General features: G+C 59.5%; 51 protein-coding genes, 1 tRNA gene and 3 pseudogenes (1 of these 55 only partly in view). 24 read left to right on the plus strand and 31 right to left on the minus strand.

Annotated features, from left to right (window positions below):
- Positions 1-577 carry the 5' end (the start) of a sodium/proton antiporter NhaB gene (gene nhaB / locus AC3B5Q_RS09035; protein ID WP_021782138.1) on the minus strand. The gene continues 926 nt to the left of window position 1, outside the view, so the window shows 577 of its 1,503 coding nt (coding positions 1-577); the start codon lies at positions 575-577; the stop codon falls past the left edge of the window.
- 150 nt (positions 578-727) lie between these two features.
- On the opposite strand from nhaB, the gene AC3B5Q_RS09040 reads away from it, so the two are divergent.
- Together AC3B5Q_RS09040 and nudC are read left to right on the plus strand one after the other, a co-directional pair.
- Positions 728-1,540: a crotonase/enoyl-CoA hydratase family protein gene (locus AC3B5Q_RS09040; RefSeq protein ID WP_021782139.1), complete on the plus strand. Its 813-nt coding sequence runs from the start codon at positions 728-730 to the stop codon at positions 1,538-1,540.
- Positions 1,541-1,576: 36 nt separating this feature from the next.
- Positions 1,577-2,407 carry an NAD(+) diphosphatase gene (gene nudC, locus AC3B5Q_RS09045; RefSeq protein ID WP_028697668.1) on the plus strand — a complete coding sequence of 277 codons (831 nt, stop codon included), beginning with the start codon at positions 1,577-1,579 and terminating at the stop codon, positions 2,405-2,407.
- Positions 2,408-2,475: 68 nt separating this feature from the next.
- Here nudC and AC3B5Q_RS09050 read toward each other — a convergent pair whose 3' ends face one another.
- From AC3B5Q_RS09050 to AC3B5Q_RS09100, 11 genes are all read right to left on the minus strand, one after another.
- A complete protein-coding gene (locus AC3B5Q_RS09050) occupies positions 2,476-3,255 on the minus strand; it encodes a TSUP family transporter (RefSeq protein ID WP_021782141.1) in 780 nt (259 codons plus the stop codon).
- A 168-nt stretch (positions 3,256-3,423) separates the two neighbouring features.
- Positions 3,424-4,254 carry an alpha/beta fold hydrolase gene (locus AC3B5Q_RS09055; RefSeq protein ID WP_028697667.1) on the minus strand — a complete coding sequence of 277 codons (831 nt, stop codon included), beginning with the start codon at positions 4,252-4,254 and terminating at the stop codon, positions 3,424-3,426.
- Positions 4,255-4,427: 173 nt separating this feature from the next.
- Positions 4,428-5,717, minus strand: coding sequence for an NAD(P)/FAD-dependent oxidoreductase (locus tag AC3B5Q_RS09060; protein ID WP_021782143.1), 1,290 nt, complete (start codon positions 5,715-5,717; stop codon positions 4,428-4,430).
- A gap of 145 nt (positions 5,718-5,862) precedes the next feature.
- Positions 5,863-7,824, minus strand: coding sequence for a DNA topoisomerase III (locus AC3B5Q_RS09065; RefSeq protein ID WP_021782144.1), 1,962 nt, complete (start codon positions 7,822-7,824; stop codon positions 5,863-5,865).
- A gap of 207 nt (positions 7,825-8,031) precedes the next feature.
- Complete coding sequence (locus AC3B5Q_RS09070; protein WP_003251237.1) at positions 8,032-8,460, minus strand: GNAT family N-acetyltransferase; 429 nt, start codon at positions 8,458-8,460, stop codon at positions 8,032-8,034.
- A complete protein-coding gene (locus AC3B5Q_RS09075) occupies positions 8,453-9,619 on the minus strand; it encodes a ribosomal protein uL16 3-hydroxylase (protein WP_021782145.1) in 1,167 nt (388 codons plus the stop codon). Before AC3B5Q_RS09075 ends, AC3B5Q_RS09070 begins: the two co-directional genes overlap by 8 nt.
- Positions 9,620-9,700: 81 nt before the next feature.
- Positions 9,701-11,071: an adenylosuccinate lyase gene (gene purB, locus AC3B5Q_RS09080; RefSeq protein WP_003251234.1), complete on the minus strand. Its 1,371-nt coding sequence runs from the start codon at positions 11,069-11,071 to the stop codon at positions 9,701-9,703.
- 216 nt (positions 11,072-11,287) lie between these two features.
- The gene (hflD, locus tag AC3B5Q_RS09085) at positions 11,288-11,914 is read right to left on the minus strand and encodes a high frequency lysogenization protein HflD (protein ID WP_021782147.1); all 627 of its coding nucleotides are present in this window, start codon (positions 11,912-11,914) and stop codon (positions 11,288-11,290) included.
- Entirely contained in the window at positions 11,911-13,035 is a 1,125-nt protein-coding gene (gene mnmA / locus AC3B5Q_RS09090; protein ID WP_021782148.1) for a tRNA 2-thiouridine(34) synthase MnmA, read from the minus strand. The genes hflD and mnmA overlap by 4 nt, the downstream gene beginning before the upstream one ends.
- Before the next feature lie 59 nt (positions 13,036-13,094).
- Positions 13,095-13,535 (minus strand): NUDIX hydrolase, encoded by a 441-nt coding sequence (locus AC3B5Q_RS09095; RefSeq protein ID WP_021782149.1) that lies wholly within the window; start codon positions 13,533-13,535, stop codon positions 13,095-13,097.
- A 205-nt stretch (positions 13,536-13,740) separates the two neighbouring features.
- Positions 13,741-15,966, minus strand: coding sequence for an NADP-dependent isocitrate dehydrogenase (locus tag AC3B5Q_RS09100; RefSeq protein ID WP_021782150.1), 2,226 nt, complete (start codon positions 15,964-15,966; stop codon positions 13,741-13,743).
- Between the two features lie 414 nt (positions 15,967-16,380).
- Here AC3B5Q_RS09100 and icd point away from each other — a divergent pair, with 414 nt between their 5' ends.
- The gene (gene icd / locus AC3B5Q_RS09105; protein ID WP_021782151.1) at positions 16,381-17,637 is read left to right on the plus strand and encodes an NADP-dependent isocitrate dehydrogenase; all 1,257 of its coding nucleotides are present in this window, start codon (positions 16,381-16,383) and stop codon (positions 17,635-17,637) included.
- 71 nt (positions 17,638-17,708) lie between these two features.
- On the opposite strand, the gene cspD is transcribed toward icd, so the two are convergent.
- On the minus strand, positions 17,709-17,975 hold the full coding sequence (cspD, locus tag AC3B5Q_RS09110; RefSeq protein WP_021782152.1) for a cold shock domain-containing protein CspD: 267 nt from the start codon (positions 17,973-17,975) through the stop codon (positions 17,709-17,711).
- 230 nt (positions 17,976-18,205) lie between these two features.
- Between cspD and clpS the strand changes: the two genes are divergently transcribed.
- Together clpS and clpA are read left to right on the plus strand one after the other, a co-directional pair.
- A complete protein-coding gene (gene clpS, locus AC3B5Q_RS09115; RefSeq protein WP_003251220.1) occupies positions 18,206-18,568 on the plus strand; it encodes an ATP-dependent Clp protease adapter ClpS in 363 nt (120 codons plus the stop codon).
- 30 nt (positions 18,569-18,598) lie between these two features.
- Entirely contained in the window at positions 18,599-20,869 is a 2,271-nt protein-coding gene (gene clpA, locus AC3B5Q_RS09120) for an ATP-dependent Clp protease ATP-binding subunit ClpA (RefSeq protein ID WP_012051826.1), read from the plus strand.
- 86 nt (positions 20,870-20,955) lie between these two features.
- Here clpA and infA read toward each other — a convergent pair whose 3' ends face one another.
- From infA to aat, 3 genes are all read right to left on the minus strand, one after another.
- A complete protein-coding gene (infA, locus tag AC3B5Q_RS09125; protein ID WP_002553999.1) occupies positions 20,956-21,174 on the minus strand; it encodes a translation initiation factor IF-1 in 219 nt (72 codons plus the stop codon).
- Positions 21,175-21,275: 101 nt separating this feature from the next.
- On the minus strand, positions 21,276-21,983 hold the full coding sequence (locus AC3B5Q_RS09130; protein ID WP_021782153.1) for an arginyltransferase: 708 nt from the start codon (positions 21,981-21,983) through the stop codon (positions 21,276-21,278).
- A gap of 56 nt (positions 21,984-22,039) precedes the next feature.
- The gene (aat, locus tag AC3B5Q_RS09135; protein ID WP_021782154.1) at positions 22,040-22,720 is read right to left on the minus strand and encodes a leucyl/phenylalanyl-tRNA--protein transferase; all 681 of its coding nucleotides are present in this window, start codon (positions 22,718-22,720) and stop codon (positions 22,040-22,042) included.
- A gap of 395 nt (positions 22,721-23,115) precedes the next feature.
- Between aat and AC3B5Q_RS09140 the strand changes: the two genes are divergently transcribed.
- The 6 genes from AC3B5Q_RS09140 (at position 23,116) to cysG (ending at position 30,706) form a co-directional block, all read left to right on the plus strand.
- A complete protein-coding gene (locus AC3B5Q_RS09140; RefSeq protein ID WP_181004855.1) occupies positions 23,116-25,608 on the plus strand; it encodes a DNA translocase FtsK in 2,493 nt (830 codons plus the stop codon).
- A 62-nt stretch (positions 25,609-25,670) separates the two neighbouring features.
- Complete coding sequence (lolA, locus tag AC3B5Q_RS09145; RefSeq protein WP_021782156.1) at positions 25,671-26,294, plus strand: outer membrane lipoprotein periplasmic chaperone LolA; 624 nt, start codon at positions 25,671-25,673, stop codon at positions 26,292-26,294.
- Between the two features lie 12 nt (positions 26,295-26,306).
- Complete coding sequence (locus AC3B5Q_RS09150; RefSeq protein WP_101196160.1) at positions 26,307-27,632, plus strand: replication-associated recombination protein A; 1,326 nt, start codon at positions 26,307-26,309, stop codon at positions 27,630-27,632.
- Positions 27,629-28,003, plus strand: a complete 375-nt coding sequence (crcB, locus tag AC3B5Q_RS09155) for a fluoride efflux transporter CrcB (RefSeq protein WP_021782157.1) — start codon at positions 27,629-27,631, stop codon at positions 28,001-28,003. The genes AC3B5Q_RS09150 and crcB overlap by 4 nt, the downstream gene beginning before the upstream one ends.
- Before the next feature lie 30 nt (positions 28,004-28,033).
- Positions 28,034-29,314 (plus strand): serine--tRNA ligase, encoded by a 1,281-nt coding sequence (gene serS, locus AC3B5Q_RS09160; RefSeq protein WP_101196159.1) that lies wholly within the window; start codon positions 28,034-28,036, stop codon positions 29,312-29,314.
- Positions 29,315-30,706: a siroheme synthase CysG gene (gene cysG, locus AC3B5Q_RS09165; protein WP_101196158.1), complete on the plus strand. Its 1,392-nt coding sequence runs from the start codon at positions 29,315-29,317 to the stop codon at positions 30,704-30,706.
- Positions 30,707-30,739: 33 nt separating this feature from the next.
- Here cysG and AC3B5Q_RS09170 read toward each other — a convergent pair whose 3' ends face one another.
- From AC3B5Q_RS09170 to AC3B5Q_RS09205, 8 genes are all read right to left on the minus strand, one after another.
- Entirely contained in the window at positions 30,740-31,699 is a 960-nt protein-coding gene (locus AC3B5Q_RS09170) for a glutathione S-transferase family protein (protein ID WP_021782160.1), read from the minus strand.
- A gap of 93 nt (positions 31,700-31,792) precedes the next feature.
- Positions 31,793-32,794, minus strand: coding sequence for a glycosyl transferase family protein (locus AC3B5Q_RS09175; RefSeq protein WP_252458282.1), 1,002 nt, complete (start codon positions 32,792-32,794; stop codon positions 31,793-31,795).
- Positions 32,791-33,126, minus strand: a complete 336-nt coding sequence (locus tag AC3B5Q_RS09180; protein ID WP_021782162.1) for a TusE/DsrC/DsvC family sulfur relay protein — start codon at positions 33,124-33,126, stop codon at positions 32,791-32,793. The genes AC3B5Q_RS09175 and AC3B5Q_RS09180 overlap by 4 nt, the downstream gene beginning before the upstream one ends.
- Positions 33,123-33,419: a sulfurtransferase complex subunit TusB gene (tusB, locus tag AC3B5Q_RS09185; RefSeq protein WP_488392991.1), complete on the minus strand. Its 297-nt coding sequence runs from the start codon at positions 33,417-33,419 to the stop codon at positions 33,123-33,125. The genes AC3B5Q_RS09180 and tusB overlap by 4 nt, the downstream gene beginning before the upstream one ends.
- Positions 33,419-33,778: a sulfurtransferase complex subunit TusC gene (gene tusC / locus AC3B5Q_RS09190; protein WP_448176993.1), complete on the minus strand. Its 360-nt coding sequence runs from the start codon at positions 33,776-33,778 to the stop codon at positions 33,419-33,421. Before tusC ends, tusB begins: the two co-directional genes overlap by 1 nt.
- Position 33,779: 1 nt before the next feature.
- Positions 33,780-34,172 (minus strand): sulfurtransferase complex subunit TusD, encoded by a 393-nt coding sequence (gene tusD, locus AC3B5Q_RS09195; protein WP_021782165.1) that lies wholly within the window; start codon positions 34,170-34,172, stop codon positions 33,780-33,782.
- A 95-nt stretch (positions 34,173-34,267) separates the two neighbouring features.
- The gene (locus AC3B5Q_RS09200; protein WP_003251186.1) at positions 34,268-35,647 is read right to left on the minus strand and encodes a nucleobase:cation symporter-2 family protein; all 1,380 of its coding nucleotides are present in this window, start codon (positions 35,645-35,647) and stop codon (positions 34,268-34,270) included.
- 836 nt (positions 35,648-36,483) lie between these two features.
- Positions 36,484-37,155 (minus strand): Bax inhibitor-1/YccA family protein, encoded by a 672-nt coding sequence (locus AC3B5Q_RS09205; RefSeq protein WP_046614862.1) that lies wholly within the window; start codon positions 37,153-37,155, stop codon positions 36,484-36,486.
- Between the two features lie 133 nt (positions 37,156-37,288).
- Here AC3B5Q_RS09205 and AC3B5Q_RS09210 point away from each other — a divergent pair.
- From AC3B5Q_RS09210 to AC3B5Q_RS09220, 3 genes are all read left to right on the plus strand, one after another.
- Positions 37,289-37,376: transfer RNA gene (locus AC3B5Q_RS09210), tRNA-Ser, on the plus strand.
- Positions 37,377-37,810: 434 nt separating this feature from the next.
- Positions 37,811-38,020 carry a hypothetical protein gene (locus tag AC3B5Q_RS09215; protein WP_488392992.1) on the plus strand — a complete coding sequence of 70 codons (210 nt, stop codon included), beginning with the start codon at positions 37,811-37,813 and terminating at the stop codon, positions 38,018-38,020.
- A 13-nt stretch (positions 38,021-38,033) separates the two neighbouring features.
- Positions 38,034-38,240 carry a hypothetical protein gene (locus AC3B5Q_RS09220; protein WP_488392993.1) on the plus strand — a complete coding sequence of 69 codons (207 nt, stop codon included), beginning with the start codon at positions 38,034-38,036 and terminating at the stop codon, positions 38,238-38,240.
- 122 nt (positions 38,241-38,362) lie between these two features.
- Here the strand turns inward: AC3B5Q_RS09220 and AC3B5Q_RS09225 are convergent, their stop codons facing one another.
- Complete coding sequence (locus AC3B5Q_RS09225) at positions 38,363-39,403, minus strand: DUF4238 domain-containing protein (protein ID WP_488392994.1); 1,041 nt, start codon at positions 39,401-39,403, stop codon at positions 38,363-38,365.
- Positions 39,404-39,433: 30 nt separating this feature from the next.
- Positions 39,434-39,679 carry a DUF3630 family protein gene (locus AC3B5Q_RS09230; protein WP_488392995.1) on the minus strand — a complete coding sequence of 82 codons (246 nt, stop codon included), beginning with the start codon at positions 39,677-39,679 and terminating at the stop codon, positions 39,434-39,436.
- Positions 39,680-39,952: 273 nt separating this feature from the next.
- Here AC3B5Q_RS09230 and AC3B5Q_RS09235 point away from each other — a divergent pair, with 273 nt between their 5' ends.
- Genes AC3B5Q_RS09235 through AC3B5Q_RS09250 form a run of 4 tightly spaced genes read left to right on the plus strand, consistent with a single transcriptional unit; the run spans position 39,953 to position 45,937 of the window.
- The gene (locus tag AC3B5Q_RS09235; RefSeq protein ID WP_488392996.1) at positions 39,953-41,005 is read left to right on the plus strand and encodes a ComEC/Rec2 family competence protein; all 1,053 of its coding nucleotides are present in this window, start codon (positions 39,953-39,955) and stop codon (positions 41,003-41,005) included.
- On the plus strand, positions 40,989-42,296 hold the full coding sequence (locus AC3B5Q_RS09240; protein ID WP_488392997.1) for an ABC-three component system protein: 1,308 nt from the start codon (positions 40,989-40,991) through the stop codon (positions 42,294-42,296). The genes AC3B5Q_RS09235 and AC3B5Q_RS09240 overlap by 17 nt, the downstream gene beginning before the upstream one ends.
- On the plus strand, positions 42,280-42,828 hold the full coding sequence (locus tag AC3B5Q_RS09245; RefSeq protein WP_488392998.1) for an ABC-three component system middle component 1: 549 nt from the start codon (positions 42,280-42,282) through the stop codon (positions 42,826-42,828). The genes AC3B5Q_RS09240 and AC3B5Q_RS09245 overlap by 17 nt, the downstream gene beginning before the upstream one ends.
- Complete coding sequence (locus tag AC3B5Q_RS09250; protein WP_488392999.1) at positions 42,809-45,937, plus strand: AAA family ATPase; 3,129 nt, start codon at positions 42,809-42,811, stop codon at positions 45,935-45,937. The genes AC3B5Q_RS09245 and AC3B5Q_RS09250 overlap by 20 nt, the downstream gene beginning before the upstream one ends.
- A gap of 89 nt (positions 45,938-46,026) precedes the next feature.
- Here the strand turns inward: AC3B5Q_RS09250 and mobH are convergent.
- Positions 46,027-47,595: pseudogene (mobH, locus tag AC3B5Q_RS09255) on the minus strand (MobH family relaxase); the annotation flags it as partial.
- On the opposite strand from mobH, the gene tnpB reads away from it, so the two are divergent.
- The 3 genes and pseudogenes from tnpB to AC3B5Q_RS09270 all read left to right on the plus strand — a co-directional run.
- Positions 47,530-47,889: an IS66 family insertion sequence element accessory protein TnpB gene (tnpB, locus tag AC3B5Q_RS09260; protein ID WP_019437365.1), complete on the plus strand. Its 360-nt coding sequence runs from the start codon at positions 47,530-47,532 to the stop codon at positions 47,887-47,889. The pseudogene mobH and the gene tnpB overlap by 66 nt on opposite strands.
- Before the next feature lie 18 nt (positions 47,890-47,907).
- A complete protein-coding gene (gene tnpC, locus AC3B5Q_RS09265) occupies positions 47,908-49,464 on the plus strand; it encodes an IS66 family transposase (RefSeq protein WP_488392644.1) in 1,557 nt (518 codons plus the stop codon).
- 46 nt (positions 49,465-49,510) lie between these two features.
- A pseudogene (locus tag AC3B5Q_RS09270) lies at positions 49,511-50,335 on the plus strand (IS66-like element ISPpu15 family transposase); the annotation flags it as partial.
- Between the two features lie 42 nt (positions 50,336-50,377).
- Here the strand turns inward: AC3B5Q_RS09270 and AC3B5Q_RS09275 are convergent.
- Positions 50,378-50,689: pseudogene (locus tag AC3B5Q_RS09275) on the minus strand (TraI domain-containing protein); the annotation flags it as partial.
- A 222-nt stretch (positions 50,690-50,911) separates the two neighbouring features.
- On the opposite strand from AC3B5Q_RS09275, the gene AC3B5Q_RS09280 reads away from it, so the two are divergent.
- Together AC3B5Q_RS09280 and AC3B5Q_RS09285 are read left to right on the plus strand one after the other, a co-directional pair.
- Positions 50,912-51,106, plus strand: coding sequence for a DUF7740 domain-containing protein (locus AC3B5Q_RS09280; protein WP_488393000.1), 195 nt, complete (start codon positions 50,912-50,914; stop codon positions 51,104-51,106).
- Positions 51,107-51,235: 129 nt separating this feature from the next.
- Positions 51,236-51,601 carry a histone-like nucleoid-structuring protein, MvaT/MvaU family gene (locus AC3B5Q_RS09285; protein WP_488393001.1) on the plus strand — a complete coding sequence of 122 codons (366 nt, stop codon included), beginning with the start codon at positions 51,236-51,238 and terminating at the stop codon, positions 51,599-51,601.
- Between the two features lie 81 nt (positions 51,602-51,682).
- Here the strand turns inward: AC3B5Q_RS09285 and AC3B5Q_RS09290 are convergent, their stop codons facing one another.
- Positions 51,683-52,621 (minus strand): ArdC family protein, encoded by a 939-nt coding sequence (locus tag AC3B5Q_RS09290; RefSeq protein WP_051095761.1) that lies wholly within the window; start codon positions 52,619-52,621, stop codon positions 51,683-51,685.
- 702 nt (positions 52,622-53,323) lie between these two features.
- A complete protein-coding gene (locus AC3B5Q_RS09295) occupies positions 53,324-53,689 on the minus strand; it encodes a DUF3085 domain-containing protein (protein WP_488393002.1) in 366 nt (121 codons plus the stop codon).
- A gap of 438 nt (positions 53,690-54,127) precedes the next feature.
- Between AC3B5Q_RS09295 and AC3B5Q_RS09300 the strand changes: the two genes are divergently transcribed.
- The gene (locus AC3B5Q_RS09300; RefSeq protein WP_488393003.1) at positions 54,128-54,493 is read left to right on the plus strand and encodes a hypothetical protein; all 366 of its coding nucleotides are present in this window, start codon (positions 54,128-54,130) and stop codon (positions 54,491-54,493) included.
- Here AC3B5Q_RS09300 and AC3B5Q_RS09305 read toward each other — a convergent pair.
- A complete protein-coding gene (locus AC3B5Q_RS09305) occupies positions 54,482-56,023 on the minus strand; it encodes a conjugal transfer protein TraG N-terminal domain-containing protein (RefSeq protein WP_488393004.1) in 1,542 nt (513 codons plus the stop codon). The genes AC3B5Q_RS09300 and AC3B5Q_RS09305 overlap by 12 nt on opposite strands.
- Between the last annotated feature and the right edge of the window lie 7 nt (positions 56,024-56,030).

Genomic DNA, 56,030 nt, shown 5'->3' on the forward strand with positions numbered 1-56,030 from the left:
CACGGTGCAGTTGCGCAACGTGGTGGTCGCTGTCCAGTGCGCTCTCCTCGCGCGGGTTGGCCCCGGACGCGACGCGGTGGTACACCGCGTAGAAGCCGACTGCGGCGCTGATGATCACCGCAGTGACTGTCAGCGCATCAAGAAACGCGGAAAGAAACGCCGACAGCACGCAAAACAGCAATGACAGAATGGCCTTTGAGCGCACCCCAAGCAAAATGCGTGAGAACAGGAACAGCAGCAGTTCTTTCATGAAGTGGATGCCGGCGACCATGAACATCAGCAGCAGGAGTACCGGGAAGTTGTGCTGCAGTTCCTCGTACAGCGCCTGCGGCGTGGTCATTTGCAGCAGCATGGCTTCGATCAGCAACAAGCCACCGGGCATCAACGGGTAGCATTTCAGGGCCATGGCCAAGGTGAAGATGAACTCAAGCACCAGTGCCCAGCCGGTCGCAACCGGGCCAATGGTTACCAACAACAGCGGGTTGAGCACCAGAAACAGGCAGATGACCACCTTGTACCAAAACGGCGACTTGCCCAGGAAACCGTGGGCGAGAGCGCCGGTCAGGGGGCGTGACATAAATATGTATCCTTATAATTCAGCGATGGCGCACGGTGCCGGATCTGCGCGTCTTAGGCAAGGTGTGCAGTCCCGTTTTTGGCACAAGTACGGCCATTGGGCTGGGTTACCATCGGTGGCATGAACCTTTTACCCACAGGAGTGCCGCCCGTGACCGAGTACAGTGCATTCAAGGTCGAACTGACCGATAGCATCGCCCACGTTCAAATCAACCGCCCGGAGAAGGTCAACGCGATGAACGCGGCTTTCTGGGAAGAGATCCTCGACATCTTCCAGTGGATCGATGACACCGATGCCGTGCGTGCTGTGGTGATCAGCGGTGCCGGCAAGCATTTCTCCGCCGGTATCGACCTGATGATGCTGGCTTCGCTGGCCGGGCAGATGGGCAAGGACGTGGGCCGCAATGCACGCTTCCTGCGCAAGACCATCCAGCGGCTGCAGGCCTCGTTCACCGCCGTGGACACGTGCCGCAAGCCGGTGCTGGCGGCGGTTCAGGGCTATTGCATTGGCGGGGCCATTGACCTGATCGCCGCCTGCGACATGCGCTACTGCAGTGTTGATGCGCAATTCTCGATCAAGGAAATCGACATGGGCATGGCTGCCGATGTTGGCACATTGCAACGTTTGCCACGCATCATCGGCGACGGCATCATGCGTGAGCTGGCGTTTACCGGGCGCAATGTCGAGGCTGACGAGGCGTTGCGTATCGGCCTGGTCAACCGAGTCTATGATGATCAGGCCGCTCTGATGGACGGCGTCTTTGCCATCGCCCGCGAGATAGCCGCAAAATCGCCGATCGCTGTGGCCGGCACCAAGGAAATGCTCAGCTACATGCGTGACCATCGCATCGACGATGGCCTGGACTACATTGCCACCTGGAACGCCGCAATGCTGCAGTCCGAAGACCTGCGCGTGGCTGTGGCGGCGCACATGAGCAAACAGAAACCGACGTTCGCCGACTGATCGGGCCGGGGGACGCGCAGTAAAGGAACCCCCGACATGTCAGCACGCTGGACTACCGCAGTACTCGACCCACAGATGACCGGGGGGCTGGCCGTGGCCCGCAGCCCTGAAGGGTTTCTGGTGGACGCCAACGGCGCGCTGTTCCCCCGCGACTGGCTCAAGCGCCAGGACCTCGACGTGCTGTGCGAACACGGCATCGGCCACTTTGACGGCCAGCCGGTATTTTTGCTGGAACTGCGCAGCGCCACCGATGTGCCCGGCTGCAGCTGGCGCGGCCTGCGTGCGTTCATGCTCGAAGGCGACTCCGACACCTACAAGGTGCTGGGCTATGCCGCACAAATCGGCACCTGGGCCCGCGAGCACCGCTTCTGCGGCAGTTGCGGCCAGGCGATGACGCAAATTCGCTGGGAGCGGGCGATGTACTGTCAGCCCTGCGACCTGCGCAGCTATCCGCGTATTTCACCCAGCATGATCGTGCTGGTGACCCGCGGCGATGAAATCCTGCTGGCGCGTTCGCCACGCTTCGTCACCGGGGTGTACAGCACCTTGGCAGGTTTTGCCGAGCCGGGTGAGTCGGCCGAAGACTGTCTGGTGCGCGAAGTGCGTGAAGAAGTAGCGGTGGAGGTGCAGAACATCCAGTACGTCGGCAGCCAGTGCTGGCCGTTTCCGCATTCGATGATGCTCGGTTTCCATGCCGAGTACGCCGGTGGCGAGATTGTCATGCAACCGGACGAGATCGAGGACGCCAAGTGGTTCAGCGTTCACGACCTGCCGCCGCTGCCGGCGGGGCGGTCCATTGCCCGGTACTTGATCGATCTGTATGTTGCGCGGCGGCTGGGCTGTGATATCCCTGCTTTCCCGTCCTAGCTGCAGTGAACAATGTGCTCCGACTAGGCGCCGGGCGCAGGCAATGGTCATTCCATTGCCAAAGCCGCTCAGGCCTGCCCGAACCAGTGTTGCCACGCTAAGCGCACGGTCAACGCCAGCACCACGGTGATGAACACCGGGCGGATGAACTTGCTGCCACCGCTGATTGCCGTGCGTGCGCCGAAAAAGGCGCCGACCATCACCGACAGGCCCATGCACAGGCCAACGATGTAGTCCACCTGCCCGGAAATGATGAATACCGTCAGCGCCGCGATGTTGCTGACGAAGTTCATGCTGCGCGCCACGCCGCTGGCGCGTACCAGGTCGATGGGGTACAGCAGCAGGGTACTGACGGTCCAGAACGCCCCGGTACCCGGTCCGGCCACGCCGTCGTAGAAGCCCAGGGTGAAGCCTTGCGGCACTTGCCACTTTTTCCTGATCGGTGCATCGGCATCCAGCGGTGCCTTGGGCGTGCCGCCGAACAACAGGTAGATGCCACAGGCGAAGACGATCACCGGCAGCATCTTGTTCAGCCATTCGGCTGGCATGTAGTGGGCGATGACGGCGCCGAGCAACGCCCCGGTCAGGGTGGCGAACAATGCCGGGCGCCACTGCGCCGGATGGAACAGTTTGCGTTTGTAGTAAGTGAAACTTGCGGTGGCCGAGCCGAAGGTGGAACTGAGCTTGTTGGTGCCCAGCACCAGGTGCGGCGGCATGCCGGCAGTGAGCAGGGCCGGGGTGGTGAGCAAACCGCCGCCACCGGCGATGGCATCGATGAAACCGGCGACGAAGGCGACCAGGGCCAGGATCAGCAGGGTGAGGGGTTCTACGGTAAGTTCGAAGGGCATGGAGTTTTGGCAGGCAGGGAGGCAAGGAGGCGGCAAAGTGCCGCACTAGAAGGGAAGCATGGTAATCCTGGGGAAGGTGTGTTGCCAGTACCGGCCCTTTCGCGGGTAAACCCGCATAATCCCGTAGTAGCAGGTTCACCCGCGAAAGGGCTGGTACTGGCGAACACATCAACTACGAATAAACGCCAGCAAATCCGCATTGATCACATCGGCATGGGTGGTCGGCATGCCATGCGGGTAGCCTTTGTAGGTTTTCAGCGTGCCATTGGGCAGCAGCTTGGCCGACAGCACCCCGGAATTCTCATACGGCACGATCTGGTCGTCGTCGCCGTGCATCACCAGCACGGGCTGCTTGATGCCCTTGAGGTCCTCGGTGAAATCGGTCTGGGAAAACGCCACGATGCCATCGTAATGGGCCTTTGCACTGCCGATCATGCCTTGGCGCCACCAGTTGCCAATGATGCCTTCGCTGGCTTCGGCCCCAGGGCGGTTGTAGCCGTAGAACGGCCCTGCTGGCACGTCCCGGTAGAATTGCGCCCGGTTGCTGGCAACCTGGGCCTGGAAACCGTCGAATACCGACTTGGGCAGGCCACCGGGGTTGCCGGGGGTTTGCACCATCAAAGGGGGTACGGCCGCGATCAGCACGGCCTTGGCCACCTTGTCTTCAGGGTGCCGAGCCATGTAGCGCACCACTTCGCCGCCGCCGGTCGAGTGGCCGACATGCACGGCGCCCTGGGTGCCCAGATGGGCGACCACGGCGGCTACGTCGTCGGCATAGTGGTCCATGTCGTGGCCGTCCCATACCTGGCTGGAGCGGCCATGGCCCCGCCGGTCGTGGGCGACCACGCGGTAACCCTGGGCGAGGAAGAACAGCATCTGCGCGTCCCAGTCATCGGCACTGAGCGGCCAGCCGTGGTGGAAGTGGATCACCGGCGCATCGCGCGGGCCCCAGTCCTTGTAGAAGATCTGTACACCGTCCTTCGTGGTTACATAGCTCATGGTCGTGTCTCCTGGGTGCAGGAAGCGAAGGGAGCTATTGAGAATAGGAGGAATTTTGGCGGGTATCAGGAAGTTGTATTGCCTGTGCGGGCCTCTTCGCGGGTGAACCCGCTCCTACACTGTGAGGTCCCTTTCACCCGCGAAGAGGCCCGCACAGGCAATCCTGATGCCCTTCAGACACGGTCGCGCATGCGGTACCAGGCTTTTGCCGCAGCTTCCAAAGGCGCAGCCAGCAGGTCGCCGCCGGGGAAGCGGCCGTTGTCGATGCCTTGGTACAGCGCCAACAGGTCTTCATCGCCGAGAATGGCATCGCTGACCGCACGCGCCGCCGCCAGGGTCGGCAGTACGCCATGACCGGAGAAGCCCTGCAGCCAGTAGCGCTGGCCCTCGCGACCGACGTCCGGGGTGCGCTTGATGCTGCAATCGATGTGGCCGCCCCAGGCATAGTCGATTGCCACCCCGGCCAGTTGCGGGAACACCCGCTCCAGGTACGGGCGGGTGGCACTGGCGACGTCCTTGGGAATGCCGCCCAGGTAGGTGCAGCCACCGCCGAACAGCAGGCGGTGGTCCGGAGTGAGGCGGAAGTAGTCGGGTACGAACTGGTTGTCGATCACGCAACTGTTGCGAGGTAATAGCGAATGGGCAAAGTCGGCATCCAGAGGCGCAGTGGCTACCTGGTAGGAACCGACGGGCAACAGGCGGCGCGACAGGCCCCGGTCAAGGCGGTCGATGTAGGCGTTGCAGGCCAGCACCAACACCTGGCAGCGAACTTCGCCACGGTCGGTGCGGGCGACATAGCCGTCGCGAGCCTGCTGGTAGCTGAGCACCTGGCTCTGTTCGTAGATTCGCCCGCCAGCAGCCTCGATGGTACTGGCCAGGCCCTGCGCCAGTTTCAGCGGGTTGAGGTGGGCACCTTTGGCGTCGTACAGCGCGGCCTGGTAGCGCGGGCTGTCGATCCATTGCGGCAACTCGTCACGGCCGATCAGGCGCAGGGCGTCGTAACCCCATTTATGCTCGGCATCATGCAAGGCCTCTTCGAGCATTTTCACCCGGCGCGGCAATACCGCAGTCCACAGGCTGCCCTGCCGGTAGTCGATGTCGAAGCCGTGGCGTTGGGGCAGTTCGCGCATCTCGTCGGCGGCCCAGCACATGCTGGCCCATAGCCGTTGGGTACGTTCGAGGCCAAGGGCCTGCTCCAGCGGCGGCATGTCGCACGACCAGCCCAACAGCGCCTGGCCACCGTTGCGACCGGAGGCCGCCCAGGCAACCCGGCTGGCTTCCAGCAGCGTTACGCGTTTGCCGGCCAGGGTCAGGCGCAGGGCAGTGTGCAGGCCGCTGAAACCGGCGCCGATGATCAGCACGTCGGTGTCCTGGGGGCCTTGCAGGGTAGGGCGTAATGGGATGTTGGCGGGGTAGGTCTGGGCGTAGTAACTGGCGACGTGCTGGGCGGATTGTTTGAACATGCCGGGTTTCCGTGAAAATTATTGTGTTTATTTTCATGAAAAGTTAGCAGTTAAATTTCACGCTGCCAATGTGTTGGTCGGGTTTTGTGGTTTGCCTGTTGTTAATGTGTTGCCTGGGCTGGCCTCTTCGCGGGTGAACCCGCTCCTACAGGGGGGCTCGCTTTTTTCGCGCCTGGCGTGGCTTGCTTGGGGTCGCCTTGCTTCCAGTCGCTTTGCTCTTCCCGCCACCGCGACGTTTCTTTTTCCAGGGCGGGGCCGCCCCGGCCGCTGGCCCGCTGATGGTCATGCGCATGCCGCTGCAACGCTCGACCAGCTTGCCCATCCACGCCGACTGCCGGGCAACGAACTCTTCCAGGGGCATCTCGCCGCTTTGCACCATGTCCAGCGCCTGCTCCCAGATTGCCGTGGTGCCGGGGTCGGCAATGGCCCGGGGAACGGCGTCGATCAGGCTGAAGGCCGCAGGTGTGGCCGACAGCGCCTTGCCGTTCTTTACCAGGTAACCGCGGTCGAGCAGACCCTGGATAATGCTGGCGCGGGTGGCTTCGGTGCCGATGCCGGTGGTTTCCTTGAGCTTCTGCTTCAGCCGAGGGTCATCCACCAGCTTGGCCACGTTTTTCATCGCTTTGATCAGGTCGCCTTCGGTAAACGGCTTGGGCGGCTGGGTCCACAGGTCTTTCAGTTGCAGGCCGTGTACGCTGCAGTCCTGGCCTTCGCGCAGCGCTGGCAGCACCTGGGCCGGTGGTGCCTCGCGGCCTTTGGCCGGGGTCAGCGCCTCGGGCAAGGCGCGGCGCCAGCCCGGCTCGACAATCTGTTTGCCCACAGCACGCAGCGCATGACCGGCGCAGTCGAAGTCGGCCTGGGTGCGGTCGTACTCATGGTTGGGCAGGAACTGCGCCAGATAGCGGGCGCGGATCAGGGTATACACGGCCTTGTGCTTGGCCGGCAGGCGCGAAGGGTCGCTGGCGGCGGCGGTGGGGATGATGCCATGGTGAGCGCTGACTTTGGCGTCGTTCCACGCCCGCGAGCGGCGTTGCGGCTCCAGGTAGGGCTGCAGCGGCGCCAGGCTGGCATCGGCCCGTTGCAGGGCAGCGAGGATGGCAGGTGCCTCGGCGTGCTGGCTTTGTGGCAAATAGCCGCAATCGCTGCGCGGGTAGGTGATCAGCTTGTGGGTTTCGTACAGTGCCTGGGCAATGTCGAGGGTTTCCTGGGCGCCGAGGCCGAACTTTTTCGAGCACAGCTCCTGCAGGGTGCCAAGGTCGAAGGGCAGTGGTGCAACTTCGCGCACACGCTCGGTCGCTACCTTTACCGCTCGGGCAGTGCCGGCATGGCTTATATCGGTGGCGGCCTGCTGTGCCAGGCCTTGCTTCAGGCAGCGGCCTTGGTCATCGCAGGCGTCTTCGGGGGCGCGCCATTGGGCATTGAAGCGTTGGCCGGCGTGTTCCAGTTGTACATCGATGGCCCAGAACGGCACCGGCACGAAGTCGGCGATGCTGCGGTCGCGGTCGACCACCAGGCGCAAGGTGGGCGTTTGCACGCGGCCTACCGGCAGCACACCCTGGTAGCCGGATTGGCGGCCCAGCAGGGTGAACAGCCGGCTCATGTTCATGCCGATCAGCCAGTCGGCGCGGGAGCGGCCCAGCGCCGAGTGGTACAGGTTGAACGTCTCGTGGCCTGGCAGCAGGCGTGCCAGGGCTTTGCGGATGGAGGCGTCGTCCAGCGCCGACAGCCACAGGCGCTGCACCGGACCTCGGTAGCGGCAATGCTCGACCAGCTCGCGGGCAATCATTTCGCCTTCGCGGTCGGCGTCGGTGGCAATCACCAGCTCCCGCGCTTCACCGAGCAGGCGCTTGACCGCCTTGAACTGGCTGGCGGTCTTGGGCTTTACCAGCATCTTCCATTTGTCTGGAATGATCGGCAGGTCAGCCAGGTTCCAGCGCTTGTAACGTTCGTCGTAGCTGTCGGGCGGGGCGGTTTCCAGCAGGTGGCCAATGCACCAGGTGACGCAGATATCGGTGCCTTGCCAGCAGCCGTCGCCTTTGCGGTTGGCGCCGAGCACTTTGGCGATGTCTTTTGCCTGGGAGGGTTTTTCACAGAGGAACAGGCGCATGGCCGGGACGCTTTATCGGGGTGGTGGGCCATAGGATGCGCAAGCGGGGGCGCGGAGGCAAGTTTTATCTGGATGGATGTACAGGTTTTTGTCAGGAGAAGTGTCTTTACCTGTGCCGGCCTCTTCGCGGGCAAGCCCGCTCCCACATGAATCGTATTCCCATGCAGGAGCGGGCTTGTCCGCGAAGCGGCCAGTGCAGGTTACGGATCAGGCGCGTGAGTCGCGCACCATGTCCACATGCGGGATGCCAGCTTCGAGGAATTCCTCGCTGACTACGCGAAAGCCCAGCCGCTCATAGAACGGCGTGGCGTGTACCTGGGCGCTGAGCATCTGTTGTTTCAGGTCGCGGTTCTGCGCTTCGACGATGACCGCATTGACCAACGCATCGCCAACCTTCAGGCCACGCCAGTCCTTGAGCACCGAGATGCGCCCGATGGTACCGTCGGCCAGCAGGCGCGCAGTACCGATTGGATAGTCGCCTTCCAGGGCCAGGAAGTGCAGGGCGTCCTGATCTTCCGAATCGAACTCCAGCTCTGGCGGAATGTGCTGCTCGGCGACGAACACGGCTTCACGGATACGGCGGATGTCGGCGTTGTCTTTGTGCCAATCGGCGAGGCGAACGCTGATCTTATTCATTGGCGAATCCCAGGCTCCCTTGTTTGACCAGCTGCTGTACCAGCATAAGGCCATCTTCGTCCTGCAGCCACTCGGCCAGGTTGTCGATGTGCAAGGCGTCGGCCGCGCATACCAGTTTCAGCAGCTCTCGCAGTTTGCCGGGCAGTGGGCAACTACGGCCGCTGGCGAACAGCAGCAGGTCATTTTCGAATTCGGACCAGGCCAGGCGTGCGCTGGGGTTGCGGATCAGGATGGCGCCCTGCTCAAGAGCGTCGATCAGTTCTTCCTCGCTCAGCTCTTCGCCAACGATCTGCTCGGGGTAGCGCGGCTCGGTCATGAACTGGCCGAACCAGGTCAGCAGCAGGTCCTTGTCGCCCATGTGCTTGTCGAGCAGCGCCTTGAGGCGGTCGAGGGCATCGTGCTGGATCTGGTGCGGGTCGCTGACCGGCTGGGCGTCGGCGTCGCTGTAGCGCTCTTCGTCGGGCAGGAACTGGCCGAGGAAGTCGGTGAAGTGGGTCAGCACTTCGGCAGCGCTCGGTGCGCGGAAGCCGACCGAGTAGGTCAGGCAGTCATCCACGGCTACGCCGTAGTGGGCCAGGCGCGGTGGCAGGTAGAGCATGTCGCCGGGCTCCAGGGTCCACTCTTCACTCTGCTCGAACTCGGCCAGGATACGCAGGTCGGCGTGCTCCAGCAGCGGGCTGTCACTGCTGCACATCTGGCCGATCTTCCAGTTGCGCTGGCCGTGGCCTTGCAGCAGGAACACATCGTAGTTGTCGAAGTGCGGGCCGACGCTGCCACCCGGGGTGGCGAAGCTGATCATCACGTCATCAATACGCCAGCTGGGCAGGAAGCGGAAGTTTTCCAGCAGTTCGGCCACTTCCGGAACGAACTGGTCAACGGCCTGTACCAGCAGTGTCCAGTCTTTTTCCGGCAGTTCGGCGAAGGTGTCTTCGCTGAACGGGCCGCGGCGCAGCTCCCACGGGTGCGCGCCGTGTTCCAGCACGATACGCGACTCGACTTCGTCTTCCAGGGCCAGGCCGGCGAGTTCATCGGGGTCGATCGGGCTGATGAAGTCCGGGAAGGCCTGGCGCACCAGCAGCGGCTTCTTCTGCCAGTAGTCGCGCATGAATTCGCGGGCCGAGATGCCGCCGAGCAGCTGCAGTGGAGTATCAGGATTCATGTTCAACCTATTGAAAAAACGTAATTTTCGTACGGGAATAAAAACGCCCGGCCAGGCCGGGCGTTGTACGCGACGCTCAGCTTAGATGCGTTTGGCCTGGGCTGCCGCGTTACCGATGTAGGTAGCGGGGGTCAGCTGCTTGAGCTCGGCCTTGGCTTCGGCTGGCATGTCCAGGCCGTCGATGAAGGTCAGCAGCGCTTCTGGGGTAATGCCCTTGCCACGGGTCAGCTCTTTGAGCTTCTCGTAGGGGTTTTCGATGTTGAAGCGGCGCATCACGGTCTGGATCGGCTCGGCCAGCACTTCCCAGCAGGCGTCCAGGTCGGCGGCGATGCGAGCTTCGTTGACTTCCAGCTTGCCGATGCCTTTCAGGCTGGCCTCGAAAGCGATCACGCTGTGGGCAAAGCCCACGCCCAGGTTGCGCAGCACGGTGGAGTCGGTCAGGTCACGCTGCCAGCGCGAGATCGGCAGCTTGCTGGCCAGGTGCTGGAACAGCGCGTTGGCGATACCCAGGTTGCCTTCGGAGTTTTCGAAGTCGATCGGGTTGACCTTGTGCGGCATGGTCGACGAGCCGATTTCGCCGGCGACGGTCTTCTGCTTGAAGTAACCCAGCGAAATGTAGCCCCACACATCACGGTCGAAGTCGATCAGGATGGTGTTGAAGCGGGCGATGGCGTCGAACAGCTCGGCGATGTAGTCGTGCGGCTCGATCTGGGTGGTGTACGGGTTGAACTGCAGGCCCAGTTCGTCTTCGATGAAGGCGCGGGCGTTTTCTTCCCAGTCGATCTGCGAGTAGGCCGACAGGTGGGCGTTGTAGTTGCCCACGGCGCCGTTGATCTTGCCCAGCAGCGGTACGGCGGCAACCTGGGCGATCTGGCGCTCCAGGCGATACACGACGTTGGCCAGTTCTTTACCCAGGGTGGTCGGCGAAGCTGGCTGGCCGTGGGTGCGCGACAGCATTGGCACTTCGGCGTGGGCGTGGGCCAGGGCGCGGATGGCGTCGGCGACCTGGCGCATCAGCGGCAGCAGCACTTCGTCGCGGCCGGCGCGCAGCATCAGGGCGTGGGACAGGTTGTTGATGTCCTCGCTGGTGCAGGCGAAGTGGATGAACTCGCTGACCTTGGCCAGCTCAGGCAGCTTGGCGGCCTGCTCCTTGAGGAGGTATTCAATGGCCTTGACGTCGTGGTTGGTGGTGCGCTCGATTTCCTTGACGCGCTCGGCGTGCTCCAGCTTGAAATCGTTGGCCAGGCTGTCCAGCAGGGCGTTGGCTTCGGCGGAGAACGCCGGCACTTCGCCGATTTGCGGGTGGGCGGCCAGGCGCTGCAGCCAGCGCACTTCGACCAGAGCGCGGAAACGGATAAGGCCGAATTCGCTGAAAATGGGGCGCAAGGCCTGGGTTTTGCCGGCATAACGGCCGTCTACAGGGGAAACCGCAGTGAGCGAAGAAAGCTGCATGGGGTGTTCTCGGACAGTCAGGCTTTTGGAAGGGCGCATATCATACATGAAAAATGCGCCCAGGTCGGGTGGCTGACCAAAGGTCGGCCCAAATTTGGATCGGGTGGCAGACCCTGTGGGAGCGGACATGCCCGCGAACACCGGCGTAGCCGGTGCCATACACCGCGTCGCCTGCTTCGCGGGCAAGCCCGCTCCCACAAAGGGCAGTGCAGCCCGTCAGCTGGGGCTGCGCATCATGTCGTACAGTTCGTTCAGCAACTTGCGCCGGCTGAACACCAGCTGCCAGCGGTGCCCGCCCAGCTGCCGCCACAGTCGCGCGGCGCGGATGCCGGCCAGGAGCAGGGCGCGGATCTTCGAGGCGTTGTTGGGCTGCTGCAGGAAGCGCATGTCGCCGTGCACCTGGATGCGCTGGCGCAAGGTGCTCAGGGTGTCCTGGTACAAAGCTCCACTGGAAGCGATGACGTTTTCGTGAACCAGGCCGAAATGCTCGGCCTGCGACTGGATTTGCGGCAGGCGGTTGCCGATGGTGTCCAGCAGGTCGCCACGCTTGTTCAGCTGGCGCTCCAGGCCCAGCATCGACAGGGCGTAGCGCAGCGGCTCACGTTGCAGGCTGTTGGGGTCGCGCTCAAGGGCGCCGATCAGCGCTCGGTAGCCGTCGCGCAGGTTCAGGTCGTCACCGCCGAACACCTCCAGGGTGTCCTTGGGGTCGCGCACCAGCAGGCTGCCCAGCATGCAGCCGATATTGGCTTCACTGGCCTGGCCGGTGCGGGCGATGCGGTCGACCAGCACGGCGGCCTGGAACACACCACCCAACGCAATCAGCTGTTCCTGCAGGTTGCTCATGCGCGCGGGCTCCACGGCTCGGCAGCCTCGATCACGCCGCCGCCCAGGCACACTTCACCATCGTAAAACACCACGGACTGGCCAGGGGTAACGGCGCGCTGAGGCTCGTCGAACACGGCGCGGTAGCCGCTGGCGGTGCGCTCCAGGGTGCATCGCTGGTCGCTCTGGCGGTAGCGCACCTTGGCAGTCAGCTGACGTGGGTTGCCGAGGTCGACCGGGTTGACCCAGAAAATCTCCGAGGCCAGCAGGGCACGGGAGAACAGCCATGGGTGCTCGTTGCCCTGGCCGACCACCAGCACGTTGCGAGCCAGGTCCTTGTGCAGCACGTACCACGGTTCGTCACTGGCATCCTTCAGGCCGCCAATGCCCAGGCCCTGACGCTGGCCGATGGTGTGGTACATGAGGCCATGGTGGCGGCCGATCACTTCACCTTCGGTGGTTTCAATATCGCCCGGCTGGGCCGGCAGGTACTGCTTGAGGAAGTCGCTGAAGCGGCGCTCGCCAATGAAGCAGATGCCGGTGGAATCTTTCTTCTTGGCCGTGGCCAGGCCGTGTTTTTCGGCAATGGCACGCACTTCGGGCTTTTCCAGTTCGCCGACCGGGAACAGGGTGCGGGCAATTTCCTGGCCGCCGACGGCGTGCAGGAAGTAGCTCTGGTCCTTGTTCGGGTCCAGCCCCTTGAGCAGTTCGGTGAGTGCGCCAGTATCGCGGCGGCGCACGTAGTGGCCGGTGGCGATCAGGTCGGCACCCAGCGACAGGGCGTAGTCGAGGAACGCCTTGAACTTGATTTCGCGGTTGCAGAGGATGTCGGGGTTGGGGGTGCGGCCAGCCTTGTATTCCTCAAGGAAGTGCTCGAACACGTTGTCCCAGTATTCGGCAGCAAAGTTGGCGGTGTGCAGCTTGATGCCGATACGGTCGCACACGGCCTGGGCGTCGGCCAGGTCTTCACGGGCGGTGCAGTATTCGGTGCCGTCGTCCTCTTCCCAGTTCTTCATGAACAGCCCTTCCACCTGGTAGCCCTGCTCGATGAGCAGAAGGGCTGAGACGGAAGAGTCCACGCCGCCGGACATGCCGACGATGACGCGGGTCTTGGCGGGGTCTTTAAGTGCTGGGCTGGTCATGGGTACCGGTGTGTATCAAGGGGGAAAAACGCCGATTCTATCAAACCCGTGGCGCCGCGTCAGTCGCGTAGCAGGTCGAGGCTGTGCAGCGGGCCGTTGAGATAGTCATCCAGGCAGCGTGGCACCAGCTCGCTGCGCCAGCGGGTTGGGTCGGCCAGCAGTTCGTCGCGGGTCAGCCACACGGCGCGGACGATGTCGCTGTCCAGTGCCAGGTCGGCATGATGGCACACGGGGCGGGCGGCGAAGCAGACGCGCTGGTAGGTCACGCCGTTGCTGGGGGCGGTGTACAGGTAGATGCCGACCACACCGGTCAGCTCGACTTCCCAGGCGGTTTCTTCCAGGGTTTCGCGCAGGGCGGCCTGGGGCAGGGTCTCGTTGGGCTCGAGGTGGCCGGCAGGCTGGTTGAAGACGTGCTGGTTGGCTTTGAACTCCTCGACGAAGAGGAACTTGCCTTCGTGCTCGACGATGGTCGCTACGGTGATGTGGGGTTGCCAGGTCATTTGCCATGTCCTTTCAGGTTGCCGGGACCGCCTTGCGGTCCTTCGCGGGCTCACCCGCTCCCACAAGGTGCAGCGCAGGTCTCACAAACTGCACCTCTCCTGTGGGAGCGGGCTTGCCCGCGAAGGGCCGCAGAGCGGCCCCATTTCCCAGAAAGCACAAACCCCGGTGCGTGGCCGGGGTTTGTGCTGTTACTTCAAGCGAACCTTACAGGGCAGCAATTGCGCTGTTCAGGGTCTGGCTTGGGCGCATCACCTTGGCGGTCAGCTCGGCATCCGGGGCGTAGTAGCCGCCGATGTCGGCTGGCTTGCCCTGAACGGCGTTGAGCTCGGCGACGATGGTCGCTTCGTTCTCTGCCAGGGTTTTGGCCAGCGGTGCGAAGCGTGCCTGCAGGGCAGTGTCGTCCGACTGAGCAGCCAAGGCCTCGGCCCAGTACAGGGTCAGGTAGAAGTGGCTGCCGCGGTTGTCGATGCCACCGACTTTGCGCGACGGCGACTTGTTGGTGTCGAGGAACTTGCCGGTAGCCTGGTCCAGGGTGTTGGCCAGAACCTTGGCGCGCGGATTGTCGTAGGTGTTGCCCAGGTGCTCCAGGGAAGCGGCCAGGGCCAGGAATTCACCCAGCGAGTCCCAACGCAGGAAGTTTTCTTCAACCAGCTGCTGTACGTGCTTCGGAGCCGAACCGCCGGCGCCGGTTTCGAACAGGCCGCCGCCGCTCATCAGCGGCACGATCGACAGCATCTTGGCGCTGGTGCCCAGTTCCATGATCGGGAACAGGTCGGTCAGGTAGTCGCGCAGCACGTTGCCGGTCACCGAGATGGTGTCCTTGCCTTCGCGGATGCGGGCCAGGGAGAACTTGATGGCATCGACCGGTGCCAGGATGCGGATGTCCAGGCCGGTGGTGTCGTGATCTTTCAGGTACTTCTGCACCTTCTCGATCATGACGCCGTCGTGGGCGCGGGCCGGGTCCAGCCAGAACACCGCCGGGGTGTTGCTCAGGCGGGCACGGTTGACGGCCAGCTTGACCCAGTCCTGGATCGGTGCGTCCTTGGTCTGGCACATGCGGAAGATGTCACCGGCTTCAACGTTTTGCTCCAGTACCACGTTGCCCTTGCCATCGACCACGCGCACGACGCCATCGGTGTTGATCTGGAAGGTTTTGTCGTGGGAGCCGTACTCTTCGGCCTTTTGCGCCATCAGGCCAACGTTCGGCACGCTACCCATGGTGGTCGGGTCGAAGGCACCGTTGGCCTTGCAGTCTTCGATGGTGGCCTGGTAAATGCCGGCGTAGCAGCGGTCCGGGATCACGGCCTTGGCGTCTTGCAGTTCGCCTGCGGTGTTCCACATCTTGCCCGAGTCACGGATCATGGCCGGCATCGAGGCGTCGACGATCACGTCGCTCGGCACGTGCAGGTTGGTGATGCCTTTGTCGGAGTTGACCATGGCCAGGGCCGGGCGCTCGGCGTAAAGGGCCTGGATGTCGGCTTCGATCTCGGCCTGCTTGTCGGCTGGCAGGTCCTTGATACGGGCGTACAGGTCGCCGATACCGTTGTTGGCGTTGAAGCCTACTTCGGCCAGGGCAGCGGCGTGCTTGGTCAGCACGTCGTTGTAGAATTCTTCGACGATGACGCCGAACATGATCGGGTCGGAGACCTTCATCATGGTGGCTTTCAGGTGCACGGACAGCAGCACGCCGGCGGCCTTGGCATCGGCGATCTGCTCGGCGATGAAGGCTTTCAGGGCCTTGCGGCTCATGGTGGCGCAGTCGATGACTTCGGCGGCTTTGACGGCGGTCTTTTCTTTCAGCACGGTGGTGCTGCCGTCTTTGCCGACCAGCTCGATGCGCAGGCTGTCGTCAGCTTCGATCAGTGCGGCTTTTTCGCTGCCGTAGAAGTCGCCCTGGGTCATGTGGGCAACGTGCGACTTGGAGTCAGCGGCCCAGGCGCCCATCTTGTGCGGGTGCTTGCGGGCGTAGTTCTTGACCGACAGCGGCGCGCGGCGGTCGGAGTTGCCTTCGCGCAGCACTGGGTTCACGGCGGAGCCCTTGATGCGGTCGTAGCGGGCACGGGATTCTTTTTCTTCCGCGGTGGCCGGCTCGTCGGCGTAGTCAGGGATGTTGAAGCCCTTGCCTTGCAGTTCCTTGATCGCGGCTTTGAGCTGCGGTACCGAGGCGCTGATGTTCGGCAGCTTGATGATGTTGGCTTCAGGGGTGGTAGCCAGCTGGCCCAGTTCCGCCAGGTGATCGCCTACTTGCTTCTCTGCGCCCAGTTGCTCCGGGAAGGCGGCAAGGATACGGCCAGCCAGGGAAATGTCGCGAGTTTCGACAGCGATGTCAGCCGAAGCGGTGAACGCTTCGATGATCGGCAGCAGCGAGTAAGTGGCGAGGGCGGGGGCTTCGTCGGTGAAGGTATAGATGATCTTGGAACGGGTGGGCATGCGGGTTAACTCTCTGTGTGCTGAGCGTGCTCGAGTCTCGTGGTGCGCAGGGTAGGCGCATCGCCCTGGCAGCGCCATGAGCGGAAAGTCGAGAGGCTGCGAGCGGTGATGGTGGATGCATCAGTCGAGCGTCAAGTGCTGGGGTGCGGTAACAACCCAGGCTTAGTGGCCATTCATGGCCTAGGGCGGTCCGCATTTTCCTGGGATTCGCCCCGATGACCCTTCGGTCGCGGCGGAGTATACCAAACCATTTGGGCTAATCAGCAAGGCCAAGTGATATCGGCCCATTTATAAGACCAAAGACTAAGCGGCAATGTGGCGGGTTGTCGCATGCCTTGCAGGTCGGCAGATGTGGTTTAGGCTCAGTGGATCGCACGATGTCCAAACCACACCCGACAGCGGAGTAGTGCAAGCATGGGATACCAGAAAATCAAGGTTCCGACCGACGGCGCCAAGATCACCGTCAATGCAGATCATTCGCTTAATGTGCCTGATCATCCGATCATTCCTTACATCGAGGGCGACGGAATCGGCGTCGATGTCTCGCCGGTGATGATCAAGGTGGTCGATGCCGCCGTGGAGAAGGCCTACGGCGGCAAGCGCAAGATTGCCTGGATGGAGGTGTACGCTGGCGAGAAAGCCACCCAGGTGTATGACCAGGATACCTGGCTGCCACAGGAAACCCTCGATGCCGTGCGGGATTATGTGGTATCGATCAAGGGGCCGCTGACCACCCCGGTCGGTGGTGGCATCCGCTCGCTCAACGTGGCCCTGCGCCAGCAACTGGACCTGTATGTGTGCCTGCGGCCGGTGCTGTGGTTCCAGGGTGTGCCGAGCCCGGTGAAAAAGCCTGGCGATGTCGACATGGTGATCTTCCGCGAGAACTCCGAAGACATCTATGCCGGCATCGAGTGGAAAGCCGGATCGCCCGAGGCGGACAAGGTGATCAAGTTTCTTAAAGAGGAAATGGGTGTCACCAAGATCCGCTTTGACCAGGACTGCGGCATTGGTGTCAAACCGGTGTCGAAGGAGGGTACCAAGCGACTGGTGCGCAAGGCCCTGCAATACGTGGTGGATAACGACCGCGAATCGCTGACCCTGGTGCACAAGGGCAACATCATGAAGTTCACCGAGGGTGCCTTCAAGGACTGGGGGTACGAGGTGGCGCGTGACGAGTTCGGCGCTGAACTGCTCGATGGCGGCCCGTGGATGAAGTTCAAGAACCCCAAGACCGGCCGCGAGGTCATCGTCAAGGACGCCATTGCCGATGCCATGCTGCAGCAGATCCTGCTACGCCCGGCCGAGTACGACGTGATCGCCACCCTCAACCTCAACGGTGACTACCTGTCCGATGCCCTGGCGGCGGAAGTGGGCGGTATCGGCATTGCACCGGGCGCCAACCTGTCCGACACCGTGGCCATGTTCGAGGCCACTCACGGCACTGCACCCAAGTATGCCGGGCAGGACAAGGTCAACCCGGGCTCGGTGATCCTCTCGGCAGAGATGATGCTGCGCCACATGGGGTGGACCGAGGCTGCGGACCTGATCATCAAGGGCACCAATGGCGCCATTGCGGCCAAGACCGTGACCTACGATTTCGAGCGCCTGATGGACGGCGCCAAGCTGGTAAGCAGCTCAGGCTTTGGCGACGAAATGATCAAGCACATGTGAAACAACAGAAAACCGGCCGCCTTCTGTAAAGAAGCGGCCGGTTGTTTCGTATACCGGCACAGTGCAGGCAGTCAGGCTTTTGCGGTTTCGCTTTGCGGCTCGCCGATGGATCTGGCAGTCTCTGCCGCGGCGGCCGCAGCATCCTTGATTTCGATGGCGTGCAAGCCTTTCGGGCCCTGGACGATGTCGAATACCACGGCCTGGCCTGCCTTCAGGGTTTTGTATCCGTCCATTCGGATGGCGGAATAATGGGCGAACAGGTCATCGGATTTACCTTCCTCATTGATGAATCCATAGCCCTTGGCATTGTTGAACCACTTGACTTTACCGCTTGCCATCCCTATGTCCCTCTGCAAAGGACTCCATCACTGGAGTATCATCCACTTCATCCGCATACGAACCTTGCGAAAAATCTGGTTGACTGCGCGGATCTTTATCGCCCACGGTGGGTTCTTATTGGTTGTAACACCGTTTTGCCGATAGTCAAGGTCACGCGGCGCCTGCGCTGGCGGTGGCCTGTGCAGTCAACCCGCAACCTTAACCTGACGCTCATGATGAAATTCTTTCCATGCATGCACCTAGTGAGATTCGACTAACATTCAATCAGGATCGCCCGCAATCGAATGAGGACGACGGCTCAGGTCTTGCAGTCCAGGAAGCCAAGCCGATCCTGCAGGCGCCACCGATGTACAAGGTGGTTTTGTTCAACGATGACTACACGCCAATGGATTTCGTCGTCGAAGTGCTCGAGACGTTCTTCAGTCTGAACCGCGAGCTGGCGACCAAGATCATGCTGACCGTCCATACCGAAGGGCGGGCAGTGTGCGGATTGTTTACCCGTGACATCGCCGAAACAAAGGCTATGCAGGTCAACCAATACGCCAGGGAAAGCCAGCATCCGCTACTCTGTGAAATCGAGAAGGACGGTTAATCGCCGACCACTTGGGTATGAGGTGAAGCTATGTTAAACCGCGAGCTCGAAGTCACCCTCAATCTTGCCTTCAAGGAGGCCCGTTCGAAGCGTCATGAGTTCATGACCGTCGAACATCTGCTGCTGGCACTCCTTGACAATGAGGCTGCCGCGACCGTTCTGCGCGCCTGTGGCGCCAATCTCGACAAGCTCAAGCACGACCTGCAAGAGTTCATCGATTCCACCACGCCGTTGATCCCTGTGAACGACGAAGACCGTGAAACCCAGCCGACCCTGGGCTTCCAGCGCGTGCTGCAGCGTGCCGTGTTCCACGTGCAAAGCTCTGGCAAGCGCGAAGTGACCGGCGCCAACGTGCTGGTGGCGATCTTCAGCGAACAGGAAAGCCAGGCCGTGTTCCTGCTCAAGCAGCAGAGCGTGGCCCGTATCGACGTGGTCAACTACATCGCCCATGGCATCTCCAAGGTGCCAGGGCATGGTGCGCAATCTGAAAGCGACCAGGACATGCAGGACGAAGAGGGCGGTGAAACCTCCTCTTCGAGCAACCCGCTGGACGCCTACGCCAGCAACCTGAACGAGCTGGCCCGTGCCGGCCGCATCGACCCGCTGGTCGGTCGCGAGCAGGAAGTGGAGCGTGTGGCGCAAATCCTGGCCCGCCGGCGCAAGAACAACCCGCTGCTGGTGGGTGAGGCAGGCGTGGGCAAGACGGCCATCGCCGAAGGCCTGGCCAAGCGCATCGTCGATGGTCAGGTGCCCGACCTGCTGGCGCAGAGCGTGGTGTACTCCCTCGATCTGGGCGCCTTGCTGGCCGGTACCAAATACCGTGGTGACTTCGAGAAGCGCTTCAAGGCGCTGCTCGGTGAGCTGCGCAAGCGTCCGCAGGCCATCCTGTTCATCGACGAAATTCACACCATCATCGGTGCTGGTGCGGCGTCGGGCGGGGTGATGGACGCCTCCAATCTGCTCAAGCCGCTGCTGTCGTCGGGTGAAATCCGCTGCATCGGTTCGACCACGTTCCAGGAGTTTCGCGGCATCTTCGAGAAGGATCGCGCCCTGGCGCGTCGCTTCCAGAAGGTGGATGTCAGCGAACCATCGGTCGAAGACACCGTGGGCATTCTGCGCGGCCTGAAAGGGCGTTTCGAAAGCCACCACAACATCGAGTACAGCGACGAAGCCCTGCGCGCCGCCGCCGAACTGGCCTCGCGCTACATCAATGACCGGCACATGCCTGACAAGGCCATCGATGTGATCGACGAGGCTGGCGCTTACCAGCGCCTGCAGCCGGAGGCCAATCGCGTCAAGCGCATCGATGTGCCGCAAGTGGAGGACATCGTCGCCAAGATTGCGCGTATTCCGCCGAAGCATGTCACCAGTTCCGACAAGGAATTGCTGCGTAACCTTGAGCGCGACCTGAAACTGACCGTGTTTGGCCAGGACCAGGCAATCGACTCGCTGGCCACCGCGATCAAGCTGTCCCGTGCCGGCCTCAAGTCGCCAGACAAGCCGGTGGGTTCGTTCCTGTTCGCCGGCCCTACCGGCGTCGGCAAGACCGAAGCGGCACGGCAGCTGGCCAAGGCGCTGGGTGTGGAGTTGGTGCGTTTCGACATGTCTGAGTACATGGAGCGTCACACCGTGTCGCGTTTGATTGGTGCGCCGCCGGGTTATGTCGGTTTTGACCAGGGTGGCTTGTTGACGGAGGCGATCACCAAACAGCCGCACTGCGTATTGTTGCTCGACGAAATCGAGAAGGCCCACCCGGAAGTCTTCAATCTGCTGCTGCAGGTGATGGACCACGGGACCCTGACCGACAACAACGGGCGCAAGGCCGACTTCCGTAACGTGATCCTGATCATGACCACCAACGCCGGTGCAGAAACCGCGGCGCGGGCGTCGATCGGCTTCACCCATCAGGACCATGCGTCCGATGCCATGGAAGTGATCCGCAAAAGCTTCACGCCAGAGTTCCGCAACCGTCTGGACACCATCATCCAGTTTGGCCGCCTGAGCACGGAGACGATCAAAAGCATCGTCGACAAGTTCCTTATCGAACTGCAGGCGCAGCTGGAAGACAAGCGTGTGCTGCTGGAAGTCAGCGATGAAGCGCGCGGTTGGCTGGCGGTGTCGGGCTATGACGTGCAGATGGGTGCGCGGCCAATGGCGCGGCTGATCCAGGACAAGATCAAGCGGCCTTTGGCCGAGGAGATCCTGTTTGGCGAGCTGGCCGAGCACGGTGGCGTGGTGCACGTCGACCTGCGCGATGGCGAACTTGTGTTCGACTTCGAGACCACGGCTGAGGTCGCGTGATGTGCAGGGGCTGCTTGGCGGCCCCTTGCAATTTCATAAGGCACAAAAAAGCCCGGCACCTGGCCGGGCTTTTTCATGGCTTGAGCTTAGCGCGCACGGTAGGTGATGCGGCCCTTGCTCAGGTCGTACGGCGTCAGCTCGACGCGGACCTTGTCGCCAGTGAGAATACGGATGTAGTTCTTGCGCATCTTTCCGGAGATGTGCGCGGTTACGACGTGCCCGTTTTCCAACTCCACGCGGAACATGGTGTTGGGCAGGGTGTCGACGACAGTACCTTCCATTTCGAAGCTGTCTTCTTTCGACATGCAGTTGAGCCCTCGGATCCAGTGTTAGCCCGACGCATATCCGCACCGGGCAAAAAAGTGGCGTGGATTATGCCGGAAAACTGCGTGTCAAGCCAATGCTTTCAGTTGAGGGTGACCCAGCGCTGGTTTATCAGCAGCTCGATAGGCCGGTACTGCGTCTTGTAGTTCATCTTCTTGCAGTTCTTGATCCAGTAGCCCAGGTAAACCGCGTCCAGGTTCTGGCGCAGCGCTTCGGTGATCTGCCAGAGAATGGCGAAACGGCCAAGGCTGCGGCGCTCCTCGTCCGGCTCGTAGAAGGTGTATACCGCCGACAGGCCATTGGGCAGCAGGTCGCACACTGCCACCGCCATCAACCGGCCTTCCAGGCGAAACTCGTAAAACCAGCAGAACGGCAGGTCGCGCACCAGGAAGGTGGAAAACTGATCGCGGCTGGGCGGGTACATGTCGCCGTCGGCGTGGCGCGTTTCGATATAGCGCCGGTACAGCTCGAAATACTCTTCCCTGAACGCCGGGCGTGCTGCGGTTACGGTCAGGTCGGCGTTACGCTTGAGAATGCGCCGCTGCTGGCGGTTGGGGATGAAGCGCGCCGCCGGGATGCGCGCCGGCACACAGGCGTTGCAGTTCTGGCAGTGCGGGCGGTACAGGTGGTCGCCACTGCGACGAAAGCCCATTTCCGACAAATCGGCGTACACATGTACGTCCATCGGCTGGCTGGGGTCGAGGAACAGTGTGGTCGCCTGCTCTTCCGGCAGATAGCTGCAGGAGTGGGGCTGAGTGGCATAGAACTTCAACCGCGCCAACTCTGTCATGATCAACCCCTTCGGTGAGACTTTGTTTTAAGTGTAAGCCAGCTACGGGAACTCGCCTAGGCAACCCATGAAGCGCTGTTGGGCTGGTCAAGGTGGCGTGCCAGGTAGTTGGCGAACTCGGCACGGCTGATGGCGTGGGCGCCCAGGCTGTGCAGGTGGTTGGTGGGCATCTGGCAGTCGATAAGCACGAAGCCGGCGTCTCGCAGGTGGTTGACCAAGGTCACGAAACCGACCTTGGAGGCGTTGTCGGCGCGGCTGAACATCGATTCGCCAAAGAACAGCTGGCCCATGGCCAGGCCATACAGGCCTCCGACCAGTTCGCCGTCCTGGCGAACTTCAACCGAATGAGCGATGCCGCGGCGGTGCAGCTCGCAGTAGGCGTTGCGCATGGTGTCGGTGATCCAGGTGCCGTCAGCGTAATCGCGTGGTGCGGCGCAGGCGGCGATCACGCCCGGGAAGTCGGTGTCGAAGCTGACCTGGTAGCGGCCTTGGCGCATCAGCTTGGCCAGCGAGCGCGACACATGCAACTGGTCAGGCAACAACACCGTGCGCGGGTCAGGTGACCACCACAGGATCGGTTGGCCGTCCTGGTACCACGGGAAGCAGCCGTGGCGATACGCCTGCACCAGGCGCTCGGGGCTCAGGTCACCGCCGGCGGCCAGTAGGCCGTTGGGGTCGTGCAGCGCCTTTTCCAGGGGTGGGAAGGTCAGCGAATCGCGGGTCAGCCAGGTGAGCATGGTCTATCGTGCGGTGGGGGAGGGGAGAGGGCAGCATGGCTTGGGTCAAAAGCGGGGTCAATCTCTTTGGGTGCCTCAACGCCGGCGCGGTACCCTGCACAAGGCTACCCCTACAGAGGGGCACGGCAATTTAGGCAATTTCCTACACATTCATCAAACCGCAGGCACCATCCGCTACATTTGCTGTCACACCTGTGCAAAAACACAGCATAAGCCTTTGTCACAAAAGAAAATGCGTGCTCAAATTGCAGCTATACGAATTCGCCTCCGGCCAAACCCCCATACGGCGTGCCGCCATGGCGGCTGGCGGGCAGTAATGTTAAAAGTAGTGGTTCGTTGGTCGCGCAGCGGCCGATCACTATTGGACGCGCACCACGCGCAGGAATAGACGCGTTTTGAAGAAATCCACCGCAACTCCAGCTCCATTGCCTGTGCCACTGTGGCGGCAGCAGCTGCATTATCGCCTCAAGGAAGGTGCGTTGATCGCTGTCGGCGCCCTGTGCCTGTACCTGTGGATGGCGCTGCTGACCTACGACACCTCGGACCCGGGCTTCAGCCACACCAGCAACGTCGACCAGGTGCAGAATGCTGCCGGGCGTGCCGGTGCCTACTTTGCCGACATCCTGTTCATGGTGCTGGGTTACTTCGCCTATATTTTCCCGCTGCTGCTGGCGGTCAAGACCTGGCAGATTTTCCGCGAACGCCACCAGCCGTGGGACTGGAGCGGCTGGCTGTTCTCCTGGCGGCTGATTGGCCTGGTGTTCCTGGTGCTGTCGGGGGCGGCGCTGGCACATATCCACTTCCACCCGTCAGCCGGCCTGCCGTTCTCCGCCGGTGGTGCGTTGGGCGAAAGCCTGGGTGATCTGGCGCGCAACCTGCTGAACGTGCAGGGCAGCACGCTGATGTTCATTGCCCTGTTCCTGTTCGGTCTGACCGTCTTCACCGACCTGTCGTGGTTCAAGGTGATGGACCTGACAGGCAAGATCACCCTCGACCTGCTCGAACTGGTGCAGGGCGCGGCCACCCGCTGGTGGGATGCGCGCAACGAGCGCAAGCGCCTTGAGGCACAGCTGCGCGAGGACGAGCCGGTGTTCAAGGCTGCGCCAATGGCTGCCGAGACGCGCGAGCCGGCCAAGCCGTCGCTGCGCGAGCGCATCCTCAAGCGTGAAGAAAAACCCGCCCAGCCGGTTGAGCCGACCCTTGCACGCGAACCGATTGTACCGCCGCGTGAAACGGCGTCTGAGGCATTGACGCCGCGTGAAACCGTGGTGCCCCGTCAGCAGCACCCGGCGCCCACCATTGTGCCGCCGTCAGCCGCCAGGGCGCCGGAGCCGAGCAAGCGGGCGATGAAGGAAAAGCAGGCGCCGCTGTTCGTCGACAGCGCCGTGGAGGGCACCTTGCCTTCGATTTCCATTCTCGACCCGGCCGAGCAGAAGAAGATCGAGTATTCGCCAGAATCCCTGGCCGGCGTCGGCCAGTTGCTGGAAATCAAGCTCAAGGAGTTCGGTGTTGAAGTGACGGTGGATTCGATCCACCCCGGCCCGGTGATTACCCGTTACGAAATTCAGCCGGCCGCCGGTGTGAAGGTCAGCCGCATCGCCAACCTGGCCAAGGACCTGGCGCGCTCGCTGGCCGTGACCAGTGTGCGAGTGGTCGAGGTCATCCCTGGCAAGACCACGGTGGGTATCGAGATACCCAACGAAAACCGCCAGATGGTGCGCTTCTCCGAAGTGCTGGCCACGTCGCAGTACGATGAGCAGAAATCGCCCGTCACGCTGGCGCTGGGCCACGACATTGGCGGCAAGCCGGTGATCACCGATCTGGCCAAGATGCCCCACCTGTTGGTAGCCGGTACGACCGGCTCCGGTAAGTCGGTGGGTGTGAACGCGATGATTTTGTCGATCCTGTTCAAGTCCAGCCCGGAAGACGCGCGGCTGATCATGATCGACCCGAAAATGCTTGAACTGTCGATCTACGAAGGCATCCCGCACCTGTTGTGCCCGGTGGTCACCGACATGAAGGACGCCGCCAACGCCCTGCGCTGGAGCGTGGCCGAGATGGAGCGGCGCTACAAACTGATGGCGGCCATGGGCGTGCGTAACCTGGCCGGTTTCAACCGCAAGATCAAGGACGCCCAGGAAGCAGGCGAAATCATCCACGACCCGCTGTATCGCCGTGAGAGCATGGATGATGAGCCGCCTGCGTTGAAAACCCTGCCGACCATCGTGGTGGTGGTGGACGAATTCGCCGACATGATGATGATCGTCGGCAAGAAGGTCGAAGAGCTGATCGCCCGTATCGCGCAGAAGGCGCGAGCGGCGGGCATCCACCTGATCCTCGCCACCCAGCGCCCGTCGGTGGACGTGATCACCGGCCTGATCAAGGCCAACATCCCGACCCGTATGGCGTTCCAGGTGTCGAGCAAGATCGACTCGCGTACCATCATCGACCAGGGCGGTGCCGAACAGCTGCTGGGCCATGGCGACATGCTGTACATGCCGCCGGGCACCAGCCTGCCGATCCGGGTACACGGCGCGTTCGTGTCCGACGACGAAGTGCACCGCACGGTCGAGGCGTGGAAGCTGCGTGGTGCCCCGGACTACAACGACGACATTCTCAACGGCGTCGAAGAAGCCGGTAGCGGCTTTGATGGCGGCGGCGGTGGTGGCGACGGTGACGATGCCGAAACCGACGCGCTGTATGATGAAGCGGTGCAATTCGTGCTCGAGAGCCGTCGTGCCTCCATTTCTGCCGTGCAACGCAAGCTGAAGATCGGCTACAACCGTGCCGCGCGCATGATCGAGTCGATGGAGATGGCCGGCGTTGTCACCCCGATGAACAGCAACGGCTCGCGGGAAGTGATAGCCCCGGGCGGCCCGCGCGACTGATGAACACCCTGCCGGGCGCCAACGGTGGCGCCCGGCCTTTTCAACGCTCAATGAGGATTCCCATGCGCGCGATTCGCATGCTGTTGGTTTCTGCCCTTACCCTGGGCTCGGTTACTGCTTATGCCGGTGAGCAAGACGTACAACGCCTGACCCAGTTGCTGGAAAAGTCGCAGACCATCGAGGCCAACTTCTCCCAACTGACCCTGGGCGCCGATGGCGTCAGCCTGCAGGAAACCTCGGGCAAGATGACGGTCAAGCGCCCAGGCCTGTTCTACTGGCATACCGATGCGCCGCAGGAGCAAGTGGTGGTGTCGGATGGCAAGAACGTCACCCTGTGGGACCCGGACCTGGAGCAGGCCACCATCAAGAAGCTCGACGTGCGCCTGAACCAGACCCCAGCCCTGCTGTTGTCCGGTGACGTGTCGAAGATCAGCCAGAGCTTTGATATCGCGTCCAAGGAGCAGGGCGAAGTGATGGACTTCACCCTCAAGCCAAAGACAAAGGACACCCTGTTCGACTCGCTGCGCGTGTCGTTCCGCAAAGGCCTGATCAATGACATGCAACTGATCGACAGCGTCGGCCAGCGCACCAACATCCTGTTCAATGGCGTCAAGGCCAACCAGGCGGTACCGGACAGCAAGTTCAAGTTCGACATCCCCAAGGGCGCGGACGTGATCAAGGAGTAACCAGAGCTCGCCATGGACCTGTTTCGAAGCGAACCCGTCGCCCAGCCTCTGGCCGCCCGCCTGCGCCCGTCCAGCCTGGATGAGTACGTCGGCCAGGAGCACCTGCTGGCGCGCGGCAAACCGCTGCGCGAGGCCCTGGAACAAGGTGCGCTGCACTCGATGATCTTCTGGGGGCCGCCCGGGGTCGGCAAGACTACGCTGGCGCGGTTGCTGGCGCAGTTCTGTGATGCGCACTTCGAAACGGTGTCGGCGGTGCTGGCCGGGGTGAAAGAGATCCGCCAGGCGGTGGAGGTGGCCAAACAGCAGGCTGGCCAGTATGGCCGTCGCACCATCCTGTTCGTTGACGAGGTGCACCGCTTCAACAAGTCGCAGCAGGACGCCTTTTTGCCCTATGTCGAGGACGGCACCCTGCTGTTCATCGGTGCCACCACCGAAAACCCCTCGTTCGAGCTGAACAACGCGCTGCTGTCACGGGCGCGGGTGTATGTGCTCAAGAGCCTGGATGAAGCGGCCCTGCGTAAGCTGGTCAACCGTGCGCTGACGGAAGAGCGTGGCCTGGGCAAGCGCAACCTACGGGTGGGCGAGGATGCCTTCAAGATGCTGATGGCCGCCGCCGACGGCGATGGCCGACGCATGCTCAACTTCCTCGAGAACGCCTCGGACCTGGCTGAAGACGGCAGCGAGATCGACGTCGAGATGCTGCAGAGCCTGCTGGGTGACAGTCGCCGCCGTTTCGACAAGGGTGGCGAGGCGTTCTACGACCAGATATCCGCGCTGCACAAGTCGGTGCGCGGCTCCAACCCCGATGGCGCCCTGTACTGGTTTGCCCGCATGCTCGACGGCGGCTGTGATCCGCTGTACATCGCCCGCCGCGTGGTGCGCATGGCCAGCGAGGACATCGGCAATGCCGACCCGCGTGCGCTTAGCCTGTGCCTGGCAGCCTGGGATGTGCAGGAGCGCCTTGGCAGCCCTGAGGGCGAGTTGGCGGTGGCCCAGGCCATCACCTACCTGGCCTGTGCGCCCAAGAGCAACGCGGTGTACGTGGGCTTCAAGACTGCCCTGCGCGAAGCGGCCGAGCACGGTTCGCTGGAGGTGCCGTTGCACCTGCGCAATGCCCCGACCAAACTGATGAAGCAGTTGGGCTATGGCGACGAGTACCGCTATGCCCACGATGAACCCGACGCCTACGCCGCCGGTGAGGATTACTTCCCCGACGAGCTGGAGCCGCGCCAGTACTATCAGCCGGTGCCCCGTGGCCTGGAACTGAAAATTGGCGAGAAACTGCGCCACCTGGCCGACCTTGACCGCAACAGCCCTCGCCAGCGGAGAAAACCGTGATTGCACTCATCGCCGCGGTCAGCGCGGGAGGTATCGCCGGCACCTTGTTGCGCTTTGCTACCACCAACTGGGTAGCGGCCCACTGGCCACGGCACTTCTATGTCGGTACGCTGGCGGTCAACCTGGTTGGCTGCCTGTTGATCGGCTTGCTCTATGGCTTGTTCTTGCACAAGCCGCTGGCGCCGGTCGAATTGCGCGCCGGCCTGATTGTCGGCTTTCTCGGTGGCCTGACGACCTTTTCCTCCTTCTCGCTCGATACCGTGCGCCTGATGGAAAGCGGGCAAGTGCCCCTTGCCTTGGGCTATACCAGTATCAGCGTGGTGGGCGGGCTGCTCGCAACCTGGGCTGGCCTGTCCCTGACCCGATTCTGAACCAACACCTACATATAACGAGAGAACGATATGCTCGATTCCAAACTGTTACGCGGCCAACTTCAGGAAGTGGCGGACCGCCTGGCCTCCCGTGGCTTCAGCCTGGATGTCGCGCGCATCGAATCACTGGAAGAGCGCCGCAAGGCGGTGCAGACCCGCACCGAACAACTGCAGGCTGAGCGTAACGCCCGTTCCAAGTCTATCGGCCAGGCCAAGGCCAAGGGCGAAGACATCGCCCCGCTGATGGCTGATGTCGAGCGCATGGCCAACGAACTGACTGCCGGCAAGGCCGAGCTGGACGCCATTCAGGCCGAGCTGGATGGCATCCTGTTGACCATTCCCAACCTGCCGGACGCCAGCGTACCGGTCGGTGCCAGCGAGGACGACAACGTCGAAGTGCGCCGTTGGGGCACGCCGAAGGCGTTCGACTTCGAAATCAAGGACCATGTGGCCCTTGGTGAAATCAGCGGTGGCCTGGACTTCGAAGCGGCTGCCAAACTGTCCGGCGCCCGTTTTGCTGTACTGCGTGGTCCGGTTGCCCGTCTGCACCGCGCCCTGGCGCAGTTCATGATCAACCTGCACACCGGCGAACATGGCTACGAGGAACATTACACCCCGTATATGGTGCAGGCCCCGGCGCTGCAGGGCACTGGCCAGTTGCCGAAGTTCGAGGAAGACCTGTTCAAGATCACCCGCGAAGGTGAGGCAGACTTCTACCTGATCCCGACCGCCGAAGTGTCGCTGACCAACCTGGTGGCGGGTGAAATCCTCGACGCCAAGCAGCTGCCGCTGAAACTGGTTGCCCACACCCCTTGCTTCCGTAGCGAAGCCGGCGCTTCTGGCCGTGACACCCGCGGCATGATCCGCCAGCACCAGTTCGACAAAGTCGAAATGGTGCAGGTTGTAGAGCCGGCCAAGTCGATGGAAGCCCTGGAAGGCCTGACCGCCAACGCCGAGCGCGTACTGCAGTTGCTTGAGCTGCCATACCGCGTGCTGGCCCTGTGCACTGGCGACATGGGTTTTGGTGCGGTGAAGACCTACGACCTGGAAGTGTGGGTGCCAAGCCAGGACAAGTACCGCGAAATCAGCTCGTGCTCCAACTGCGGCGACTTCCAGGCGCGCCGCATGCAGGCTCGCTGGCGCAACCCGGAAACCGGCAAGCCGGAGCTGGTACATACGCTCAACGGCTCCGGCCTGGCCGTAGGCCGTACCCTGGTTGCTGTGCTGGAAAACTACCAGCAGGCCGACGGTTCGATCCTGGTACCGGAAGTGCTGAAACCGTACATGGGCGGCGTCGAGGTCATCCGCTAAATGGATTACCTGCCGCTGTTCCACAAGCTGCAGGGCGGCCGTGTGCTGGTCGTCGGTGGCGGTGAGATCGCCTTGCGCAAGGCGCGCCTGCTGGCCGATGCCGGCGGCGTGCTGCGCGTGGTGGCGCCGGACGTCGACGGCCAGTTGGCCGCGTTGGCCCGGGAAGGTGGCGGTGAGGTGCTGGTGCGTGGCTATCAGGCAGCCGACCTGGTCGGTTGCCGACTGGTGATCGCGGCCACCGACGACCCAATGCTGAATGCCCAGGTGTCGGCTGATGCGCAGGCACTTAGCCTGCCGGTCAATGTGGTGGATGCGCCGGCCCTGTGTACGGTGATCTTCCCGGCGATCGTAGACCGCTCGCCGCTGGTTATTGCTGTTTCCAGCGGCGGTGACGCCCCGGTACTGGCGCGCCTGATTCGAGCCAAGCTCGAGGCGTGGATCCCTTCGGCCTATGGTGAGTTGGCCGGGCTGGCGGCACGCTTTCGGCACAAGGTCAAATCCCTGTACCCGGATGTCAACCAGCGTCGCGGCTTCTGGGAAACCGTATTCCAGGGGCCGATAGCTGAGCGTCAGCTGGCCGGGCAGGGTGCTGAAGCCGAACGTCTGTTGCAGGCGATGGTAGACGGCGCACCGGTGCAGCAGGGCGGTGAGGTGTATTTGGTTGGTGCAGGCCCGGGTGATCCGGACTTGCTGACCTTCCGTGCCTTGCGCCTGATGCAGCAGGCCGACGTGGTGCTGTACGACCGCCTGGTTGCGCCCGCCATCATCGATATGTGTCGTCGTGATGCCGAGCGCATCTATGTAGGCAAGCGCCGCGCTGACCATTCAGTGCCGCAGGACCAGATCAACCGCCTGTTGGTCGACCTGGCCCGGCAGGGCAAGCGGGTGCTGCGCCTGAAGGGTGGCGACCCGTTCATCTTCGGCCGGGGCGGCGAAGAGATCGAAGAGCTGGCCGAGCATGGCATTCCGTTCCAGGTGGTGCCGGGCATTACGGCGGCCAGCGGCTGCTCCGCGTATGGCGGCATTCCGCTGACTCACCGCGACTATGCCCAGTCGGTGCGCTTTGTCACCGGGCACCTCAAGGATGGCACCAGCAACCTGCCGTGGAATGACCTGGTGGCGCCGGCGCAGACCTTGGTGTTCTACATGGGGTTGGTGGGCTTGCCGACCATCTGTGCCGAGCTGATTCGCCATGGGCGTGCCGCGAGTACCCCGGCGGCGTTGGTGCAGCAGGGGACCACGCGTAATCAGCGAGTATTCACCGGTACCTTGGCGGACTTGCCAGACCTGGTGGCCCAGCATGAGGTGCATGCGCCGACCCTGGTGATTGTGGGGGAAGTGGTGCAGTTGCGTGACAAGCTGGCCTGGTTCGAAGGTTCGCAGAACAGCTGAAATCGTTGGGGCTGCAAAGCAGCCCCGGCTTTCTCAAGCCTGCCAAATCCCTTTGCCCACCAACCGCTCTCGATCATGCGGCAAGCCAAAGTCCTGCAGCGGCCCTTTAGGCACAATCCCGTTCGGGTTGATGGTCTTGTGGCTCATGTAATAGTGCTTCTGGATATGCTCCATGTTCACTGTACCTGCCACCCCAGGCCATTGGTACAGCTCACGCAGCCAGTTCGACAGGTTGTGGTAGTCGCTCAGGCGGCGCAGGTTGCACTTGAAGTGCCCGTGGTACACGGCGTCGAAGCGCACCAGTGTAGTGAACAGGCGTACATCAGCCTCGGTCAGGTACTCACCCGCCAGGTAGCGATTGCGGCCTAGCAAGGCTTCCAGGTAATCCAGCTCGTTGAACACATCGTCAAAGGCAGCCTCGTAGGCGTCTTGCGTGGTGGCAAAGCCTGCGCGGTACACACCATTGTTCACTGCCGGGTAGATGCGCTCGTTCAATGCTTCGATGCTCGGGCGCAGCGATGCGGGGTAAAGGTCCAGGGTATTGCCGGTCAGCTCGTTGAATGCGCTGTTGAATATGCGGATGATTTCCGCCGACTCATTGTTGACGATGCGCTTCTCTTTTTTGTCCCACAGCACAGGCACCGTCACGCGCCCCGTGTAGTGCGGGTCATCCTGGGTGTAGCGCTGATGCAGATACTGCAGGGCGTCGAGGTGGTCCCCGCTGGAGCCTTGCTGCTGGTCGAAGGTCCAGCCATGGTCCTGCATCAGCCAGCTGACCACCGACACGTCGATCAATGGCTCCAGGCCTTTCAGCGCGCGAAAGATCAGGGTGCGGTGGGCCCATGGGCAGGCCAGCGACACGTACAGGTGGTAGCGGCCTGCCTCGGGCGCGGGCAACTGATTGCGGCGCTGGGCGTTCTCTCGCTTGAACGTGCCGTCTTTGCCGTTTTCATACCACTGGTCGTGCCAGCGGCCATCGATCAATAGGCCCATGGTGAGCTCCTGAAACAAGTTGTTTGTCGTTGGAGCCCAGTCTAGGGAAAATCGTTCGAAGAAATAGCGCAAAGATCGGGGTTCTATTATCGGCTAAATCGATCTATCTCGAGTGTCCCAGTAGCCTTGCGCTGTTACGAACGCCTGCTCACGGTGCTGTCCCAAACCACGCAGGGCCAAGGCCATGGTCGCGATCAGGGCCTTTTCGCCATAACTGTCTTCTACTTCGCCACGCCAGAACGCCAGCAAGTGTTGGGCCTGCAAGCTGGGCGGCTTGACATGGCGGCGTTCGCTTAGCGCTGGCCACTCTTCATCCCACGCTTCACCTGCCGTGGTGCCGTAGAGATGGCTGATGACATCGGGGTTGACCTCGATTTCGCCGCCATCCCCCTTGATCACCACGGCATGGTCACCCAGCAGGCGGCTGGCCTCGCGGTGTACTGCCTGGTAACCAGGGTGAAAGATACTCTGCAATCCACAGCGAGCGCCCAGCGGGTTGAGCACTCGCGCCAGCGAATGTATGGGCGAGCGCAGGCCCAGGGTGTTGCGCAGGTCGATCATGCGTTGCAACTGCGGCGCCCAGTCGTGCAGCGGAAAGAATGCCAGTTGATGCTGGTCCAGCGCCTTGCCGACGGCGGCCCAGTCGCGGCACAGCGGAATCTGCAGCAGGCCGAGCAGTTGCTCTGTGTACATACGCCCGGCAGTGTGTGCGCCGCCGCCGTGCATCAGGATGCGCACGCCATTGTTGGCCAGGCACTTGGCCGCCAGCAGGTACCAGGGCAGGTGACGCTTCTTGCCGGCGTAAGTGGGCCAGTCCAGGTCAACGGCGATGCGCGGCGCCTGCAGGTGGGCGCGCAGGGCCTCGGTGAAGCCGGCCAGCTCTTCGGCGCTTTCTTCCTTGTGCCGCAGCAGCATGAGGAACGCACCGAGCTGGGTGTCTTCGACCTTGCCTTCCAGCAGCAGGGTCATGGCTGCGCGGGCCTCTTCGCGTGTCAGGCCGCGCGCGCCGCGCTTGCCTTTGCCGAGAATGCGCACGAATTCGGCGAACGGGTGTTCGGCAGGGGTTTCCAGAGTGAGCGGACGAGGTTCGGTCATATGCAGTTGGTCGGCTTGGGCAGGCCCGCCAGCTTGGCGGCAAGTTTGGCGGGGGTGCCGTTGAACAGGCGGTTCAGGTGCGGGCTGTTGCCCTTTTCAGGGCCCAGCTTGAGGGCCGTGTACTTGATGAGCGGGCGCGTGGCCGGAGACAGCTGGTATTCCTGGTAGAACTGGCGGAGTAGTTCGAGGATTTCCCAGTGGTCTGCCGTCAACGGGATACCTTCGCGCATGGCTAAAGCCTCGGCGGCGTCCCGGGACCAGTCATGCAGGTCGACCAGGAAGCCATCCTTGTCCAGGGCGATCGCCTGATCGCCAACGGTGAGCGTATTCATAGCCAGCTGTTGACCTTGTCGTATTGCAGCGACAGTTCGACGAACCCGGCGTAGTCCACGGTCTTTGCCAGGTCGTTGCCGACCGCGCGGGCCTGTACATCCTCGTCCAGGGCGAACAGGCGCTGGGCCAGGCCGGCGGCTTGCAGAGTGCCATGCGGCTCGCTGCCGCTGCGCAGGGCATACACGGCATCACCGCACAGCAGCAGGGCATCTTCGGCGCCGAGCAGGCGCAGGCAACTGGCCAGGCGCTCGTCGCCAAACGGGGAATGGGCAATTACATGCAGGGTCTTCATCAGAGCGTTACCACTTGGTCAAAGCGAGCTATCAGCGCGGTCAACGCTGCGTCATCGAGCACTTGCACCGGCAGCGCCAGGGTCTCGGCTGCCAGGCCGCGGCGGGCCAGGCTGTGGTTGCAGGCGAACAGCTCCTCGACACCGAACATCGGCAGCGCCTGCAGGTTGGCGGCCAGGTTCTTCTGTTGCACGGCGGCGGGTTGCTGGTCCGGCGCGAGCTGGAACACACCATCGTCGAGGAACAGCATGCCCAACGGCAGGTCGAACGCGCCGCCGGCCAGGGCGATGTCCAGCGCCTCGCGGGCAGATGGGCCATTCCACGGTGCCTGACGGCTGATGATCAACAGGGACTTGGCCATATCAGTCGCCTCCGAAGCAGACAAGGCGATCGGCCACTTGCGCGGCCTCGTGCAGTTGGCCCAGCCCCGACAGTTCCCAGGGCTTGGGCAGGTTCACGGCCGGGCGCTGGTAGCGGTTGGCCTCGGCTTCGTCAAGCACGCCACGGCGCAGGGCAGCGGCGATACACACCACGGCGTCCAGCTGGTGGGCCTGTATGAACGTGCGCCACTGGCCAGCCACGTCCAGTTCGTCCTGGGGGGCGACCACGTTGGCCGAGGCACTGTGTACCCCGTCCTGATAGAAGAACAGCCGGGCAATCTCATGCCCGCCGGCCAGCACTGCCTCGGCGAAACGCAGGGCGCGCCGCGAAGAGGGCGCGTGGGCCGGGGAGAACACCGCGATAGCGAATTTCATGGCTAACTCATGCAAAGGAATGGTGCCATGATAAAGCAAAAAAGCCCGCGCTCGCTTGTGCAAGCGGGCGCGGGCCAGTCATTCACGCTCAAGGTTCAAGCCTGCTCCTTGCCCTCCGGCAAGAACCAGTTCAGCACCAGCGCACAAATCCCCCCGGTAGCCACACCCGACTCCAGCACATTGCGAATTGCCGCCGGCATGTGCGCCAGGAACTCCGGCACCTGCGCAACACCCAGGCCAAGTGCCAACGACACCGCAATAATCAGCAGCGCCCGACGGTCCAGCCGGGTACTGGCCAGAATATTGATCCCCGACGCCGCAACCGCGCCAAACATGACCATCGCCGCGCCACCTAGCACTGGCTCCGGCACTGCCTGAATCACCCCGGCAACGCTCGGGAACAGCCCCAGCAGCACCAGCATTACGGCAATCCACATACCGATATGACGGCTAGCGATACCGGTCAGCTGAATCACCCCGTTGTTCTGGGCAAAAATCGAGCTAGGGAAGGTGTTGAACAGACCGGCCAGCAGCGAGTTGGCGCCGTTGACCAGCACGCCCCCCTTGATCCGCTGCATCCACACCGGCCCTTCGACCGGCTGGCGCGACACCTTGCTGGTGGCGGTAACGTCACCGATGGCTTCCAGCGAAGTGACCAGGTAAATCACCAGCATCGGAATGAACAGCGCCCACGAGAAGCCCAGGCCAAAGTGCAGTGGTGTCGGCACCTGGAACAGGGCGGCCTCGTGCATGCCGGTAAAGTCCAGACGGCCCAGGAAACCGGCCAGCGCATAGCCGACCGCCAGGGCGATGACGATGGCGCAACTGCGCATCCACACCACCGGGATACGGTTGAGAACGACGATGATCGCCAGTACCACGCCCGACATCAGCAGGTTTTCGCCATTGGCAAAGGTGCCATTGGCCATGGCCCCAAAGCCACCGCCCATGCTGATCAGGCCGACCTTGATCAGCGTCAGGCCGATCATCAACACCACGATGCCAGTCACTAGCGGGGTGATCAGGCGTTTGACGAAGGGCAGGATGCGCGACACGCCCATCTCGACGAACGAGCCTGCGATTACTACGCCAAAAATGGCTGCCATTACGCCCTCGACCGGCGTGCCTTGCTTGACCATCAGCGCACCGCCGGCAATCAGCGGGCCGACGAAGTTGAAGCTGGTGCCCTGAACGATCAGCAGCCCTGCGCCAAATGGGCCGAAGCGTTTGCACTGGACGAAGGTGGCGATACCCGAGATCACCAGCGACATCGAAACGATCAAATTGGTATCACGTGCAGATACACCCAACGCCTGGCAGATCAGTAGGCCAGGGGTGACGATAGGTACGATGATCGCCAGCAGGTGCTGCAGGGCTGCCAACAGGCCGATCAACAGCCGTGGCTTGTCCTCCAGACCAAGCACCAGTTCATTGGCAGGCGCCGCTGCGCCTGGGCTGTGTTCGTGTGAGCTCATTGCTGAAAGCTGCCCCGGAAGAAAAAAGGAGCGCATTCTACGGGGTGATGATGGATAGCGGTAGAGAAAAGCAGGATGTCAGCATGATCGGCGACCATTTGCCTGATTATCTGACTTTTTGGTCAGTTATTGCGGTTAGAGGCATAATTGGTTTGAAACTGATGTAGGTCCTCTGTTGGCGGTCAAGCTTTTCTGAGGTGTTCTACGCTCGTTTGTGTCAGGGCGGTAAGGCGCCTGCCTTGGTTTTTGTGGTGTTGCGTAGATCGAGCGCCGCCCGCGCGGCGCATCGCGAGCAAGCTCGCTCCTACATTTGTTTCGGGCCAATTATTCCTGGGGCAGACGCGCACGCCCCCTTGGCGCTCACCTCGAAATCGTGGGGAACAAACAGGGCGGTCGCGCGCAGGCACAGCATCGCGAGCAAGCTCGCTCCTACATTTGTTTCGGGCCAATTATTTCTGGGGCAGACGCGCACGCCCCCCTTGGCGCTCACCTCGAAATCGTGGGGAACAGACAGGGCGGTCGCGCGCAGGTACAGCATCGCGAGCAAGCTCGCTCCTACATTTGTTTCGGGCCAATTATTTCTGGGGCAGACGCGCACGCCCCCCTTGGCGCTCACCTCGAAATCGTGGGGAACAAACAGGGCGGTCGCGCGCGCAGGCACAGGCGATTCTGGCCCGAAACAAATGTAGGAGCGAGCTTGCTCGCGATGCGCCGCGCGGGCGGCGCTCGATCTACCAGGCGCTGAACCTCTTCCGACGAACATCCCGCAACTCAACCCATTTCCAACGCCTACAAAAAAGCCCGCCGAAGCGGGCTTCTTGCGGCACGGCAATCAATCAGTCATCACGACCCATGATGCCAAACAACTGCAGCAGGCTGACAAACAGGTTGTAGATCGACACATACAGGCTGATGGTCGCCATGATGTAGTTGCGCTCGCCACCATGAATGATCGCGCTGGTCTGGAACAGGATGCAGACCGACGAGAACAGCACGAAGCCAGCGCTGATTGCCAGTTGCAGGCCGCTGATCTGGAAGAAGAAGCTGGCAACGACAGCACCCAGCAGGACGAAGAAGCCAGCAGTGATGAAGCCGCTCAGGAAGCTCATGTCCTTGCGGGTGATCAACACGTAGGCCGACAGACCACCAAATACCAGCGCGGTCATGGCAAAGGCGGAGCTGACCACCTCGGCGCCACCGGCCATGCCGAGGTAACGGTTGAGGATCGGGCCAAGGATGAAGCCCATGAAACCGGTAAGCGCGAAGGTGGACACCAGGCCCCAGACCGAATCACGCAGTTTGTTGGTAAGGAAGAACAGCCCGTAGAAGCCGATCAGCACCACGAACACGTTCGGGTAGCCGACGCGCATCTGCTGGGCAACGAAAGCCATGACACCGCTGAAGGCGAGGGTAAGCGCCAGTAGGCTATACGTGTTGCGCAGGACCTTGCTGATCTCCTGCTGCTCGACCTGCTGGCCGTGGTGGACGGCGTAATCCTGTTCGCGCATGGCGACACTCCTTGGTAAACCTGTGGTTTCGGACGTTCAGATGCTAGGAGTCTACCATTGCTCCTGCAACCCGTGACACAGAGAGTTTGACAGCGTGTTTCATTAAGGTATTATGGCGGCCGCAAAACGAGCTGGAAGCGTGGCCGAGTGGTTTAAGGCAACGGTCTTGAAAACCGTCGATGGGCAACTATCCTAGAGTTCGAATCTCTACGCTTCCGCCACTAATTTTCATCAAAGCCCTGATTTTTAGGGGCTTTTTTGTGCCTAGACGTTTTTGGTCCCCCACCTGGTCCCCCATTATTGGTTTGGCTTTTGCTGGCTTAATGCGGATTGTGATGGACTTGACGTTTTCATAGGGCTAATGGCTCTCGTTGGGTAGGGGCGATTTTTCGAAGGCCGCGTAGGTGGGAGATATGCTGGGCTCTTGCCGGTAGCTATCGACCCGGCGCCTGAATATTGGGGCTGCTTCGCGACCCATCGCCGACAAGCGTGATTCCCACCGGTGTGGCGCAGGTCTGGAAACTGGTGATATTCCTGTGGGAACCGGTTTGCCGCGATTAGGCCTGAACTGGAGAACACTAAGCCTTGGATCGATGCCATCATCACACCGTCGCTATCGCCCTATAATGGCTTAACGGAGAAGAAGGGGCAGGGCATGAAGCGAACCTTTGAAGGCATGGCCAAAGCCGGCGAGCCGCTACTACGCGAAGCCCTTGATGCGATAAGGGCGCATCAGGACGCCCAAGATAGCGGGGCAACTCCAGAAATTGTCGAGCGACATAGAGTCTTGGCCGACTCCCTTTACCACGCGGTAGTGGATTTCCAGTTGCTGGAAGCCGGCAGTCAGTCTGAATCGATTCACTGACATCGAGGCACTGATGCCCAGACAGTCCAAGATTCTGCCGCCCGACCACCCAGCCTACACCGAGGCAATTGAGGCAATGCGCCGGTACCGCGAAGCTCAGGATACTGGCGCGGCTGCAATAGAAGTGGAAAGATTACGTCTGATAGCTGAGTCTCTGTTCCAAGCTGTCACTGACTATCAAATGAGAGCCTTTGGCCGCGGGGGCGGAACCACTCACTGACTGGCAGTTGAACGGAAGATGGTATGTCCTGCGAATATCTGCTTTCGAGCCATAGACGTCCTTAGTGAAGGGTTGCTAGCGACCAATTGCAGGCCCAGAAGTAAATCCCAAGCCAGAATGATTCATGATCCGCCAGCGAATTTCTTTTCAACCTGGTCCTGTTCATATCCCCAGTTTTTCCAGCCTTGGAGTTCTTCAGCGTATCGCTGAGGGTCAACAACGCGCGGCCGCAGCTCGGCAATGTCGGCTGGGTCTACCGAAAAGACGTACTGATCTGCGTGCTGAACGATCATGCGCCGAATCGTCTGAGCAAGTCCTCTGTCAACGACAGAGCCGCGTACGGCGGGTCGTTGGCCTACAGTGCAGTGCAGGAGGTGCTTTGGACTGATGGGCAACAGAAGGTCTGCTTTATCAGACTTCCATCCTGTGCCGAATTTATAGCTTCCATCGTCGTACACCCCAACACGGATTAATGGGTTGTCCGAGGTAGGCCAGGTCATGCCCGGAGGAGCATGAAGAACCGTCCACCCTTTGGGCTCAATTTTTTGGATGGTTTCTGTCAACAGCATACGCATTTGCCAAAGCCATGTGCGCCTTCCAACAACCGCCTCGGCTTTGAAAGTATGCGTCCCATCGGGCTCCGGGATAGAGGTGAGCCTAAAAGGACAATTATCAAATGATGAAGGTTCGAGGGCTTGTGGATTGATCTCTAAAGGGGTGCCGTGAATAGCCGCGTACGTCAGACGAGTAATGCACCGTTCGATGGTTTGATCAATCATTTCAGGGAGCATTCTTTGCAGACGCTCTAGAAATTGCCGCATGTGTGCAGGAGTGCGTAGATCCTGGCACAACGCGAAGCTAATCAGCCTCCTCCAGTCATCTCTGGATAGCCGCTTCTCTTGGACTACACGCTGAATTGCCTCAGCAGCAGGAGACTCAAACTCCGAGTCTAGCCAGCGCTCAAATTCATCAGTGACCTGTTCACCGAGAGTGTATGTATACAGATGCTTATGGAAAGCTATCCCTTTGATGGGGTGCGCCTTCCATAGAGGGACCTTCTGGTGCGGTACCAGCAGACGATAAGAAAGTACCTTGCCATCTTGAGCCCAGTTTTTCAGATAAAGCTTGGGGATAAAATGATTGTCGCGACGCAGCTCGCTCACCTATGCCTCCATAAAAAGTGAAGCGTCACCCTATTCAACCAACGCACGTACTCGTTGAGCCATCTCATCGGAGTTATCAGGTACACACAGTGAAATGCCCAGATAGTGCTCAAGGTGCAGGGTAAGCGTCTGCTCGCCCACCATCAGATCCCAGTAGCGCTGATCCAGTCCGTCGATTTTTTCCTTCCAGTAACCGCCCAGCCCACGCTCAAGCTTATGAGCCACTCTCTCGAAAATGTTCCGGTCGGCGTGCTCTGATATTTCTATGATCGCCATGCGTCACCTCTGCAAGCGAATACCGATTGTCGAGGTTCTCGCGAACGGCAGCAATGGGTCGATGGGAGATACTCAACACCGATCTGTTACGCCCCAGACGCTTTCATTCAGCTACCTGCAGGTTAAGGGGGGGCACGGTGGCTCTAGAGCTTCTGGGGCGAGGAGGGGGCACAAGCTTGTGCTGATCGGTCCAGCCTTGGAAGTTTGCCGAGGACCGCCTATGCTACTGGCATTTTGACGGCCTGGCGGAGCCAGGTAGTGACAGGAGTCCTCATGACCATCATCGTCCGCGTTCTGAAAGCGAGGCACGGAGACTGCATCCTTGTTAGTCATGAAGGGGAGGAAGGGGTATTCAATCTTCTGATTGATGGCGGAACGTCTACCACCTTTAGGCATGGGACACGGCAGCGCTACGCCGGAGCGCTGTGCAGTACCCTCGATGATCTGAAAGCCAAAGGGCAACGTATCGACCTTGCCATTCTCACCCACATTGATGACGATCACATCAATGGACTCATTAAAGCTTTTGAGAAGCCAGGCTATCTGGGTGACATGGTCAGATCCATCTGGTTTAACTCCTCGCGCCTGATCACGCGTCACTTCGAAGTACCCGAAATACCAGAGAATAATATCGAATTGCTTGACGACGATCCCCAGACATCGGTCAAGCAAGGGAGAGATTTAGAAGCGCTCCTCGATGAAATTGAGTGCGTTAGAGCGCCCCTCATAATGGCAGGTCAAACTCATCAAGCAGGCCCGTTTACGCTCAAGGTCTTGTCGCCTGGCCGGGAGCAACTGGAAAAACTATTGCACGTATGGCCCTGCGATGTTGATCCAGGAAAGACCTCTGCGCACGATACTGACTATCATCTAGCACTTCAGGATATCTGGTCGAACGACAGATTCCAGGCCGATACTTCTGTTTATAACGGTAGCTCCATAGCATTCACCCTCGAAGCCGAGGGTCGACGCATGCTTTTCCTAGGTGATGCACACGATAAAGTGGTGTTTGATAGCTTGCGAGTCTGTGGCTACAGTAAAACAAATAAGCTGCGATTGGATCTTGTGAAGTTGTCACACCATGGAAGTCAATATAATACCAGTAGCGATTTTTTGGAGCTGCTGGATTCGCCAGTCTACATTGTGTCAACGGATGGGGCTAGGCATGGTCTTCCTAATAAAAGGACAGTGGCTAGAGTTATCAAGTCTACACAAGGAAAGGTGTATTTCAATTACGATCATGTGGTTGCTCCCCTGCTGCTGAATCATGAAGTGGAGGAGTATGCCTCTCGTCTAAAAGTGCTCGATGATGAAATCAGATACTAATAAGACATTTTCAGAAATTATGCAGTCGTACTGTGTAATGGTTAATGGCGGAAGCGGTGTTCTGGTGAATGCCATGACGCAGGAGTTCTCTTATGTGCTGACGGCGAGGCACGCCATTTTTGAAGAGGTCGCCCGTAACGTAGTTATCGACCATAACAAGAATTCCATCAACGTTTTGGATCTGTTGATTTTTCCCACGGAAGGTCAACAGGAAGGCTTAGATTGTGCAATATTGAAAATCGCACATCAGGCGGATTTGTCTCAGAAAACATGGAGCGCTGCACATCTTCCGCACTTGGCTAACCTTACGTTTGTGGGCCTACCAGCGACAGAGAGAGAGAGCACGACACCAATCAAGCATTGGACTGGTCATTCAGCTGGGGTCGTCAACGAACTGATAACACTCGCGCTCGCAGGTGACCCTGGCAAAGAAGTTATTCAAGGGATGTCTGGAGGCGGTGTATATTATATAGACAATGGTTATCCGTACTTAGTGGGTGTGGAGTTCGAGATGGAGGCCAGTCGCCTGGATCACCAGTATGGTCGTGTCGATTGCCACGGACTTGCGCGATACCAGAGACTCCTCGATTTACATTCAAGTGCACCCATGATTCCGCCACACATGGAGTGCTTTTCGAGATTACGTGATCGAATTTTCGCATTTAATGCGGATGACCTTAGTAATGTTCAGGAGCTGACTGCCGCGCTGCTTCGTTTCGCAGACTCATTGATTGCGGGCGGTATGCCGCCGCCTTACGAAATTATGAAGCAATATAATATCCAGTTACTGCTGGATGTAGGAGATCCCGGTGTGCTGGAGGCTCGGGAGTTGTGGGTCGCTTATTTGGAGTTTTTAGTAATCTCCGCAATCATGGACGGTACCGGGGTTGCAAACAACGGCTACATTAGCGGCATAGATAAGAAGCGTCGGCTCCTGTATACCAATGATGACACTAACTGGGTTCGTCGATTAGATGAAATTCTCAAGATTGCACGCAAGTTGCTAGCTAAGGACGGCACGCTCGTGGTTGCATCGCCTCAAGCTAATGCGAAACCGTTTCCTAAAGATTTTACGCTTAAGAATGTGATTGGCAATATAGCAATCGTCCCGGGTCAGCCATTTTCTATTGACGAAGTTGAGTCTGAGATCTACACCAGTTACAAGTTGACTCATTTGGAAGGCCTGCGTAACAGCTGCGTGATCGATAAGGAAGAGATGTTTCGCACCGTGGCGCCGGGACGGGATCAACTGCTTGAGCTCAGGAAGTATTTGAATGAAATTATTAATTAAAGATTACAATTTTGAGTTTTTCACTGCAGAGTTTGATGGCATAGCATTTCACATGTTTCGCTCTGATGATGAGCTGTCCTACATTTCATGTATAGTCTGCCTGTGTAAAGAGCCCTCCGTCATCGTAAATAATTGGCGTGTGATTCAAAATCTTGTTTCGGTTCACCACCAGCCGCCGGGAAACCTCGCTGCGTGGAACGTATATATTGCGTTTGTAACGAGTGGCGCTGTTCCGATTTGGGATAAGTACCAAATTGAGAACAATAAATACGCTGCTCGCAAGCTGATAATGGATGGTTATGCTGAATTACCCACCCTTAAGCAGCTGAAAGGCCACTTGGAAAGGCAGCTCTTAGGAGCGGACTTAACGCTGGATCCTCGTGTTACAGAAACGCGAGAGCCGTTATTGTCACTTGAGGAATTCGTGCGCGGCGCGCCATTGGATCAAAAGACCGAGTCCAAAGAAAGGCGCGCGTCAATGATAAATAAAATCATAGAATCTCTTAATAAAAATGAAAATCAAAAAGGTTGAAATCCAAGCGTTTCGTGCTTACAAAATGAAATCGGAGGGCACATTCGATTTTACGAATGTTGATGATCTCCCTTCAAATTTTGTGGCCATCTTTGCCCCTAATGGCTTTGGTAAAAGCTCGTTTTATGATGCGGTTGAATGGGCGATCACGAATCATCTGGAACGTTTGGGTGGTGACTACAATAGAGCTAACTATGAAGGCGCCGCGCGCGTAACCAAGGATGTGGGCAAGGGTCAAGAGATCCTTCGAAACAAATTCGTTGACGAAAAAGTTAAAACGCGAGTGGTTGTGTCCACTACGCGGCCTGATCCCTTTACGCGACAGTTGGGGACAATACGCTCAAATGGCCGCGATTTACGTTTTGGAGATAGAGGCAGCGAAAACGACTATTTTCGGCGTGTCATCTTAAGCCAGGATGAGATTGACAGATTTCTACGAGAGTCTAAGCCGCAAGAGCGCTATGCCAAGTTTATGGAAAGTTTTGGCGGGAAGACTGAAGTTGCGCGCAAGGAGTTGAGTGCACTAATCCTTGATAATAAGGTCGAGCTACAGAGTTTGGATGCACGGCGAGAGGCTATCATTGCCGAGTTAAATGAGCCTGTTAATATTTCTATCTTTGATAATTTCAATGCATTGGCCGCGCAGCTCAACGCTACTGGTGAGAATATAGCCCTGGCGGACGAGCATTTTTCTGCTCAGGCTGAACATGCTCTGAGTGCAAGTCTTGTTTCCCGGCAGCATGAGCTGAGTGTAGAGCGCGAAGCTAATGTGCGGTCAATTAATGCGCTTGAAGAAAGGTTGATAAAGGTTCCGGAAGTTGCACTTCACAGCCAGTTTATCGTGGATCAGAAAGTGCTTTCAGCTCGGCTTGAGCAGGGCTTGAAAGATGCTGGCCGTTATCAGGAACTTTTGAATAACCATGGAAAGAGCTCAAGCGACATTCAGGATGCGAGTCGGCGTTGGACAGAAATCAATGACGTAATCAATCATTCTGTTGGGTTCTTTCAGGCTGAGTCACGTCTGAATAATATCGCTCAAGGTCAGCGGGTGCTGGGAGAGGGCCGAGCAGGTCATGCCGTACAATTGTCCGGGCTTGCAAAGACATTAAGTGGTCTTAATGAGGAGCTTAAGGGGACTGATGACCGCACTGCATTCCTGAGAAACTCTGTTGACAATGCCGGGCCGATATACAATGAGTTGGCTTCGCATAGAGCAAGGATCGAAGTGATTGCTCAGCAAGTGGCCGAGAAAGATGTTGCGGCTCGCCTCGATGTCGCAAAGCTGGAAAGCTTTCAAGATGACCTGAAAAAAATTTCAGGTTACAAGTTAAGTGTAGGCTTTATCTTGTCTACGGCCGGAGGTGGTAGATACCTAGCGCAAGACCAAGTTGAGCGTTTAACCAAATGTTTGGTGGAATCGGAGTCTATCGAGGTTCATGTAAAGTCTGTGCATGCGACTCAAGCAGCTTTGGCTGATCAGATGGGGGTGCACGAACGTCTGATCTCTACCGGCCTAGACTACCTCAGCGCCTGGCCTTCCAATATTTGCCCACTGTGCAGCTCCCCCCACGAAGATGCGGAAAAGCTTAGAGCAAAGGTTAAGTCGCAGACACTTTTGTCGCGGCTCAGTCAGGAGAATGCGGGGCTGCTTGCAACATCCGAAGCACGCCGTAAGCAGTTACTTGATGAAATTGGCTCTATTACGAGATTAGCTGAAGAAGCACATGCTCACCATCTGTCTGACCTCCGCGGGAAAATCCAGGAGTTGAGTACAAGACTGGAAATAATTTATCGAGAAAAATCAGATCTGGAAGTAGAGAAGCAAGCTTTAGAGGAAAGAACTAATGCGCTTGCTCAGACGGTTTGGAACCTCTCTCAGGAGGAGCTCATAACGCGCGCTCAAGGCGAAATTGCACAGCTGTCACTCCAACGTTCTGGACTTCTAACTCGTCAGACTGAGTTGTCAGGGGCAATCGCCCAGCTCAATCAAGAAATTTCACGCGTCGATGCAGATCTGGAGGCGTTGACGACAGAGGCCAGTACCCTCAGGTCGCAAGCGTCCTATTTGCTAGTCTCCCAGTATTTGGTCAAGAAGGGTGTCAGCTCAGCCCAGTTAGCTGAGCACTGCCAAGCTGAAAAGCACAATATTGAGACGCAACTTACTAACGCCAAAGGTGCAGTGGATGATCTGGCAGTCCAGTGCAACTCGCTCCAGCAGAAGATGTTTGCTGACGGCATGTGGGTAAACTTTGCTGAGCTTCAGTCTCAAAAAGAGGCACTTGATTTAGAATTGACCCGTGCACAATCTGCCGTCGACGCTTTCTATGACAGCCTGGCTGCTTTCAATGTTGTACGCTTGAACGTTAGCTTAGATCATGTCAAAGCTCTAATCACCACAGAGCTTGAAAGCCGCCGCTTACGCACAGAGCAGCTTGTCACTACTGAAAGTAATTTTAAGCTTTTGCAGGAGTTCATCGCTTCTTTCAAACCTTATATCAAACGTTTATCCCTGCAAGGTGAGTTGACAGATCTGGAATCGAAGCTAGATCAACGAAATCAGGTCGATGCGCTCCTGAGTGCGGAGCGGGTATCTGTAATCGAGCAGCTGAAGACATTGATTAATAATTTCTTCTATGAGGATCTGATCAATGTTATCTACCGGAAGATTGACCCGCATCCGTCCTTCAAGAAAGTGGAGTTCAAGCCCGATTTTGACTCTGCAAACCCTGGGCTCAATATCGTAGTGAGTGATGAGGACGGGATTTTGATCTCACCAATTCTGTACTTCAGCGCTGCGCAGTCCAACATCCTAAGCCTCAGCGTGTTCTTGGCTAGCGCGCTTCATGCCAAGGATGACCAAGGTAATCCGATTGACGTTGTGATGATTGATGATCCTATCCAGTCAATGGATTCCATCAATATTCTGTCGACTATTGATCTGTTGCGGAGCATCTGCCTACAGTTCAATAAGCAAGTAATTATTTCTACCCATGACGAAAACTTTTTCGGCCTTCTACAGCGTAAAATCCCTGCTCAGATTTTAGGAGCGAAATTCATGCAGCTGGAGAAATTCGGTGTAGTAGTGCCGGTCGAGCCATTCCTCAATTAGTATGTCGTCACGGAAGGGGTGGATTTTCCCCTTTCGTGACTCACTACGCAGCGGCGGCCATAGGGGCTGTTCTCCGTTAGCTGATTTTTCTATGAATTCAGTGTGAGGAAACCGTTGCTTGCTGGAGGGTTGCTACAAATTTTCTTAACGTCTCGAACCAAATAGCCGTTTAGTAAACTTTTTTTGCGGGGACCTTGGACACTACAGGTCCAGATATTTTGCCCATTCGGCAGTTTTAAATGAACGCCCATTTTTTCAAAATCGTGTTGAGCACTCCGCCAAGCCTCTTTCTTGCCTGCGGCATTTACGCTCTCTGTATGTTCTGTGACATACAGTTGGAAAATACCAGGGCTGACTAAGAAGAGCATTCCGTTCACTGTGTGGACCTTCGCCTTGGTGTCATTGACCAATAGACGATGACTGCGAACCCCCTCGCGCAGCCACTCGATAAAGGCCAATCCTGAACCGTCCTGAGAGGGCGCGGTGGCAGGTTGGGGGCTTGTCAGGGTTGGTCCAGCCTGGAGTTCAACCGGCTCCTGCAACATGTCCATCAGATCGTCGAGGTAGGCGAACTCCTGATTCGGCGGCACAGCGGCGAGCGGTTGTTCTACCGCTGCAATCTGCGGCCCAGCTAGGGGCGACTCCCTGGCGTCATCAGTTGGCAGGGCTGGGTCCATCATCGGTTCAACCGTGCCGCTAAAGCAGTTTGGCCTGGACTCATCGGCCCAGATCAAGCTCGGCTGTAGGCGGAGGAAGGTAAAACGATGCTGCCAGTTTCTGTCTACGACGGTGGCATTCCATACAGCCTTACCCTCCGGTGTCGCATCCACCAATCCATGTGACTGCAGCTCATCGAACAAGGCGATGTTGGAGGAGGGAATACCGTCGACCGCCTGAGTCAGCAGGTAAGCGCGCAGTTTGTCAGTGGCGGTCTTGCTGACCAGCCAGAGATAATCCTCGGTGAGCCAACCAGCGGCGCCGGGCTGGTTAAGCTTGAACTCGCTCTTGATCAGGTGACGCAAGCCCGTCAACAGGTGATGCTGCAGCGAGTGTTTGGGGGCCTGCTGGGCCTTGGAGGGATTGGCACCAATGTTCTGTGCAGTGGATACCCGGTCAGCTTGCAGCACGAGCTCCCCAAGGGGGCCGGCATGCTCGTAGTGGTTGGCCAGCAGGAAGAGCAGATGGCCCCACAAGGTTGGATAGTGGCTGAGCCAGTCGAGCTGGAGTGGCGTCAAAATCTGGGTGTATAGCAGCCCCATAGCTGCGCCGTGCAGCTTGTAGTCGCGACCGACTACGTAGCGAAAGCGGTATGGCTGGGTCAAAGGACCGTGCCAGGGGTGCCACACCTCGCCATTCTGATACTCCACCTGCAGATCCACGGCGATCTTGCCAATGTCATGGAGCAGGGCGCCGTAGGCAATCGCCGCGCTCCAGGCGTCGGCCTGTGCGGCCTGGTCTTCCGGCGCGGCGCCGCTGGGTAGCAGGTACGACTGGCGCAGCTTCAGGCGTAAGTGCTCCATGAACCCCACATTCAAAGCGCTTACCTGATGCCCGATGCTGTGCTCCCGATTTCCTTCTGGAGCCAGCCCTGCATGATGCGCCCCGACAGCAAAGTCGAAAAAGTCTACCTCTACCCCAAGCCTGTGGACTTTCGAAAGTCCATCGACGGCCTTACTGCCTTGGTAGAACTGGATATCAAAGTCGCCGTGTTCGACCCCGTGCTCTTCGTCTTCCTCAACAAGGCGCGTAATCGGATCAAAGTGTTGTACTGGGAGCGCAACGGCTTCTGCCTCTGGCTCAAGCGCCTGGAAGCCGAGCGCTTCAAAATGTCGCCTGAGCCCAGCGACGAAGCGATTGTCCTGACCGTCCAAGAACTCAATTGGCTGCTCGACGGTTTCGACCTTTGGCGCAACCGTCCTCATCAGGTTTTGACTCCGCGCTACGTCGCCTGACCCGGTATAATCCGCGGCATGATTTCCGTGCCCGACAATCTCCCAGACGATCCTGCCCTGCTCAAGCAATTATTGCTTGAGAGCTATGCTGCCCGTTTGCGCGAGCAGGAAGTCAATCAGGCCCACATCGTCCAAATTGACGATCTGAAAGAACAAATCAAGTTATGGCGTGACCGTTTCTTTGGCCGCAAGTCCGAGCAAACCGTCGATCCCAAAACGCCGCAACTGGCCATGTTCGATGAAGCGGAAAATGACCCTCTGCTGGCTGTAGTCGATGATGCCAATGAAGAAGTCGTTGTCCCGGTCAAGCGCCGTGGCAAGCGCAAGTCATTGGCGGCTAATCTGCCACGTATCGAAGTTATCCATGAGTTGCCCGAACACGAACTGACCTGCGCCTGCGGTTGCCGCAAGCATGTCATCGGCGAAGAAACCAGCGAGCAGCTCGATATCGTGCCGATGCAGATCCGCGTACTCAAACACGTGCGCAAGATCTATGGCTGCCGTGGTTGCGAGACTGCTCCTGTCACTGCTGACAAGCCCGCCCAGTTAATCGAAAAAAGCATGGCCAGCCCAAGCGTGCTGGCCATGCTGCTGACGACCAAGTACGTCGATGGCTTGCCGCTACACAGGTTTGAAAGTGTGCTGTCCCGCCACGGCATCGAGATTCCACGACAAACCCTGGCGCGTTGGGTGATCCAGTGCAGTAAATACTTCCAGCCGCTGTTGAACCTGATGCGTGATCGGCTGCTGGAAAGTCCGGTGATTCATTGCGATGAGACCCGCGTCCAGGTGTTGAAAGAACCGGATCGAGACCCGACCAGCCAATCCTGGATGTGGGTGCAAGCCAGTGGCCCGCCTGATCGACAAGTTGTGCTGTTCGACTACACCACCAGCCGTGCGCAGGAAGTACCATTGCGTCTGCTGCAAGGCTATCGCGGCTATGTGATGACCGACGATTATGCGGGTTACAACGCTTTGGCGTTGCAGCCCGGTATCGAGCGACTGGCATGCATGGTTCACGCGCGCCGCAAGTTCGTCGAAGCACAAAAGGTGCAGCCCAAGGGTAAGACCGGACGAGCCGATGTGGCGCTGACGATGATCAATAAGCTGTATGACATCGAGCGCGACCTCAAGGAGGTCAGCGACGAACAGCGGTTCATCGGTCGCCAGGAAAGAAGCTTACCGATCCTCGGTCAGCTGAAAAGCTGGCTGGACAAGACGTACGCCCAGGTGACGCCGCAAAGCGTATTGGGCAAGGCGGTGCATTACCTGACAAACAACTGGAGCCGCCTGGAACGGTATGTCGAAGCGGGCCATTTGCCAATCGACAACAACCTGGCAGAGCGTGCGATAAAACCGTTTGTCATTGGGCGCAAGGCTTGGCTGTTCAGTGACACGCCCAAGGGCGCCACGGCAAGTGCGCAGATATACAGCTTGGTCGAGACCGCCAAGGTAAACGGCCAGGAGCCCTATACGTGGCTGCGCCACGTACTTGAGCGCCTGCCGTATGCGTCGTCGGTCTCAGACTACGAAGCCTTGCTGCCATGGAACTGCTCGCCAGAGATACCACGGTAAGCTGAGGCCCTATCTTTTAGAAGGTGGGGTTCATGGATCGCACTCGGAAAGCCCGGTGATCCATTGCGATGAAACTCGCGTGCAGGTGCTCAAAGAGCCGGATCGTGATCCGACCAGTCAATCCTGGATGTGGGTGCAGGCCAGTGGCCCGCCTGATCGACAAGTCGTGCTGTTCGATTACACCACCAGCCGCGCGCAGGAGGTGCCGCTGCGCCTGCTGGAGGGCTATCGCGGTTACGTGATGACCGATGATTACGCCGGCTACAACGCGTTGGCGCTACAGTCGGGCGTTGAACGACTGGCGTGCATGGCGCATGTCCGGCGTAAATTCGTCGAAGCGCAGAAGGTGCAGCCTAAGGGCAAGACCGGTCGCGCCGATGTTGCGCTGACGATGATCAACAAACTGTATGGCATCGAACGCGACCTCAAGGATGCCAGCGATGAACAGCGATTCCTCGGTCGTCAGGAACGAAGCCTGCCGATCCTTGAGCAGTTGAAAAGTTGGCTCGACAAGACGCACTCACAGGTGACACCGCAAAGCGTACTGGGCAAGGCGGTGCTTTACCTGGCAAACAACTGGAACCGCTTGGAGCGGTATGTCGAGGCGGGCCACCTGCCGATCGACAACAACCTGGCAGAGCGGGCCATAAAGCCGTTTGTGATCGGGCGCAAAGCTTGGCTGTTCAGTGACACGCCCAAGGGAGCCACGGCTAGCGCGCAGATCTACAGCTTGGTCGAAACCGCCAAGGTCAACGGCCAAGAGCCCTATACGTGGCTGCGCCACGTCCTGGAGCGACTGCCGCACGCCTCATCGATAGCAGACTACGAAGCGCTGCTGCCATGGAACTGTTCGCCAGAGATGCCACGGTAACCTTGGCTTCCACCTTCTGGTAGGTGGGGTTCATGGATCGGTTACCTTCAGGCTGCAGGCCACCAGTTCTAGTCCGTGGTCCAGCATGCCGCCCGGGTAGGCATGGTGGTGGCTTTCGCTGGCGGGGAGTTGCTGTACATAGGCGGCATAGCGGCGGATCGGGTCAAGGTAGAGCTGATCGAACTGAGGCTCGGAGAGCGCTGTGTATTGCCAGATGCGCTGCAGCAGCTTTTTCCGGTGGTCGGCATGCAGCAGGGATTCTGAGGGGAGTGGGAGGAGAAACCCTTCGGGCGCTGGAGCGAGCGTGGGCTCTGTGGCATTGCCTTTTTGATGTTTAAACCACCAGCGCTTCATCGCGGTACCTACTTTGGATTCAGAAGGTCCTTTTGCCTTTTCGGATAGGCCTCTTACCCTTGTGCCCCCTTACTATTGCCGCCGTTACCCTTTACCCCCTTGGTCCGTTTCGCGAACGCGAAAATCCGAGACCTAGCGCATCGGGTTACGTGCTGGATCGGAATGGTCTGCCCTTTTCTCGAGGGGTAGACTGTCCGGCATCATTTGGGGGTAGATAGTCTGATGACGTTGAGCGATGCCATTTTGATCGTGCTACTGGCCGACCGGATTCATGGGACGGATGCTGCCATTCGATCAGCAGCCAAGCGCTGTGTGAAAAAGCTGCCACGCAGTCAGCGCGATATGTTGTTCAAGATTGGCAACAGTCCTGCGCCTAGGAAACTAGTGGGTCATCTCTGCCAGTTCTTGGCGGACTGATTAGTCACATAGAGATATGTGCACATTTTGCAGGATGAAAAGTTAGCTGAAGAGAGAATTAGTGCTCGGCTAGTAGATATGTCTCAGGTAACATTCCTTCACATGCCCCAATCCTAGGAAAGATTTCACATGTCCAAGCTTGCCGAATTTAAAGCACTGGAAGCGCAACTGGCCGCGCAACTTCAACAGCTGGACGCGATGAAAAATGATTCCGGCCTGAAGCAGGAAATCGAGTTTGAACAAAAGCTCAAGGCCTTGCTGGATGAGTACGGCATGAACCTGCGCCAGGTCATCACCATTCTCGACCCGTCCAAGGGCGTGAGCGTGAGTACCGCCAGCGCCTCCACCAGCGTTCAGCGCAAGCCTCGCGAGGTAAAGCGCTACAAGAATCCACACAGCGGTGAGGTCGTCGAAACCAAGGGCGGCAACCACAAGATCCTCAAGCAGTGGAAGCAGGAGCACGGTTCGGACACTGTCGAGGGCTGGCTGCAGTAATCGACTGCTCAGACTCAGCAGCGGATGCCCGACAACGGGCAAAATAAAGGCCCCGATCATGGGGCCTTTTTGCTGAAAGTGTCACGCTGTTAGTCGTTCAGTCGTTTCAGTGGCCTGATCGGACTGTAGCGCCAGCAGGTATTCGGACGCCTCACGGGCCTGGCCGCTGGCGCGGAAAATCGCCCGCTTGTCTTCCTTGAGGATTTTCAGCCAGGAGGCCAGGTACTCCTCGTGACGCAGCTCACCCTGGGTGCCGGTCAGCGCGCAGAGAAATGCAGCGCCCATCTCCGCAACCAACTCCTCGAATGCGTACGCTGCGGATCCGAACGCGTGTCCGCCAGTGATGCCTTCGCGGTTCAGACGCGAACGGTGACCCGACCAGTGTGTCAGTTCATGCAGAGCCGTCGCATAGTAGCTGCCGACGTCCTCGAACTGAGCCTTGGTGGGCAACTGGATGAGATCACGCACTGGCTGATAAAAGGCGTCATCGCCATAGCGATGCTCGATTCGGGCTCCACTGGCGACCAGCAGTTGCTCGGCGGGGGCATGATCGATGAAGGCCGCTTGTCCGTCGTTTTCGTCGCCACTTGGCTCTTCGTCAGGCAAGTCCTCGGTCTGCTCGATGTTGAACAGGCAATGCGTCCGTAGAAGCGCGAACTGCACCATCTTGATGTTGCCTTGCTCATCACGAACGACCTGACCGTCCTCGTCGTGCGCTTCCTTGCTCATGGGTTTGTACAGCACCGCGAGGGTCGATTGCTCGCCCTTGCGTACATGGCCACCGGCCTTGCGCGCCTGGTTGAAGGTGAGCCAACGATCCTCGCGGAAACCGCGCAGACGGGCCTCGGCCCACAACAGCGGAATGTTGATGCCAGCGTAAGGGCGCCGAGTGATGGCGTTGATGGGAAAAGGCGAGTCAGCATGCAAGCCTGTGGTGGTCCAGGGTTTGATCCAAGGGATCACACCTTGATTCAGGGCGCTGACGACCTTGTTGGTGACGTCCAGGTAGATATCGGACATGACGTTCTCCGTTGTGAAGGGGGAACGCCGCCCGACCGGGAAGTGTTCCCGGTTGGGGTGAAAGGGGCAGTGGATGGGCTGGAGGGGTCAGAGAGCGGCGATGTCTACCGTGATCTCATCGGCCAGCCGGATGAATAGGAAAGCCGGGCCGCTGCGTGGTGTGATGCGAGCCAGCTGTAACCGTGGTGGGACGGACGCAGGTGATGTGTTTCCGCGCTGCGGGGAGTGGCACTTCAGCTCGACCGGGCACTGCACAGTACGGGGTGCTGAGGTCAGGACGCTGTCGAGCAGGGCCGTCAAGCGCTGTGCTGATTGCCTGGCGGAGTCGTTGTCTGTGGCGGCTCCAACGAACTGTCGCCATACGCCTGGGCTCAGTACCACGGCGGTGGAGAAGGGGGTGATCCTGGACATTGGAACCTCCGGGCAGCGGATTCCGCGATCCCGCAGCAGGGCGCCAGCGTGGATCTGCTCGCTACGCAGCGAGCAGGGAGCGTGCATGTATTAAAACGCCCTCGGAGGGGAGGTCAATCTCCAATCCGCAACCCAATGGGTGCGTCTGTCCAGAGCGTTCCAAGGAGGAAAATCGACCTCAAATGCCTGACCAACGGCACTCTTCAATCCTCCGCAATGTGGTGCGAAATACGTCCAAAAAAGGCCCCGTTGCGAGGGGCTTCTGGACGCGGGTAAAGCCTGCAGCAGCCTTCAAGATTTTCTCTCAGGGTTAACCTCGGCGGCCAAGTACACGTGGGTGGATGTGGCTTCAACCACCAGTGATCCCGCTGTCCCGCGAAGACTGGCCAGGACAGGATCATCGATGTCGAAGTACTCGGCGAAATCATCGCCACCAAATTCGTCTCGAGCGCGATTCCACCAGGAATCGAAGTCGTCGACGTCAGGGTTGCAGCCGGTGGCGTAGGCCACGCGTTTGCGGCCGTCCCCATCCGGTTTGTTCTCGCCGACCTCCGACATGAGGTAGACACCGTGGTCCTTGACCAAAATGACCCGGCAGCCATTGATACCGGCCTCGGCCAACACGGCATGAAGTTCAGTGCCTGTGAAACGCAGCATGGTGAGATCCTCCAGAGGGTGCGGAGGAATGCCACCCGTGCGGGGAAATTCCCAGCACTGGAATGGATTGAGTAAGGTCGAGTCAAAGACGTAGGCTCGGTGAGCCAGAGGATTAGAGAGCGTTCATCACCGTGGGAGCGGTAACCATGCGAGCTGCCGAACGCGAATCGCATTTGGGGATAACCATCACCGGAGGGACGTAGCCTTGAAGTTTAAGGCTACCTGGGATGCTGGAAAACCAGCGATTGCACTTCCTAAATAGCAAGCGGGTAGGCCGCGGTCAACGGTAAGTCAGATGCATAATCAGGCTTCGCGTCCACATCGTTCCATGATGCTGTTTTAGTCTGGTCCCAAATGATGAGCGGTACTGCTCGCAGGTGTGAAAGGAGTAGACTTGAGTCTTGGATCCAACGAGCTATACGCCGGTGGAGGTGCAATATGAATTGCCATATCCGTTCTCATTCATCTTCGGGTCGTCTGGGATCTAGTCTAGGCACAGCTTGGCGGAATTTAATCCTCAAGGTGACTAGCTCTGAGAGGCTGGCAAAAAGCCCCCGTAGAAAAGTTTTGGAGACGGTGGCCGGCAAGCTACTTTGCTTATTTGGTCTTATTGCTGTAGCTACCGCTTTCGCTTTGCTGATCATCACCAATCTGGCAGTTGCTGTAATACGCAGCTGGTGGGGGGGCGTCGAACCTGTGGCGAGTCGAGAAGAACCAACCCCAGACTATTTGGGCGCGGATCTCTATATTGGCGATTACGATAGTAACGGTCATTACATAGGTGACTGCAAATCATCTGATTGATTTCTTTCCGGCATTGGTCAGTTGGGCTGTGCCTTTGCTTGCGGCGTCGCTCGCAGCCCTACCGCCATTTGCCAGCATGCTCTGTATTCCGTTCCCCACGGAGTACCCTGCCCAACTCATTGCGCCGACGAACAATGCCGGCAAGACAATGAACATCGCACCCATTACGTACTCAATCACCTGCGCGGTGACTGTCCCATCCATGAACCCTGCAGTAGGTAATGACAACAGTGTCTGATCCGTGGCTGAGACTTGGTGGTACAGCGTGTCCAGCATACTCGAGTCGATCCATCGGGCGAGTTCCCACCAGAACGTCAGCATGTGCAGGGTGAACAGCGCGAAGGTGATCGTCATCAGCGCCTTGAGCTGGTAGGTGCTGATCAGCAGCACCAGTGGCAGGCTGATGATCGTGCCCATGATTAAAAAAGCCTGAACCATCGGCAATGCAGCGCGCAGTGCATTCATCGCCGGGAAATTGCTGAATGAACCCAGGGCCAGGCCGGTGTTGGTGGCGAGGTTATTGAGCCCTTGCGTCAACGAGCCGCCTCGGGCACTGCTGCCGTAGTCCTGGAACACCTGACCAGGCGCCATGCTCAACGACTGCTGCCGCGGGCTCACCAGTTCACGCAGGGTGGCGTCTTCGATCTCGGTGGAGGTCCGTCCTGTCAGCCAGTCGCGCAACTGCGTGAGGAGACTTGGATCAACCTCGGCAACCAGGCGATCACGCAACCCGACTGTGTCATCGCTCCACCATTGCTTGCAGGTAGGGAAGCCCGCGCCGTTTTCCAACCGGGGCAACGAGGTATCTCGCGTCTCGTCGTACGGCCAATCGATTCTGGGTGTGCGCGAGCGATCCGTGTCGTAGTAACCCGGCGTGTCGAGCAAGTACGAAGAGCCGATCCAGGACGCATCGTAGCTCTGCGATTCGTCCAGCTCGGGGCGATTGGTAAACAGCCGCGAGCGCGAAAAGCCGTAGCAGTCGCGGGTGAAGTCGGCGACTTCCTGTAGCAGCACCTGGTCGTTGATCCGCGAGCTGTCGATCTCCATGCGCATCGCACGGATGTCAGGGGCGCACGGAATCGACGCGGTGGCCGCGGCCGTGATGCCTTTGCTCATGGCATGAACAAGGAACCACCACACCGGCACATTCGCTGACTTCTCGCCGATGGTGTTGAACGTCGTGCCCCAGGCCGTGTCGGTGGGCTTGGCCATCGACACCCCGCAGCGTTGGCTCGCCGCATCGTCAAAGGTCACCGAGGACAGGTTCAACGGGAAAAACGGCATGCAGCCAAACAGGATGACCACGTAGCTCATCCACAACCGGTTCTCGACGCGTGGAATCGACAGCAAGCCCTTGTTACCCTCGTCGGCACCCTGTTGGCGGGCCGACAGCCATTCTTGCAGGATGATTGCGCCAAACGGCGCAGCGAACAGCCCTGTATCTGCCAACGTGTTCCAGATGCCATTGTTGATGATCCAGGCCAGCAGCGACAGGTAGTACTCAAGGTAGCTGTTGGTGCTCATGTTCATGACTGCA

This window comes from Pseudomonas sp. D5(2026) (genome assembly GCF_057766845.1).

Excerpts from the sequence above, each read along its gene's own strand:
- AC3B5Q_RS09220 (WP_488392993.1), top strand. The coding sequence starts at position 38,034 with ATGCCCAGACAGTCCAAGATTCTGCCGCCCGACCACCCAGCCTACACC.
- AC3B5Q_RS09305 (WP_488393004.1), bottom strand. The coding sequence starts at position 56,023 with ATGAACATGAGCACCAACAGCTACCTTGAGTACTACCTGTCGCTGCTG.
- clpS (WP_003251220.1), top strand. The coding sequence starts at position 18,206 with ATGCATGCACCTAGTGAGATTCGACTAACATTCAATCAGGATCGCCCG.
- serS (WP_101196159.1), top strand. The coding sequence starts at position 28,034 with ATGCTCGATTCCAAACTGTTACGCGGCCAACTTCAGGAAGTGGCGGAC.
- lolA (WP_021782156.1), top strand. The coding sequence starts at position 25,671 with ATGCGCGCGATTCGCATGCTGTTGGTTTCTGCCCTTACCCTGGGCTCG.
- AC3B5Q_RS09095 (WP_021782149.1), bottom strand. The coding sequence starts at position 13,535 with ATGACCTGGCAACCCCACATCACCGTAGCGACCATCGTCGAGCACGAA.
- AC3B5Q_RS09050 (WP_021782141.1), bottom strand. The coding sequence starts at position 3,255 with ATGCCCTTCGAACTTACCGTAGAACCCCTCACCCTGCTGATCCTGGCC.
- tusB (WP_488392991.1), bottom strand. The coding sequence starts at position 33,419 with ATGAAGACCCTGCATGTAATTGCCCATTCCCCGTTTGGCGACGAGCGC.
- AC3B5Q_RS09280 (WP_488393000.1), top strand. The coding sequence starts at position 50,912 with ATGACGTTGAGCGATGCCATTTTGATCGTGCTACTGGCCGACCGGATT.
- AC3B5Q_RS09175 (WP_252458282.1), bottom strand. The coding sequence starts at position 32,794 with ATGACCGAACCTCGTCCGCTCACTCTGGAAACCCCTGCCGAACACCCG.
- AC3B5Q_RS09200 (WP_003251186.1), bottom strand. The coding sequence starts at position 35,647 with ATGAGCTCACACGAACACAGCCCAGGCGCAGCGGCGCCTGCCAATGAA.
- AC3B5Q_RS09065 (WP_021782144.1), bottom strand. The coding sequence starts at position 7,824 with ATGCGCCTGTTCCTCTGTGAAAAACCCTCCCAGGCAAAAGACATCGCC.
- infA (WP_002553999.1), bottom strand. The coding sequence starts at position 21,174 with ATGTCGAAAGAAGACAGCTTCGAAATGGAAGGTACTGTCGTCGACACC.
- AC3B5Q_RS09295 (WP_488393002.1), bottom strand. The coding sequence starts at position 53,689 with ATGCTGCGTTTCACAGGCACTGAACTTCATGCCGTGTTGGCCGAGGCC.
- cysG (WP_101196158.1), top strand. The coding sequence starts at position 29,315 with ATGGATTACCTGCCGCTGTTCCACAAGCTGCAGGGCGGCCGTGTGCTG.
- AC3B5Q_RS09150 (WP_101196160.1), top strand. The coding sequence starts at position 26,307 with ATGGACCTGTTTCGAAGCGAACCCGTCGCCCAGCCTCTGGCCGCCCGC.
- AC3B5Q_RS09055 (WP_028697667.1), bottom strand. The coding sequence starts at position 4,254 with ATGAGCTATGTAACCACGAAGGACGGTGTACAGATCTTCTACAAGGAC.
- tusD (WP_021782165.1), bottom strand. The coding sequence starts at position 34,172 with ATGAAATTCGCTATCGCGGTGTTCTCCCCGGCCCACGCGCCCTCTTCG.
- tusC (WP_448176993.1), bottom strand. The coding sequence starts at position 33,778 with ATGGCCAAGTCCCTGTTGATCATCAGCCGTCAGGCACCGTGGAATGGC.
- AC3B5Q_RS09300 (WP_488393003.1), top strand. The coding sequence starts at position 54,128 with ATGAATTGCCATATCCGTTCTCATTCATCTTCGGGTCGTCTGGGATCT.
- AC3B5Q_RS09170 (WP_021782160.1), bottom strand. The coding sequence starts at position 31,699 with ATGGGCCTATTGATCGATGGCCGCTGGCACGACCAGTGGTATGAAAAC.
- tnpC (WP_488392644.1), top strand. The coding sequence starts at position 47,908 with ATGATTTCCGTGCCCGACAATCTCCCAGACGATCCTGCCCTGCTCAAG.
- AC3B5Q_RS09235 (WP_488392996.1), top strand. The coding sequence starts at position 39,953 with ATGACCATCATCGTCCGCGTTCTGAAAGCGAGGCACGGAGACTGCATC.
- AC3B5Q_RS09205 (WP_046614862.1), bottom strand. The coding sequence starts at position 37,155 with ATGCGCGAACAGGATTACGCCGTCCACCACGGCCAGCAGGTCGAGCAG.
- clpA (WP_012051826.1), top strand. The coding sequence starts at position 18,599 with ATGTTAAACCGCGAGCTCGAAGTCACCCTCAATCTTGCCTTCAAGGAG.
- AC3B5Q_RS09180 (WP_021782162.1), bottom strand. The coding sequence starts at position 33,126 with ATGAATACGCTCACCGTTGGCGATCAGGCGATCGCCCTGGACAAGGAT.
- nudC (WP_028697668.1), top strand. The coding sequence starts at position 1,577 with ATGTCAGCACGCTGGACTACCGCAGTACTCGACCCACAGATGACCGGG.
- AC3B5Q_RS09240 (WP_488392997.1), top strand. The coding sequence starts at position 40,989 with ATGAAATCAGATACTAATAAGACATTTTCAGAAATTATGCAGTCGTAC.
- hflD (WP_021782147.1), bottom strand. The coding sequence starts at position 11,914 with ATGAGCAACCTGCAGGAACAGCTGATTGCGTTGGGTGGTGTGTTCCAG.
- mnmA (WP_021782148.1), bottom strand. The coding sequence starts at position 13,035 with ATGACCAGCCCAGCACTTAAAGACCCCGCCAAGACCCGCGTCATCGTC.
- aat (WP_021782154.1), bottom strand. The coding sequence starts at position 22,720 with ATGCTCACCTGGCTGACCCGCGATTCGCTGACCTTCCCACCCCTGGAA.
- AC3B5Q_RS09290 (WP_051095761.1), bottom strand. The coding sequence starts at position 52,621 with ATGTCCGATATCTACCTGGACGTCACCAACAAGGTCGTCAGCGCCCTG.
- AC3B5Q_RS09130 (WP_021782153.1), bottom strand. The coding sequence starts at position 21,983 with ATGACAGAGTTGGCGCGGTTGAAGTTCTATGCCACTCAGCCCCACTCC.
- AC3B5Q_RS09285 (WP_488393001.1), top strand. The coding sequence starts at position 51,236 with ATGTCCAAGCTTGCCGAATTTAAAGCACTGGAAGCGCAACTGGCCGCG.
- AC3B5Q_RS09075 (WP_021782145.1), bottom strand. The coding sequence starts at position 9,619 with ATGAATCCTGATACTCCACTGCAGCTGCTCGGCGGCATCTCGGCCCGC.
- tnpB (WP_019437365.1), top strand. The coding sequence starts at position 47,530 with ATGATGCGCCCCGACAGCAAAGTCGAAAAAGTCTACCTCTACCCCAAG.
- AC3B5Q_RS09070 (WP_003251237.1), bottom strand. The coding sequence starts at position 8,460 with ATGAATAAGATCAGCGTTCGCCTCGCCGATTGGCACAAAGACAACGCC.
- purB (WP_003251234.1), bottom strand. The coding sequence starts at position 11,071 with ATGCAGCTTTCTTCGCTCACTGCGGTTTCCCCTGTAGACGGCCGTTAT.
- AC3B5Q_RS09215 (WP_488392992.1), top strand. The coding sequence starts at position 37,811 with ATGAAGCGAACCTTTGAAGGCATGGCCAAAGCCGGCGAGCCGCTACTA.
- AC3B5Q_RS09245 (WP_488392998.1), top strand. The coding sequence starts at position 42,280 with ATGAAATTATTAATTAAAGATTACAATTTTGAGTTTTTCACTGCAGAG.
- AC3B5Q_RS09250 (WP_488392999.1), top strand. The coding sequence starts at position 42,809 with ATGAAAATCAAAAAGGTTGAAATCCAAGCGTTTCGTGCTTACAAAATG.
- AC3B5Q_RS09100 (WP_021782150.1), bottom strand. The coding sequence starts at position 15,966 with ATGCCCACCCGTTCCAAGATCATCTATACCTTCACCGACGAAGCCCCC.
- cspD (WP_021782152.1), bottom strand. The coding sequence starts at position 17,975 with ATGGCAAGCGGTAAAGTCAAGTGGTTCAACAATGCCAAGGGCTATGGA.
- AC3B5Q_RS09230 (WP_488392995.1), bottom strand. The coding sequence starts at position 39,679 with ATGGCGATCATAGAAATATCAGAGCACGCCGACCGGAACATTTTCGAG.
- icd (WP_021782151.1), top strand. The coding sequence starts at position 16,381 with ATGGGATACCAGAAAATCAAGGTTCCGACCGACGGCGCCAAGATCACC.
- AC3B5Q_RS09060 (WP_021782143.1), bottom strand. The coding sequence starts at position 5,717 with ATGTTCAAACAATCCGCCCAGCACGTCGCCAGTTACTACGCCCAGACC.